This is a genomic window from Streptomyces sp. NPDC002577 (genome assembly GCF_053594815.1).
This window is the reverse complement of the sequence record NZ_JBSFWK010000016.1, coordinates 57672-115342: the sequence shown is the minus strand read 5'-3', so window position 1 is coordinate 115342 and position 57671 is coordinate 57672. Positions and strand designations below refer to the sequence as shown.

Below are 57671 nucleotides of genomic sequence, written 5' to 3'. Positions count from 1 at the left end.
CGCCTGGCCCCTCCTGTCCTGACCTCCGGCAGTCCGATCCACTCGCAGTCCGGCCACTCGCAGTCCGGCCTCACCGGGTGCGGCGAACCGCTAACCCCGCCTGATCGTGATCGTCGTCCACGCGCCCACGTGCACCCGGTCGCCGTCCTGCAGCGGTACGGGGACGAAGGGCTGGATGGGCTCCTCGGCGCCGTTGACCGTGGTGCCGTTGGTGGAGTTCTGGTCGACGACCGCCCAGGAGCCGTCGGGCTGCTGGACCAGCACCGCGTGCTGGTGCGAGACGCCCGGGTCCTCCGGCGGCACCGACAGGTCGATGTCCGGGGTGTCGCCGGTGGAGTGGCGGCGGCGGCCGATCGTGATCTGGTTGCCGACGAGCTGGCGCTGCTGCTCCGGCGAGTACGCGGGCAGGTTCAGCCCCGCGGCATCCGGGCCCGAGCGCTGCATCATCGCCATGAAGTACTCACGGTCGGGGCCGATGGTCGCCGTCCAGGTCGCCGGAGGCGCATAGGCCCCCGGCGGCTGGGTGTATCCCGGCGGCTGCTCGAACGAAGGCGCGCCGGGCGCGCCCGGGCCGCCGCCCGTGGGCGAAGGCGGGGAGAGCACCCAGTCGTCGTCACCGCCGCCACCGAAGGACGGCCCGCCGGAGCCGGGGCCACCGGGCCCGCCAGGTCCGCCTGGCCCACCGAGTCCGCCGGGCCCGGCCGGAGCCGGTGCCTGCGGCTGCCCGGTCTCCTGAAGGAACCCGGGCGGGAGCGGCGGACCCGGTCGCTGGAAGGCCGACGGCGCGCCGGTCGTCCCCGGGCCCCCGGGTACGCCGGGACCGCCTGAAGTGCCGGGGCCACCCGGACCCCCGGGAGTACCAGGCACCCCGGGCCCGCCGGGGCCACCAGGGCCGGGCGGCGGCGGGACCTGCGCGGACTGATCGACGCCGAAGGGCGGAATCGGTTCAGCAGGCCGGTTCATCTGCGAGGGCCGCGAGCTCTGGTACTCGTACGGATCAGGGCCGGGCCCCGGCGGCTGCCGGAACTGCAGCGCCGGGTTGGGTCCGCCGGGGCCTGCACCCACACCCGGACCAGGACCAGGGCCGGGGGCCGGGGGCCGCGGGGCGGCGGGGGTGTACGAGGTCGCGGTGTTCGTCAGGAAGTTCCAGCGGCACTCCTCGCAGAACGGCGCCCCGCCCTCGCGGGGGGTGCGGCACTGCGGGCAGAGCTCCGCATGGGGCGCGGCGGTCTGCGGCGGTCCGCCCTGCTGGGCGCCGGGAGCCGGCGGCGGAAAGCCGTACCCGGGTGCCGGGGGCGGCGGCGGTGGGGGCGGAGGCACGGCACCGGCCATGCGGTGACCGCAGACCTCGCACCAGTCGTCGGAACCCGACTGGTGTCCGTTCGGGCAGGTCGGCATGTCGGCGCGTCCCCCTCTCCTTCACCGGCCCGAAGGCCGCTCTCTCCGGCCGTGCGGCCGGTTTGCCGGTGTGTCGCGTCTTCCGCTGCTCCATTCCCAGCTGCGGCAGTTCCTACGACTTCTTCACGCGAACCGTCTTCGTCGACCGAGTCTCGAGGGTCATCTCGTCGGCCTCCTCGACCTTCGCTTTCAGTCGCACAGTACCTGTCGCGGCATCGACCACGTCCACCACCTTCGCAAGGAGTTTCGCAGTATCCGCGTTTCCGGAGGCGTTGGCGAGCTGAACGGCACGGCCCAGTTTGGCCGTTGCTCCATCGGCATCTCCCGCTTTGCGGGCATCCAGCCCCTGTTGGATGGCTTGTGCCAGTTCCGCCTGACCCGTGTAGTGCGCGACCTGCGGATTGATCGACGTCGAAGCCGCCATGTCGTCGGTCCACACCGCTCGTACGAGCCCCTGGGACAGCGTCTGCACAGATCCGTCGCCCTGCGGAATCACCAGCGAGACGCGGGCGGCGAGCATCTCCTGGCCGATGCCGGCCGCGGGCACCTCGACGCAGACGTGGTAGTCGCGGGACTCGTCGCCCCAGGAGCCGGTCGGATAGTCCCCGGCGCGCGGGCCCGCCTCCGTGCGGCGGTCGGTCAACTCCTCGACGGTGGGTGCCACCTGCTTCACGAACTTGATCTCCGCACCCAGGGGCGTCCACAGGCGCAGCGACACGTCGGCGACCTCCTTGCCCATCGCCGTCTCCATCATCCGCGTGAAGTCCTCGGCGAGGCCCGCGGGGTCGGCGACGATGTCGGCGGTGCCGAGCAGGGCGGAGGCGATCCCGGTGACCTCCTTCACCTCCCAGTCCGTGCCGACACCGCGGGCGTCGCAGGTGAAGCGGCCCGCGCAGGAGCCGAGTGCGGTCTTCAGATCCTCCGGCGACTCGTGTTCGTTGCGGCCGTCGGTGAGCAGGATGCCGTGCCGGATGGCCACGTCCGCGGAGGACAGCAGGCGGTCGGCGAGACGCAGCCAGGTGCCGATCGCGGTGCCGCCGCCCGCCGACAGCCTGCGCAGCGCCTGCTTGGCCTGGTCACGGGTCGTCGCATCGGCCACGGCCAGCCGGCCGCCGCCCGGATAGACCTCCTTGGCCACATGCGTGCCGCCGATCACGGCGAAGTGCACACCGTCGCGCAGGGTGTCGATGGCGGCCGCCGTGGCGTCGCGGGCGTTGCGCATCTTCGTCGGCGGATAGTCCATCGAACCCGAGCAGTCGACCATGATCGCCACCGCGGCGTCCGGGGTCCGGCCCGCCGAGTACAGGTGCGGGGCGGCCACCGCCGAGCCGATCGTGCCGCCTCCGGTCGAGGTCACCGTGACGATCGCGTTCACCTCACGGCCGCCCTCGGGCAGGTACTCGTTCTGGTAGACGTCGACCGAGAACTGCGGCACGTTGGACTTCGAGAAGTTGGCCATGGACTGTGCTCCCCCCTGAGGCTTCCCACGGCACGTGGGCGAAGAATGCGTACGTGAAGTGATGCGCCAGGCCCTGTCTCAGGCCGGTCCTGCCTCTGTTGCCGATCCTGCCCCTTGCGGCGGAGCCGGGAACGGCAGGACCGCCACCGTTACGTTGTCGTGGCCCCCACCGTCGAGCGCATGACCGACCAGCACCTGGGCGCTGTGCAGCGGGCGTTCGGCAGCGTCGGCGGGGATCGCCTCGGCCATCTCCTCCGCCGCCTCCGCGTAGTTCCACAGTCCGTCCGTGCACACCACCACTACACCCGGCCGGTCCGGCTTGAAGGAAGCGGTGTGCGGCTCGAGTTCGTACGCATCGGCGCCGAGCCAGCCCGTGATGGCGTGGGCGCGCTCGTCCGCGTAGGCCTCCGCCTCGCTCATCAGACCCGCTGCGACCATCTGCGCGGCCCATGAGTCGTCCTCGGTGAGCCGGGCCGCGGGGGCCGTGCGGTCGGCAGGCACCCAGTAGGCGCGGCTGTCGCCGACCCAGCCGACGACCAGCAGGCCACCCGCGACGATGGCGCTGACCAGGGTGCACGCGGGCGCGTTCTGGTGGTGAGGGGCGTGCTCCTGCGGGGAGGTCTGAACCTCGGCCAGCGAGTTGACCGCGTCCGAGGCCGCGATGATCGCGTCGTGCATGGCCGCTTGCGGATGCGTACCGCGCGGCAGGCTCTCGAGGAGCGACTCGTTGGCGGCCCGGGAGGCGGCGAGTGATGCCTCGTCGGGCCGGGTCGCCGACGACACCCCGTCGCAGACGACGGCGACGACGGCGAGTGAGCCGTCGGGCAGCGCGGTCGAGGAGACGGCGAACGCGTCTTCGTTGCGGTGGTGGCGCAGGCCGCGGTCGCTGACCGCGGCGACCGCGCCCAGCTCCTGCTCCATGTGGTCGCGTTCGCGCGGCTGGGCGTGCCCGCAGTGCTCGCAGTAGCCGTCCTGGTCGACGCGACCCGTGCGGCAGGCGACACACAGCTTCGCATCGGGCTCGGGCGTCGGCAGCTCGTCGGGTGCGACGGTCCGCGGGTCGGTCGGCGCGTTGTCGGGGATGTCCTCGGCCGCGCGGGAGGGCGACGGGCTTCCTCCCGAGTCGATGCCGCGGAGATCGGTCGGCAGATGTACCGGCACGGGCGTGTCGGAACTGTCCACCTCGGGTGCGATCGGCCAGTCGACGGAGGGTTCCGCGGCTGGTGACGGTGCCGGCCCGGCATGCGACGGCTCCGGTGCCGCGCCCTTCATGGCGATCGTGGGGTGGTCCTCCGGCGCGGGCAGCGCCGAGAGGTCGTACCCGCACGCACCGCAGAACCGGTCACCCGACTCCAGCGGCTCCTCGCAGCTGGGGCATGTGGCCCCGGCAGCCAGCTGGTGCATCTGCGGCGTCACTCACTTCACCTCACCATTGCGTACGGGGCGTGTGCTGCTCGTCCTGCGGTCCGGAGGACGGGGGTACGCCCCCCGGTACGGCGGCGCATCACACCCACGTCCGAGGGCGGAACCGGTTGGCCCGCTCCACCAGTTGGATCCTCTCCTCGCCACCCTGGGCGAGGCGGGCCAGGGTCCGGTACGAACGCTCGAGACCGAACCGCAGTCCACGTTCGTCCAGTTCACTGCCGAGCAGTGCCGTCCGACTGCCGTCCGCCCGGTGTCCGGAACCCTGGCTACCGGAGAGTACCCAGTCCAGGGCGGTGCCCAGCACTTCGGCGGACAGCTGCTCGCGGCGTACCGCATCCAGGCCGAAGGCGCCGAGCGCCTCCACCTGGCCCGCGGCCGCCGTCAGATCGTCGAGGAGCGGGTCGGCCGCCGGGCGCTGCCGCAGCCGCGCCCGCACCGCCGCGACCCGCGCCGCCGTGTAGTGGATGGACGACTCCGGCACCGACTCCAGCGTGTGCACGGCGGTGCCCCGGTCGCCTGCGGCGAGCTGCACACGTGCCAGGCCGAACGCGGCGCTCACATAGCTGGGATCGGTCGTCCATACGAGGCGGTAGTACTCGGCGGCGTTGTCGAGCTGTCCCAGGACCTCCGCGCACAGGCCGAGCGCCAGCTTGGGTGCGGGCTCGCCGGGGAACGCGTCGTAGACCGCGTCGAACGACAGCGCCGCGACCTCGTGGTCCGCGGTCGCCAGCGCGGTGATGCCGCGGTACCAGACGACTCGCCAGTCGGTGGGGTGGTCCCTCTCGAGTTCCTCGAGGACGCGGGTGGCGGACCCGTGCTCGCCCATCTCCAGAAGGGCGCGCAGCTCGCGCAGCCGCAGCTCGGGGGAGCCGGTCGGCGCGGCGCGCAGCGCGGTGATCAGCTCCGCGGGCGCGGAGGCCATCAGACCGGCGAGGAACCCGGCGTTGGGGTCGTCCGGGTCGACGCGGGGGACGGGCAGGGCGAGAGCGGTGGCGGCGCTCTGGACGGGCTTGACGATCCGGGCGGCTCCGGCGGCCATGGCATTGGCGGTTCCGCCGCCCGGCATCCCGGCGCCTGACGGAAGCGGCACCCCCGAGGGAAACGGCCCTGAGGGATGCGGCACGCCCGAGGGAAGCGGCACCCCCGAGGAAGAGGCCGCCTCCCCGGCCTTCCGCCCCCACCGCCCCGCGGGCACGAGCCGCGCCCCCAGCCGCGACACATCCCCGTCCGGCTCGGCGAACAACTCCGTGTCCACCACCTTGACTTCCGGGCCGAACAGCGTGGACAGCGCCGGTCGCGGGCGCCCCGTCTGGAGGGCGACGACCTCGCGCAGCACGCCGGTGAGCTGGTCCGACATCTCCTGCGCGGAGCCGAACCGGCGGGCCGGGTCCGGGTCGGTGGCGCGTACGAGGAGCCGGTAGAACGACTCGTACGTGCGGAAGACCTCGATGTTGCCGGGGTCGGGCAGCGAGTCCACGAAGACGTTCGTGTACCCCTGGAAGTCGAAGGTCAGGACCGCGAGGGTCCGGGCGACGGTGTACAGGTCGGACGCGACCGACGGGCCGACCTCCGCGACCTCCGGCGCCTGGTAGCCCACGGTGCCGTAGATCGCCGACTCGTCGTCGTCCATCCTGCGGACCGCGCCCATGTCGATGAGCTTGAGCTGGTCCTCGGTCTGGATGGCGTTGTCGACCTTGAAGTCGCAGTACAGCAGGTTCCGGCTGTGCAGATGGCCGAGCGCCTCCAGCGCCTCGATGCCGTACGCGCAGGCCTGCTCGACGGGCAGCGGATCGCGTCGTCCGTCCGGCTTCCGGCGGTCGTTGGCGATCTCCTTGAGGGACTTTCCGCCGACGTACTCCATGACGATGTAGCCGTCCATGGAGCCGGTGCGCTGGTCGAGGTGCTCGACGAAGTTGTAGATGCGGACGATGTTGGCGTGCTCGATCTCGGCGAGGAAGCGGCGCTCGGAGATCGCGGCGGCCATCGCGTCCTGGTCACCGGTGTCGAGGAGGCCCTTGAGGACCACCCAGCGGTCGGACACCGCGCGGTCCACGGCGAGATAGATCCAGCCGAGGCCGCCGTGCGCAAGGCAGCCCACGACCTCGTACTGGCCGTGCACGATGTCGCCGCCGCGCAGCTTCGGCACGAACGAGTACGGGTGGCCGCACTTGGTGCAGAAGCCCTCCGTGCGGCCGGGCCTGTCCCCGCGTGCGCGCCCCACCGGCGCACCGCAGTCCGCGCGCGAGCAGAACCGCTTGCGCTCCGGCACCTCGGGGTTGTCGAGCACCATCGCGCGCGGATCGGGCCGCGGTACATCCGGCACCTGCACCAGGCCCGCGCCGAGGCGGCCCCGCCCCGACGGGCCCGACGTGGAACCCGAGCTGCGCACCGACACGGAAGGGGAGGTCGAGCGGCCCGACAGGGACCGCGACAGCCGGCCCGACACCGAACGGCGCGACGACGCCGAGCGGGACGACGCACGTGCGCTGCCCGAACCGCCGCGCAGGCTGCCGGAGCCCCGGGAGCCCCGGGAGCCGCGTGATCCCCTGCCGGCGCCCGTGATGCCGGTCGGCGGCGACCCCACCATGCCGGTCGGCGAGACGACCGGCGCCAGACCGCACGTGTCGCAGTACAGTTCGCCGCCGCCCATGTCCTCGTACGAACCCGGGCAACCGGGCCGCTGGCACTGCCGCTGCTCACTCACACCGCATCACCTCTGTCGCCTCCCGAGGGCCCCCTGCGGTCCACGGGCCCGGCCTGGCCGGGCACCCGCGGAGCCAACACCTCGGCGGCCGCCTGCTGATAGCGCAGCACCGCCGTTTCCGCCGCACGCAGATCGCAGGGCGCGCTCCACAGCATCCGGCGCGCCGTGTCGTACCGCTCGATCAGCAGCGGGTCCTCCGCCATGCCCAGCCGGGCGACCTTCGCCTTGTACGCGTCGAGACGGCCGCGCAGCTCCGCGCGGACCGCGAGCGGCGCCGTGACCGCCGTCAACGACTCGCGGGCCCGCAGCAGTTCGTCCTCGGCCTTCTGCTCCAGTGACTCGAGGAGCGGCGACAGCCGGTTCCACTGACCCTGTCTGCGGTACTCGGCGGCCCTGGCCAGCTGCTCCTGCAGCACGGTGGGCGGGCCGGACACGGCGGGCACCTCGGACGCGGCGATCTTGGCGAGCACCTCTCCGCGTGCGGCGCGCGCCTCGGCGAGCGTGCGGTCCGCGCGCGAGAGCACGTCGCGCAGCTTCACCAGCCGGGCCTCGGCGTCCTGGCGGACGGTGAGCACCGCGTCGATCTCGCGGCGCACGTCCTCCAGGGCCCGCGCCTCACGGTCGTACCGCCCGGTGTCGGGACGGCCGCCACCGGGCGCCGAGCTGCCGCCCGGAGTCGGCTGCCAGAACGCCAGCGGGTCGGACACGACCTGCTCGCGCAGCTGGAGCAGCGCACTTGTGATCCGCTCCAGGTCGTCGCCCGCCGGATGCTCCCCGGGCCGTACGCCCACGGAGTGCGCCAGCTGGCGCGTGCGCTGCAGCTCCGCCGAGAGCAGGTCGATACGGGCGGGCAGCGCGGACCACACCGCGTCGGACGCGACGACCATGTCGAGCGACTGCGCATAGAGCTCGTTCATCCGCTCCACGAGCTCCTGGAGCGTGTACCGCTCGCTGAGCCTGGCCGGGCCGGTGATCGACGGCGCGGGGCCGCCCCCGGCCGCGGCACCGCCGGACACGGTGACGCTCTCGCCGCGCAGCAGCTCGGTCAGCTCGACCAGGTCCTCGCGGCTGAGCCAGCGCCGCCGCGCCCGCAGCTCACGGGCGGTGCGCAGGGCCGCCGTGTAGGCGTCGAAGTACGACCACAGGACGGTGATCGCCTGCTCGGTGTCCGTCCAGCGGGACTCGGTGACGCCGGTCAGCCGGGCGCCCTCGAGGAGCCTGCGGCCCGCGTGGTCCTGCAGGGCGAGGAGCGAGGTCTCGATGGCCTCGTGCTCCGCTCCGAGCCGCGCCAGCGCACGGTCGACCTCGTCCCGGTCCATCACCGGCCCGGGAGGCCCCGCGACGCCCATCGATCACCTCTCTGCTCTCTGCGTTCCGTCGTCGCTCTCGCGTCCGAGGGCTGGTCAACTCTTCCGTGGTATCAGGCCCGTTGTCCTCGTGCTTCAGTCGCTGTACTCCGGGGCGGGCGGTTGCGCGTTGTCGTCCAGGCCCGTCGGGGCCAGCCACTTCTTGTACGAGGCCTGCCAGCCGCTCCTGCGGTAGTCCACCAGTACCTGGTTGACGCGCCGGACCAGGTCTTTCGCGCCCTTCTTCATCGCCACGCCGTAGTACTCGTCGGAGAACGTGCCGCCCTTGAGCTCGACCGTCGGATCCTGCGCGGCCTGGCTCGCGGCCAGGGCGCTGTCGGTCACGACCGCGTCGACCTCGCCGAGCTGGAGCCTTACCAGGCAGTCGAGTTGGTTCGGCACCTTGGTCGAGATATCGGCACCGAACGCGTTGTTCTCAAGTCTCGACTCCGCGGTGGAGCTCTCTGCCGAACAGACCTTCTTGCCCTTGAGCGTGTCGTTGTAGCCGGTGATGCCGGAGTTCTTGGGCGCGAGCACCTGCTGGCCGGTCTTGAAATAGGCCGTGGAGAAGGCCACTTCCTGGAGGCGCTCGCAGTTGATCGTCATGGTGCGGACCACCATGTCGACTTCGCCGCTCTTTATCGCGGGGATGCGCTGGTTGGTGGGGATGGCGCGGTACTGCACCTTGGCGTCGGGGCCGAGGATCTCCCTGGCGATCGCCTTCACCAGGTCGATGTCGAAGCCCTCCAGGTCGCCGCTCGCCTTGTTCGGGTCGCGGTACCCCCAGCGGTAGCTGTTCTGGTCGACGCCGACGATCAGCCAGCCGCGGTTCTTGATCTTCTCGACATTGGGGCCGTCCTCGGTCGAGGGCCGCAGGCTCGCCTGGGGCTTCTTGCAGTCCTCGGCCTTCACCTGGGCACCCTCTGCCACACCCTGGCCGCCGAGGCCGGTGCTGCCGTCCCCATGCGCCTGGCTCAGCGGCAGCAGCAGCGCGAAGACGGCGGTCAGGGCGCAGGCCACCGCCATCGCGGCCACGCCGCCCCAGCCCCGCAGGCTGCTCCGCAGCCGTCGCACCAGCATCCTCGCGCCCCCTCTCACCGGTACTCCGAAAGCCTGCGTCCCATGCCGAGCACGGCCGCCGCCGCGCCCAGGACGGCGAGCACCGCGGCGCCCGCGGGAAGCCCGGTCATGGCATCCCGCCCGTCCTGCGCCGCCAGTTTGAACTCCTGCTGCTCGTGATCGAGCGCATGCTCCAGCGCGTCGTCGACAAGGTCGAAGGACTCGTCCGTCGGGTCCTGGTCCTTGGCCCCGATCACCTTCTCCAGCGCGGCCTTGTAGTCGCCGTCGTCGTCCGCTTTGCGCGCCTGCTGGTGCCGGCTCTTCCAGTCCTTCACGTTCTTGACCGCCGTGGCCACGGGCTTGCCGCCGGCCGCGTCGTCGGCGAGCGAGGCCGCCGTGCCCAGCAGACCCGTGCTGCCGTCGGCTCCGCCGAGCAGCTTCATCTGCTGCTGGTACTCGACGTCGAACTTGTCCTGGATGGCGCCGTCTTCCTTGACGGTCTCGGCGCCCCTGCTGACCAGCGTCAGGTTCTCGTTGCCCCGCGCCTTGAGGGAGGCGATGCGGGCGTCGTTCAGCACGTTCAGGGAGCGGACGCCGTGGTCGTACGACTTGTCGAGTCCGGACCTGGCCATCGTGTGGCCGACGACGAGCCAGAGCAGGACCACCGCGGAGGCGGCCGTCGCGGCGACCAGCCCGTGGTTGAACACCCGGTTGGTGCGGTGGTAGTTGCGCCGCTGGGCCCATGCGAGCGCGGCGAGCGCGAGCACGCCGACGCCTATCGCCGCCCACGGGTAGGGCGTGGCGTCGTCGTAGTCGGCGCGCAGGCGCTCGTTCTCCTCTTTGTAGAGCTCCTCGGCGGCGCGCAGCATCGTCTGCATCTTGTCGTTGGCGTACCGCAGATAGGCGCCGCCCAGCGGAAGTCCCTGGCGGTTGTTGGCGCGGGCGCGCTCGATGAGGCCCGTGTACTCCGGGAGGAGCTTGTTCAGCTTGGCGACGGCGGCCGCGGATGCCGGATCGGCCCCGGAGTTGGTGGCGGCCGTGGCCAGCTTCTCGGAGGCGGCCTTGATGTCCTTCTCGTACCGTGCGGTGACATCGGCGGGTTCCTGGCCTCCTGCCAGGAACCCGCTGGAGGCAGCGGTGTTGGCGTCGGCGAGGGAGCGGTAGATGATGGCCGCGTCCGTGCTCAGGGGCTGGCTGCGGTGCAGCACGTCGTCGGCCGCGGCCGAGCGCTCCGACATCTCCCATGCGGTGACCGAGCCGAACGCAACGACCAGCAGGGCCAGTACGGCACCGATGATGCGCAGCCGGCCGGGCTCGGTCGTCGCCGCCGTGCGCAGCCGGTCGACCCCCTCCGCCCACGCGGTGCGCCGGGCGGGCGCGGCGGCCAGTGACACGGCCGGGCGGGTCGGCTCCGGCGAGCCGCCCGGCTGCGGCGGAACGGCCGGCATCGTGGGCAGGGCCGGGCCCGGCGGTGCCGCGCCTCCGTTCGGCGGGTATGTCACGTGACCTCCCCCATGGTCATTCGTCGGTCACTGCCGCCCGGTGCGCCAAGGCACGCGGGAAGAAGTGCACGGCGGCAAGTATTGCCGCCGGGACTGACATCCGCACAGGCATTGACTGGATCTTGTTCGTATTGCAGCGCAGCGCAGCCTCTCCGTATCGCCCCCTCTCCCTTGAAACACGTGAGCGAGACCTCTTCGGTTCCCGCCGGGGCCCGCCCGGCCACCGTGACGGCTTGCCGCGGCGCCGGGCGCGGCATGAGTTCTCCGGCCCCTCCCGTCGCCATGGGTCCGGCAACGGAGAAGCCCTCACCACGAAATGAGGAAGAGTCACGTTTACGCGTCTGTCACCCTGCGGATGACGCGCGTGCGATTTACGTTCCCTTTTCGGGTGAGGGCTCCGGGCACCCCAGTCGGAGGCGCACTCCGGCGACTGCTCAGTCCTCGTCCTCGAAGTGCGCCCGCACGCGCGCGTGCACGTCCGCCGGTGCGCCCACGTGGTCGAGGCCCAGCAGCGCCGCGCCGAGCACAGGCCGTGCGGTGACGACCTGGGGCACCGCCTTCGGCGCACGTTCGGCCAGCAGGTCGCGGATGCGGTCGTCCAGCTGGGGATGGCGGGCCGCCAGGACGCTGCCGCCCAGCAGCACCGGTGTCTTCTCGCCCAGCAGGTCGAGCCGCTCGAGGGCGACCGTCGACATGGCCACGACCTCGTCCGCGAGCCGGTCGACGATCGAGCGCGCCACGGGGTCGCCGTCCGCCGCGGTGGCGAACAGCACGGGCGTGAGCTCGTGGGTGCGCGACACGGCGATGTGCTGCAGATGCAGCGCCTCGATCAGCGCGTACATCGAGTCGAGCCCGAAGTGGCCGGGCAGGGTGCGGGCCAGTGCGGTCGGGCCGCCCCGTCCGTCCTCGGCCCGGGCCGCGTGCCACAGCGCCTCCTCGGCGAGTCCCCAGCCGCCGCCCCAGTCCCCGGAGATACGTCCGATGGCGGGGAAGCGCGCGACGCGCCCGTCGGGCCGCATGCCCACGCAGTTGATGCCGGCGCCGCAGACGACGGCGACCCCGCGCGGCTCGGCGACGCCGGCCCGCAGGATCGCGAAGGTGTCGTTGCGCACCTCGACACCCGCCCCCCAGCCGCGCTCTGCGAGCGCGGCCGCCAACTGCTCCTCCTCCACCGGCAGATCGGCGTTGGCCAGGCACGCCGAGACATGCCCGACCCGGTCGGCGCCGGCCTGCGCGAGAGCCCGGCCCACGGCATCGGCGAGTACGTCCACGGCCCGTTCGACGCCGACCCGCGGCGGCTGGAAACCGCCGCCGCGGGCCGCTCCGGCGACCCGGCCGCCGGCCGTGACCACCACGACGTCGGTCTTGCTGTTTCCCGCGTCGATGGCGAGGACGGACCCGGCGGTCCCGGCGCCGGACTCCGGTGCGGTCATGCCCACGCGAGGTGCTCCCGGTTGTGCGCGATCAGCCGGTCGGTGAGGCCCTCGGCGTACTCGTACTGGCCGACCAGGGGATGGGCGAGCAGGGCCTTGAAGACGCGGTCGCGTCCGCCGCGCAGCGCGGCGTCCAGCGCCAGGTCCTCGTACGCCGTCACGTTCGCGACGAGACCGGCGTACAGCGGATCGAGCCGGGACACCGGCAGCGGCGTGGCGCCCTTGGGGCCCACCGCGGCCTGCACCTCGATCACCGCGTCGTCGGGGAGGAACGGCAGCGTCCCGTTGTTGTACGTGTTCACCACCTGGTACGGGCTGCCTCCCCCGCCGAGCAGGGACGCGGCGAGGTCGACGGCCGCCTCCGAGTAGAAGGCCCCCCCGCGCTTGGCCAGCAGTTCCGGCTTCTCGTCGAGCGCCGGGTCGCCGTACATCTGAAGCAGCTGTTTTTCCATGGCGGCCACTTCGGCGGCCCGCGACGGCTTCGTCCGGAGCTCGCGGACGACCTCGTCGTGCGCGTAGAAGTAGCGCAGGTAGTACGAGGGGACGACGCCGAGGCGGTCGATGATCTGCCGCGGCAGGTGGAGGCCGTCCGCGATGGAGTCGCCGTGTTCGGCGAGCAGCCCCGGCAGGACGTTCTCGCCCTCGGGGCCACCGATCCGCACACCGGTCTCCCAGGTGAGGTGGTTGAGGCCCACATGGTCCAGATGCACATCGCCGGGGGCGACGTCCAGCAACCCCGCGAACTTCCGCTGGAAACCGATCGCCACGTTGCACAGGCCGACCGCCTTGTGACCGGCCTGCAGCAGCGCCCGCGTCACGATCCCCACCGGGTTGGTGAAGTCGATGATCCAGGCGCCCGGGTTGGTGCGGCGCACCCGCTCGGCGATGTCCAGGACGAGGGGGACCGTGCGCAGCGCCTTGGCGAGACCGCCCGCGCCCGTCGTCTCCTGACCGACGCAGCCGCACTCCAGCGGCCACGTCTCGTCCTGCTCGCGGGCGGCCTGCCCGCCGACGCGCAGCTGGAGCAGCACCGCGTCGGCGCCGTCGACGCCTGCGTCCACGTCGGTCGTGGTGACGATGGTCCCGTCGTGCCCCTGCTTGGCGAAGATGCGCCGGGCCAGCCCGCCGACCAGTTCGAGCCGGTCGGCGGCCGGATCGACGAGCACCAGCTCCTCGATGGGCAGCGTGTCCCGCAATCGGGCGAACCCGTCGATGAGTTCGGGTGTGTAGGTCGACCCTCCGCCGACCACGGTGAGCTTCACGGATTCCTCAGCCCTTCACTCCGGTGAGCGTGACACCCTCGACGAACGCCTTCTGTGCGAAGAAGAACACGAGGATCACGGGGGCCATGACCAGCACGGTCGCGGCCATGGTCAGATTCCAGTCGGTGTGGTGCGCGCCCTTGAACGACTCCAGGCCGTAACTCAGTGTCCACGCACCCGGGTTCTCGGACGCGTAGATCTGCGGCCCGAAGTAGTCGTTCCAGGCGTTGAAGAACTGGAACAGCGCCACTGCGGCGATGCCCGGTTTGGCCATCGGCAGCACCACCCTGATCAGCGCCCGGAACTCGCCGCAGCCGTCGACGCGAGCCGAGTCCAGGTACTCGTTCGGGATGGTCATCAGGAACTGCCGCAGCAGGAAGATGGAGAACGCGTCACCGAACGCCATCGGGATGATCAGCGGCCACAGCGTGCCCGACAGATCCATCTGCTTCGCCCAGAACAGGTACATCGGGATGATGACCACCTGCGGCGGCAGCATCATCATCGAGATGACGAGCATCAGCGACAGATTCCGGCCGCGGAAGCGGAACTTGGCGAGCGCGTACGCCACGGGGACCGAGGACACCACCGTCAGGACGGTGCCCACGCCCGCGTACAGCAGGGTGTTGCGCCACCAGGTCAGAAAGCCCGGCGTGTCGAAGACCCTGCGGTAGTTGTCCCACTGCCACGTCTCGGGCACCAGATCGCGGGTCAGCGTCTGCTGGTCGCTCATCAGCGAGGTGAACACGACGAAGACGAAAGGCAGTACGAAGAACAGCGCGGCCGCGACACCGAGGGCGTGCACGCCGATCCACTCCAGGAGGGCTCTGCGGCGGGCGGTGCGCTCGGCCGGAGTGGCGGTCGCCAGCTCCACCCGGTTACCGGCTACATGGGTCGTCATGATCAGTCACCTGCCTGAATGAGACCGCCCCGGCGCCGCATCAGCAGCGCGGTGAACACCATGGACAGGGCGAACAGCACCAGCGCGACCACACAGGCGGAGCCGTAGTCGAAGCGCTGGAAGCCGAGGTTGTAGACGAGCTGGGGCAGCGTGAGCGTGGACTTGTCGGGGTAGCCGGGCTCGAACTGCTGGCCTGAGCCGCCGATGATGCCCGACGCGACCTTCCCGGCGACCAGGGGCTGCGTGTAGTACTGCATGGTCTGGATCACGCCCGTGACCACGGCGAACATCACGATCGGCGAGATGTTCGGCAGCGTGACGAACCGGAACCGCTGCCAGGCGGACGTGCCGTCCAGCTCCGCGGCCTCGTACTGCTCCTTCGGCACGTCGAGCAGAGCGGCCATGAAGATGACCATCAGGTCGCCGACGCCCCACACGGCGAGCATGGTGAGGGCCGGCTTCGACCAGGTGGGGTCGGTGAACCAGCCGGGCGTCGGCAGACCCGTCCCGCCGAGGATCGAGTTGACCGGTCCCGTTCCCGGGTTGAGCAGGAAGACGAAGGCCAGGGTCGCGGCCACCGGCGGCGCGAGGTACGGCAGGTAGAAGAGCGTCCGGAAGAGGCCCGTACCCGTCTTGATCTTGGTGATGAGCACGCCGATGCCGAGTCCGAAGAGGACGCGGCAGGTGACCATCACGACGACCAGCCACAGCGTGTTGCGCATCGCCGGCCAGAACATCGGATAGTCGCTGAAGACGTAGCTCCAGTTTCCGAGCCCCGCGAAGGTGGGCGCCCGGAAACCGTCGTACTTCATGAAGGAGAAGTACACGGTCGAGACCAGCGGGTAGGCGAAGAAGAAGCCGAAGCCGATCAGCCACGGCGACATGAAGGCGGCCGTCCGCAGGGCGGACCGCCGGCGCTTGGCACGCAGGGCGTGCGCGAGCGCCGGCGCGTTCGTGGCGGTGGACATCCAGGGCCTACTTCGCCTGCTCGATGTCACGGTCGATCTGCGCGGCGGTCTTCTCCAGACCGGCCTTCAGATCCTTCGCCTTGCCGGACTCGTACTGGTAGCCGAAGTCCTGGAGCGTCAGCTGGTACGCGGAGCCGTTGATGGCGGCCGGAGAGGTGGTCGAGTTCGGGTTCTGCGCGATGTCGATGAAGGTCTTGAAGCCGGGGTCGACCTTCAGCTTGGGCGACTTGAGCGCCGCGAAGGTGGAGGGCACGTTGTGGATGGCGTTGGCGAAGGAGACCACGGCATCGGTGTCGGTCGTCAGGTACTTCACCAGCTCCCAGGCGGCGTTCTGCTTCTTGCTCGCCGGTGCGATGCCGATGATCGTGCCGGTGAGGAAGCCCTTGCCGTACTCGTCGACCTGGTCGTCGGGGACGGGCAGCGGAGCCGTGCCGATCTTGAACTTCACACCGGTGTCCTGCGCCATGCCGAGCCGCCACTCGCCGTCCAGCTGCATGGCCACCTGGCCCGTCTGGAACGGGTGCTTGGCGCCCCACTCGTCACCGAAGGTGTTGCGGTACTTCTCCAGCTTCTCGAAGCCGCCGAGCTCGTCGACCAGCTTCTTCTGGAATGTGAACATCTCGGCGAACGCCGGGTCCTTGGCGACGTTCGACTTGCCGTTCTTGTCGAAGTACGAGTGGTCCCACTGGGACATGTAGTGGTCGACGACGGACTCGTAGCCGTGGTAGTTCGGCATGAAGCCGAGCTGCTCGTAGCTGTCGCCCTTGGTCTTGGTCAGCTTCTTGGCGTCCGCGGCGAACTCCGACCAGGTCTTCGGCGGCGACTTGATGCCGGCCTTCTCGAAGGCGTCCTCGTTGTAGTAGAGGCCGTACGCGTCGCCGAGCAGCGGCAGGGCGCAGCGGGTGCCGTCGAACTGGGTGTAGTCCAGCATCGGCTTCGGGATGGTCTTGTCCAGGTCGAGCTTCGACTTCTCGATGAACGGCTTCAGGTCGGCGAAGGCCCCGGACGAGCAGAACTTGCCCACGTTGGACGTGCTGAACGACGACACCACGTCGGGGCCGTTCGAACCGCCCGCCCGCAGCGCCTGGTTGAGCTTGTCGTCGTTGATGTTGCCGACCAGCTTCACATGGATGTTGGGGTGCGCCTTCTCGAAGCCGTCGACGACCTTCTGGAGCGCCTTGACCTCGGCGGGCCCGCTCCAGCCGTGCCAGAAGGTGATGGTCGTCTTGGCGTCGGGGTCGTCCGAGGCGGTGCTGCCGGACTGACCGGTACAGGCGGAGGCGAGGAGGGATATCGAGGCGACTGCGACGGCCGCGGTGATACGGCGGTTTCTGTGCATGACGGACTCTCCTGGCTGCAGGAATACGGGTAGGGGTATGTCGTACGGCGTGTGGAGGGCAGGGCGTTGCGTTGCGGGTACGGCGTGCGGGGAGACGGAGGTACGGCGGTGCCGGGGTGCGGCGATGCAGAGGCGCCGGCGTACGTGGATGAGGCGCTGTGCGGGGAACCGGTCAGCGAGAGGTGTCGAAGACCTCGTCGCGGGTGGTGGCGAGGGCGCTCTCCAGCGCTCCGCGCAGCACGGGGTGCTCGGGGATCTCGCCCAGGACGAGCCGGGGCTGGGAGGCGGCCAGGTCGGCCAGCTCGCTCTCGACCGCGGCGCGCAGCGGTTCGCCGCCCGCGCGGTTCAGCTTGCCGGTGAGGACGACGAGCTCGGGGTCGAGTACGGCGATGACCGAGGCGAGTCCGGTGGCCAGCCGCAGCGCGTGCTGTTGCAGCAGCTCGGCCAGCCGTTCGTCGTCCTCGTGTCCGGCGGCGGCCCGCGCGAGCAGGTCGGCGGCCACGTCGACGTACGGCTGCTCGGGGGTGTCGATGCCGAGCGACCTGGCCAGCCGGGGTACGGACTGTGCGCCCGCGAGCTCCTGGAAGCCGCCGCTGTTGGCCTTGGTCACCTGGCGTACGAGGGGTGTGCCGGGCACCGGCAGGAAGCCGACCTCGCCCGCGCCGCCGGTGAAGCCCCGGTGCAGCCGGCCGCCGATGACCAGGGCCGCGCCGAGACCGGCCTCGTTCCACAGCACCACGAAGGTCCCGTGGCCGCGGGCCGCGCCGAGGCGCTGTTCGGCCATCGCGGCGAGGTTGACGTCGTTCTCGTACTCGACGGGCATGGGCAGGGTGGCCGCCAGCCTGTCGAGGAGTGAGGAGGAGTGCCAGCCGGGGAGGTGCGAGGCGTAGCGCAGCCGGCCCGTGTTCGGGTCGAAGGCGCCGGGGGTGCCGATGACGAGGCGGTGGATGTCGTCCCGGATGAGCCGGGCGGCCTTCAGCGCGCCGTCGAGGGCGTCCGCGACCTCGCCCACGACGCGTTCCGCGGTGCGCCGGCCGGCGGTGGGCAGGACGTACTCGCCGATCGTCCGCCCGGTGATGTCGGCGACGGCGGCGAGGATGCGCTGCGGGTTCACATCGAGCCCGGCTGCGTACGCGGCGGCGGGGTTGACCGCGTACAACTGGGCGTTGGGTCCTGGCCGTCCCTCGCTGGTGCCGGTCGCCAGGACGAGCCCGGCGGCCTCGAGGCGGGCCAGTAGCTGGGAGGCCGTCGGCTTCGACAGACCGGTGAGCTTGCCGATCCTCGTCCGGGACAGCGGCCCGTGCTCCAGCAGGAGGTCGAGCGCGGCCCGGTCGTTCATCGCGCGCAGGACGCGGGGCGTGCCCGGCGTACCGGTCGGTCCGGATCCGGTTCCTGCCATGCGTTTCGCCACCTGCCTTTCGGCTGCCCAGCCTCTCAGTGCTCGTGGCCGGACGTCCATCCAGGGGCCTCCGGTGCCGAGAACTGTTAGGAAAGTTTCCTATCGGTTGGGGAGGAAGGTAGGCCGCGGACGGACAAGGCGTCAAGGCGGCAAACGAAACCGCCCCCGCAGGAAACGGAGTCGTTACCTGCGGGGGCGGCGGTGGTTCGCGGCAGAGGTGCTGCGGTGGTGCGTGCAGAGGTGCTGCCGTGGTGCGTGCAGCGGTGCTGCCGTGGTGCGTACTACTGCACGTCGACGTAGTCGGCGGTGGACGTCTTCGCCGCGGTGGTCGAGGTGCCGGCGAAGCTGTAGCGCCAGTAGCCGTCGGTGGAGGCGGTGACGGTGGTCTTCAGGGCGCCGGAGGTGCCGGAGGTCACCGTCTTCACGGTCGAGTAGCTGCTGCCGCCCTTGGCCTTGAACTGCAGTGCGACCGACTGGCCGGTGTAGCCGCTGTAGGAGCCGGTCGCCCAGTTCGCACGCGTCAGGCTGCCGGTCACGGTGAGCGTCGCGCCCTTCTTCACGGGCTCGGGCGAGGCGTTCGTGGTGACCTTCGCGGCACGCTTGACGGTGGCGGTGGCCGAGGTGGAGCGGCCGATGGAGTCGTATCCGTCGTCGTCGATGCGGTAGTAGACGCCGGCGGCTTTCCACGTGGTGGCGTCCGCGGCCTCGAACAGGTCGATCTGCGGGTCGATCACGACCGTCCCGGTGCAGTTCCGCGTGGTGTCGTCGACGGTGGTGCACGTCGGCTCGTCACCCGGGAACAGGTAGTTCTCGGCGTTCGCGTAGCTCGTGCCGCGGTAGAGCTCGACGATGGACGTCACGTCGTCGAACGAGACGTCCGCGGTCCGCGTGATGGTGTAGGTCACGGGGACCGTGACGGTCGCGCTGGTGCCTACGGTGATGCTCTTGCCGCCGTTGACGACGACGTTGGAGAAGGTGATGTCCGGCGTGAGCGCCTGAGCGGCGGGCACGGAGAGAGCGGACAGGGCCAGGGCGCCGGACAGAGCGGCGCCTATGGCGAATCTGCGCATGTGATCCCCACATTCGAAGCGGCCCCCGGGCATTGTGCTCCTGATCAAGGGCCGACTGTGGAGGTGACCATAGTGATCAGTGATCGTGAGGTGAATGAGGACACCCTGTGAAGACGGTTAATTCCGCCGGATCCCGCTTCTCAAGGGTCACGTCTCTGGCGCGAGGCCGTTCCGGCAGGTCGTGGAGGCGCCGGAAAACGCGGAGGCGGCACCCGTAACAACCCGGGTGCCGCCTTCACGCACAGTGTGTCCGCCGTGCAGCCGCTACTTCACCGGCGTGATCGGCGCCGTCGCCTGGGACTGCGGCGACGTCGTCGACGCATACGCCGACGGGGCCGCCATGCCCGCCGTCGGGTCGGCCGGCGCGTCCTCGTCCGCCGGCTGGGCCGGGAGGCCGCCGACGATGCGGATGCCCGCCTCGTCGAACGCACGCTTGATCCGCCAGCGCAGCTCGCGCTCCACGGGCACGGCCTTGCCCGGCATGGTCTTCGCGGAGACCCGGACGACCATCGAGTCGAGCAGGACGCTGTCGAGGCCGAGGATCTCGACCGGGCCCCAGAGCCGCTCGTTCCAGGGCTCGTCCTTCGCCATGCTCTCGCCGACGTCGGCGAGGACGGCCTTGACCCGGTCCAGGTCCTCGCCCGGGCGGACCGTGACGTCCACGCCCGCCGTCGCCCAGCCCTGCGAGAGGTTGCCGATGCGCTTGATCTCGCCGTTGCGGACGTACCAGATCTCGCCGCTGTCGCCGCGCAGCTTCGTCACCCGCAGGCCGACCTCTATGACCTCGCCGGAGGCCACGCCCGCGTCGATCGAGTCACCGACGCCGTACTGGTCCTCGAGGATCATGAAGACGCCGGAGAGGAAGTCCGTGACCAGGTTGCGCGCGCCGAAACCGATCGCGACGCCCGCCACACCGGCGGAGGCGAGCAGCGGGGCCAGATTGATCTCGAAGGCGCTGAGGATCATCAGCGCGGCCGTGCCCAGGATCAGGAAGGACGCGACCGAGCGCAGCACCGATGCGATGGCCTGCGAGCGCTGCCGGCGCCGCTCCACATTGACCAGCAGCCCGCCGAGCGCGGTGCCGTCCACGGCCTGGACGGTGCGGTTCATGCGCTCGATCAGCTTGGTGATCGCACGCCGGATCGCCACTCTCAGCACTGCCGCGATCACGACGATCAGCAGGACGCGCAGGCCGATGCTGAGCCAGGTCGACCAGTTCTGCTCGACCCAGCTCGCGGCGTTCGTGGCCTTTTCCTGAGCGTCCTCGAGCGTGACCTTCTGCGGATCCGACGACGATGATCCGGCGGCCGACAGGACGGACAAGAACACGGCAGGTACCTCCAGGCGTAGCGGCCTGCCCGGGCCGTCCGGGGGACGGGGTCCAGGTCGTCCGGAGACGACGGTCGCACGGTGCGCACCGCTCGGGCAGACACACCACACTAACGGGGCATCGTGTGTGGATCGTTGTGATACCCGAGGGAGAGACTGTGCTCACCAGGGGATTAAGGAGGTGTGGCGACCGCGTATCGCCGGGCGGTGTGTCCGACTGCACACGAACGCACGCCCGGAGAGGTGTGGCCGACCGCACACTCCCGCGGGACCATCCCTGGAATCCCTGGCCGAAGCACAGGCTGACGGGTTCGAGCGGCACCCGGAGCAGGGGATGCGGGGAAAACTCCCTCATCCCGTTACCCGGACATGGTGGCGCTTCGACCAGGCATGAGGTCAGACTGAACAACAGATCGTCCCGGCGCGAGCCACGCGCCGCCGGCGTACAAGGAGGCATCCGTGCCGCACGTCCTGGTCCTCAACGCGTCGTACGAACCACTCGGCGTCGTACCGCTCCGCCGCGCGCTCGTCCTCGTCCTCGAGAACAAGGCAATCTGCCTCGAGGAGTCCGGCGCCTTTATGCACAGCGCAACCGTCACTGTCCCCGCACCCAGCGTGGTCCGGCTCAAGCGGTTCGTCCGGGTCCCCTACCGGGGGCCCGTTCCTCTGACCCGGCGGGCGCTCTTCGCCCGCGACGGCGGCCGGTGCATGTACTGCGGTGGCGTCGCAACCAGCGTCGACCACGTCATCCCGCGCAGCCGTGGAGGCAAGCACGTCTGGGACAACGTGGTCGCGTCCTGCCGCCGCTGCAACCACGTCAAGGCCGACCGGCACCTGCGGGAGCTCGGCTGGCGGCTGCGGCACCAGCCCGCCCCGCCCACCGGACTCGCCTGGCGCATCATCGGCACCGGACATAGGGACCCGCGCTGGCTGCCGTACTTGCAGCCGTACGGCGCGGAGGACGCGATGGCCCGGATCGACGGCATCTCTGCCTGACGGATCCGGGCCTTCGTCGTCCCTGACGGCCGTACGGCTGCCGGCCCCTGAGGTACGGGCGCCGTGGCGGGCTCGGTCCGCCACGGCGTGCGCCAGGCACGGGCCGCCTCCGCACGCGCCCGGCTATTGCCGCACCGCGTACGCCTCCACCGACCACAGCGAGTAGCCGAAGCGTGTGGCCCGCTTGGCGCCCTGCATGCGTACGAAGCGGGTGCCGGGCGCGTCCATGCGGACCGTCTCGCGGCCGCCGTGCCCGGCCGGCACGCTCGCCGCCGTCCGCCAGGACCGGCCGTCCGGTGAGACCTCGATGCGGTACGCCGATGCGTAGGCGTCCTGCCAGTGCAGGACCAGCGCGCCGACGCGAACCGGCCCTGGCAGCTCCAGCTGCCACCATGCGCCGTCCTCGGAGGTCGATGACCAGCGGGTTTCCGGGTTCCCGTCGATCGCCGCCGACGCCGGGAAGTCCGCGGTCTCGTCGCCCGACGAGCGGGCGGTGGCGCCCCGTGCGAGGTCTGGCCCGCCACTGGGCGGGAAGGCGCGCACGACCAGGGTGCGCGTCGCACCGCCGAACGTGACGCGTACGGGGTACGTGCCCGCGGATGTGCCGGGCGGAACGGTGACGTGCAGCGGCACGGTGACCGCTGTGCCGCGCGGCAGCGTCGTCTCCTGCGGAACCCGCACGACGACACCCTTCGGGGCCCGCACGGTGACCTTGCCCCGGACGTCCGCGGGGCGCCGGGGTGTCAGCCGCAGGCTCAGCCGCCGTGTGCCCCCGCCGATCACCGCGTCCGTCTCGCCGGGCAGGTTCACATCGGCGGCGGGGGAGTCGCCGAACCAGGGGACGAGATGATCCACACTCCCTCGCCGTCTGAGGGACGTGCCGCCCTCGGTGATCCTTACCGCGTCGGCGCGCAGTCCTCTCGGCGAGAGCTCCGTCCAGCCGCTCGCCGCGAGCTCGCCGAGGCGCCGCCAGCCCTGGTCCGGGACGTGCGCCTCCACGGTGCCGGGAGTGCCGGGGGAGGTCATCGCGGTCACGGCGGTCAGCGGGCGCACGCGCGAGAAGCGGACCGTTGAGCCGCCCACGGCGTCCTCCTTCGGCGAGTCCTTCGCCGCGGCCGGCTCCTGGCCGAGACCGGACCACCTGGCGTACGCCTGCCCGGCGCGCCTCAGGAACGGGGCGAGCACGCCCTTGCCGACCGTCGCCCGGTCCGCCGTCGCGCCGCCGGCCGGCAGGCCGGTCTCCTGTCCGCCGTCGAGCCGCGCGAGCTCCCGCGCCCCGCGCCAGGCCGCACCTCCGTCGCCGCGCGCCTGCGCGACGAGCATGTCGACGGCGGTCTCGCCGGCCGCCCCGTAGCGAGCCAACTGCTCGATCCAGGGCCGCGCTTCACCGCTCAGCGCCGTGCCGGACAGGCTTTGCGGGGCCTGGCGCATCACCGTGAACGCGGCGCGCAGCCGCCGCGCCGCCGTCTCGTTCCGCGCGGCGTCCTGGACCGTACGGGCCTGCCAGAACTCCTCGATGAGCGGCCGCAGATACGCGGACTCGTCGCCGCCCAGTACGGACGAGGCGTTGTTCCCGGCCAGCGCCCGTACCGCCGCGCGGGTCCTCTCGTCGCCTCCGGCGAGGTCGTCGACCGCGGCGAGCCAGGACTCCTGCGGCCGGTAGCCCAGCGGGTTCCAGGCGTAGTCCGCGACCGTGAACAGCGGCAGACGGGAGGCCGCGGGCTGCGCCATCGCGTTGGCGAGCAGTGCCGCTGAGCCGGTCGCCACGGCGGGTTCGCGGCCGGTGTAGGGGCCGAGGAAGACGCGGTCCTGCGCGTAGTCGTTGACCGGGTAGTTGTCCATCGTGACGAGCGGATGCCGGGAGCCGAACGCCCGCTGCGCCGAGGCGAGTTCGGGTCCCGTGATGGTCCTGGGGACGACGCCGACGCCCGTCCACGCCACCTCGACGCCTCTGTCGAGGGCGCGCGACAGCGCCGTGCGGTAGGTGGTCGGCCCGTCCTCGTAATACTCGGTCGGCATCAGCGACAGCGGCACGGAGCGCGGGTGGCGTTTCGCGAGATGCCGGGCCAGCGCGTTCGCCACGCGCGCGTGCGCCTTCGCGGCCGCGCCCGGTCCCGAGCCGAAGACGGCCGTGTCCTGCTCGCAGTGCCACTCGCTGTAGCTGACGTCCTGGAACTGGAGCTGGAAGGCGCGCACTCCGAGCGCCCACATGGCGTCCACCTTGCGGATCAGGGCCTTCAGGTCGCGGTCCGACGACAGGCACATCGCCTGGCCCGGGGCCACGGCCCAGGCGAGCGTCACCTGGTTGCGGCGGGCCCGCTCGGCGAGCGCGCGGAACCCGGCGCGCTGAGCGGGCGGGTACGCCTCGCGCCAGCGCGTCTGGCGGTACGGGTCGTCGCCGGGGGCGTAGAGATACCGGTTCTGTTTCGTCCGCCCTATGAAGTCGAGCTGGGCCAGACGCTGCCGTGTGGTCCAGGGCGTGCCGTAGAAGCCCTCCGTCATGCCGCGTACGGCGGTGCCGGGCCAGTCGCGTACGACGACACCGGCGATCCGGCGCCTGGCCACCAGCTGACGCAGCGTCTGAACGCCGTGGAACAGCCCGTCATCGCCCGTCCCCGACACCGCCACGGTGTCACGGCCGTCGACGCGCCCCACGGCCAGCCGGTACCCGCCGGCCGGCAGTTCGCCGCGCTCGGGGGCTCCGAGGGCCCGGAGGGCGTTCTCGGCCTCCGTGGAACCGCCGCGCGGGTGACCGTCGCCGGCACGCGCCGCCTCCTCGCCCGCGCGGATCACCAGCCCGCGCCCCGAGGGGAGCGCCGCACCGTCCCGTACCTGCGTGATGTGCCGGACGCCCGCCTCGTGCAGCAGGGCGCGCAGAGCCCGGATCGCGTACGGGTCCGTGCCGGCGGGTGTGGCAAGGGTGACGTCGTCGGTGATCGTGACCGCGGTGCCGCTGGGCTCCATCGACTGGGGGCGGGGATGGACCGCCGGGAGAGCGGACTCCGCCGGGCGGTCGCCGTCCGGGGCGGCGGACGGTGTTTCCGGAGCGGCGGCCGCTTCGGAAGGTGAGGGAGCCGTCGCGGTGTCCGGAGCCGGAGGGACCGCCTCCGCCCCTCGTGGCGGAGGAATCGCCGCCGTGCCCCGCGCCGCGACACCCGGCGCGCCGGCACCCAGCGCACCCGCCACGACCGCGCACGCGATGGCGGCCGCCTTCCTCCTGCGCCCCCAGCGGCGGAGCTGCACGGACTCTCTCCTCGTCGGTCAACTGCTGTCGAATCGCCGCTCATCGGCCCTCTCACAGAGCCCGAGCGGTGACAGAGAGCCCACCATTCATGCACGGAGAGTGTCAACGAGCGTGGCCGTTGTGGCACGTGTGCCCTCGGGAGTTGTGGTCATGACGCCGCGCCCCCTGGATCAACTCCCGCCCGCGGAACAGAATGTGACCAGGAACACGTTGACTGACCCCATACGTCTGCGGCCGCGCCCACGGGGTATGGGCTGCCTGACCATGCACCTCCCACGATGCCGGGTGGTGTCGCCCGGCCCACGACAAGGAGGCCCTTGTGGCCGCATCGGCGAACCTTCTGCTCTCGGCCCTCTCCAAACACACGGACCTGGCCGGGGCCGTTCCCGCCCCCGCCCACGCACCGGACGACTGCACCTGCTTCACCGCGGAAGGCGCCTGCACCGAGGCGCCCCTCACCAGCGAGCCGCCGCTCGCCGACGCCGCGCCGCTGACCAGCGAGCCGCCGCTCACCGACGCCGTCCCGCTCACCAGCGAGCCCATCGGCGCGGCCGCGGGCCCGGACCTCATGGGAGCGTAGATGCCCCTTGCCCGGCTCGCCGCGCTGCACGGCGTTGCCACCTCGTACTCCCCGTCGCCCGGCCGTACGGTCCAGGCGCCGGACTCCGCGGTCGTCGCGACGCTGGCGGCGCTGGGCGTCGACGCGAGCACGCCCGAGGCGATCGGACACGCGCTCGAGGCCCGCGAGGCCGAGCTGCGGGAGCGGCTGCTCCCGCCCACGGTGGTGACCCGGCCGGGACGCGAGCCCGCCGCCCTGGCGGACCTGCCGCCCCGCACGCGCGTGCGGATCGAGACGGAGCAGGGCGAGACCCGCGGATCCGCCGCGGGCCTGCCGCCCGGCGTCCACACGCTGCACGCCACCGCTCCCGACGGCCGCACCGCCCGGGCGTATCTGATCGTCGCGCCCGAACCGGGGCCGGGCTCGGCGGGCCGGACGTACGGATTGCTGGTGCAGCTGTACTCGCTGCTGTCGGAGCGCTCGTGGGGCATGGGCGACCTCGGCGACCTCACCGAACTCGCCGCCTGGGCGGGCCGCTCCCTCGGGGCGGGGTTCATCCAGGTCAACCCGCTGCACGCCGCCGTGCCCGGCCCTCCGACCGACCCCTCGCCCTACCGCCCCTCGTCCCGCCGCTTCCCGGACCCGGTCCATCTGCGCATCGAGGACATCCCCGAGTACCCCTACCTCCCGGCACCGGACCGCGAGAAGGCGCAGGGCCTGCTCGAGCGGGCCGCCGCCCTGCGCGCATCGGTCCTGGACAAGGGCGCCCTCATCGACCGCGACGCGGTGTGGGCGCTCAAGCGCGAGGCGCTGGAGCTGGTCCGGGACGTCCCCCTGGGCCCGGGCCGGCGCGCCGCCTACCGCGACTTCCTCGCCGTCGAAGGGCGGGCGCTGGAGGACCACGCGACCTGGTACGCCCTGGCCGAGGTGCACGGCTCGGACTGGCACACCTGGCCGGAAGGCCTGAAGGACCCACGCTCGGCGGAGACCGCGCGCGCCCGCGAGGAGCTGCGGGACCGCGTCGGCTTCCACACCCTCCTCGCCTGGCTCACCGATGCCCAGCTCGCCACCGCCCAGCGCACGGCACGAGACGCGGGCATGCCGATCGGTCTTGTCCACGACCTCGCCGTGGGCGTGCACCCCGGCGGCGCGGACGCCTGGGCGTTGCAGGACTACTTCGCGGCGGGGATGACGGTGGGGGCACCGCCGGACGCGTTCAACGCGCGCGGCCAGGACTGGGGCCTGCCCCCCTGGCGCCCGGACCGCCTCGCCGCCTCGGGCTACGCCCCCTACCGCGACCTGCTGCGCGCCCTCTTCCGGCACGCGGGCGCCCTGCGCATCGACCACGTCATGGGCCTGTTCCGGCTCTGGTGGATCCCGCAGGGGCAGCCGCCGACGGAGGGCACGTACGTCCGCTACGACGCGAAGGCGATGCTCGCCGTCCTGGCGCTGGAGGCGGACCGCGCGGGCGCCCTCGTCATCGGCGAGGACCTCGGCACGGTCGAGCCCGGGGTGCGCGAGACGCTGCACGAGCGCGGCATCCTCGGCACGTCCGTGCTCTGGTTCGAGCGGGACTGGGACGGCTCCGGGCTGCCGCTTCAGCCCGAGGAGTGGCGCGCCGACTGCCTGGCCACCGCCACCACCCACGACCTGCCGTCGACCGCGTCCCGGTTCACCGGCGACCACGTCGAACTCCGCGCCGAGCTGGGCCTGCTGACCCGCCCGGTCGACGAGGAGCGCGCCGAGGCGGCCGCCGACGTCGGCGACTGGCGCGCACTGCTGGAGCGGCTCGGGCTGCTGCCCGGCGGGCCCGGGGACGAGGAGGAGGAGATCCGCGCCGTCCACCGGTTCCTGCTGCGCACCCCGGCCCGCATGATCGGCCTGTGGCTGCCGGACACGGTCGGCGACCGGCGCCCACAGAACCTGCCGGGCACCTGGGACCAGTACCCGAACTGGCGGCTGCCGATCGCGGACGCCGAGGGCCGCCCGGTCACCCTCGAACAGCTCGCGGCGTCGCCCCGGCTGCACGCGCTGATCGATGTGCTCAGGCCGTGACGACGCGCCGAGAGAGTCCTGAAAGAGCCCTGAAAGAGTCCTGGGAGAGCCCTCAGGGGACTCATGCGGCACCCCGGGCGCGCGGGCCGTTCGGCCGTTCGCTACGTTGGCACCGTGGACAAGAAGAACGCCCTGCGCGCCGGCGCCCTGGCCGCCGGTACGACGCTGATGATGCTGCTGATGTCGTCCCCCGCCTCCGCGCTGATCCGCGACGACGGCGACGACCCGGGTCCGGGCCTGAGCGTGGCCGAGACGCTGGGCCTCTACGTCGTGCTGCCGATCGTCATCTTCCTGGCGATCGCCGGTCTCGTGATCGTCAGCGACAAGTCCCGCAAGCAGCAGAAGCAGGGCTGACACCAGGGCGACCAGGGCCTTGAGGCCCGCCCGGCAGCTTTCGTCGAGGGCGCTCCTTCCGCGTACACCGCGCGAGGGGCGCCCTCGACGTGTCTCCACTCCGGTCCCAGCGCGCCGCCCTACGGCTTCTCCGCCGTCAGATAGCGCTGCACGGTCGGTGCCAGCCATTCCACGACCTGCTCGCGGCTCAGCGCGGCGGCGTACGGAAAGCGCAGTACGTAACGGGTCAGGGCCATGCCGAGGATCTGTGACGCGACCAGTGCGGCGCGCGTCGGAGCCTGCCCCTGATCGGGGCACCCTTGCCGTACGGCCGGCAGCAGCTGCTCCTTGAAGATCTCCTGCATACGCTCGGCGGCCGTGGCGTTGGTGACGCCCACCCGCAGTAGAGCGGTGAGCATCTCGTTCTCCTCCCACATGTTGAGGAAGTGGCTCACGAGCCGTCGCCCCACGGCCTCCGGGGGCGTCGCAGCCAGATCGGGAAGGTGCAGGTCGAAGGCGCAGGCGGCCGCGAACAGGCCCTCCTTGCTGCCGTAGTAGCGCATCACCATCGACGGGTCGATGCGGGCGTCCCCGGCGATGGCGCGGATGGTGGCGCGTTCGTATCCATCGGCGGCGAAGCGCTCGCGGGCCGCCGTCAGGATGGCGTTGCGGGTGGCGTCGGAGCGGTGCGGGCGCCCGGACGCGCCCGGGGCGGTGAGGCCGGCTGGGGATGCGCTTTCGGACATGCCAACAACCGTAGGCCAACAGCTGTTGACAGTCCATAGCCGCAGTCGTACGTTGGTCAACAAGCGTTGACCAACAGGTGTTGGCATCAGGAGGCCGCCATGAACGGCAGGACCGGATCGACTCGGCGCAACGAACACGACCACGATCGCCACGTCATCGTCGTCGGCGCGGGCCCGACGGGCCTGCTGCTCGCCGGTGACCTCGCCGAGTCGGGCATCCCCGTCACGCTGCTGGAAAGGCGGCCGCGCGGCATCAGCAATCTCTCCCGCGCCTTCGTCGTGCACGCCCGCACGCTCGAACAGCTCGACGCGCGCGGCCTGGCGGACGAACTGGAGCCCAAGGGGCAGCGCCTGGACCGGCTCCGCCTCTTCGGCAGCCTCACGCTCGACCTGAGCACTCTCCCCTCCCGCTTCCAGCACCTGCTGGTGCTGCCGCAGTACGAGATCGAGGCGGCGCTGGAGCGGCGCGCGACCGAGGCCGGCGTGCGGTTCGCCTACGACACGGAGGTGACGGGCCTGACCCAGGACGGCGACGGGGTGACCGTCGAGGTGCGGGGCCCGGACGGCGCGGCGGCCACGCGGCGGGCCGCGTACGTGATCGGCACCGACGGCCTGCGCAGCGCCGTCCGCCAGGCGATCGGCCAGCCGTTCCCGGGCAAGTCGGTCATCCGCTCCGTCGTCCTGGCGGACGTGCAGCTCGCCGAGCAGCCCGAGACGGTGCTGACCGTGAACGCCGTGGGGGACGCCTTCGCCTTCATCGCCCCCTTCGGCGACGGCTACTACCGCGTGATCGGCTGGCACCGCGGCCGCAACGTCCCCGACACCGAGCCCCTCGACCTCGAAGAGATCAAGGAGATCACCCGACTGGCCCTGGGCCGCGACTTCGGAATGCACGACGCCCGCTGGATGTCCCGCTTCCACAGCGACGAGCGGCAGGCGCCCCAGTACCGGGTGGGGCGGGTCTTCCTCGCCGGGGACGCCGCACACGTGCACACCCCGGCCGGCGGCCAGGGCATGAACACCGGCCTGCAGGACGCCGCGAACCTCGGCTGGAAGCTCGCCGCGGTCCTCGACGGCCATGCGCCCGAGGGCCTGCTGAACACCTACCAGACCGAACGGCACCCCGTCGGCAAGGCCGTGCTGCGCTCCAGCGGCGGGATCGTGCGCCTCGCCATGGCGAAGCACCCGTGGACGCTGGCCGCCCGGTCCGCGCTCACCGCGTTCCTCGGCGCCGTGCGCCCGGTCCGCGCCAAGGTGCTCGGCCAGATCACCGGCATCGGCTATGCGTACCCGGCGCCGCGCGGCACTCACCCGCTCACCGGCAAGCGCGTCCCGGACGTGGCGCTGGAGGGCGGCCGCCTGTACGAGGCGCTGCGCGGCGGGAGGTTCGTCCTGATCGCCCCGGCCGGCACGGAGATCGACCCCGGCGGCCGCAAGGACCGTCTCACGGTGACCCACTGGACGACCGCGCGCACCACGACGCTGCTGGTGAGGCCGGACGGCTACGTGGCGTGGGCATCGGATTCGGCGGACGCGGCGACGATCGAGGACGCCTTGTCTGCGTCTGCCGTCACCACCGCTGTGCCCACGACGACGGGCGACTGAACGACGTACGCTCAGCTGCCGCTGGCGCCCGCAAGCAACCGACGGAGCAGGTCGGCCAGTTGGCCGGCCTGCTCCGCGTCGAGCACTGACAACGCCTCCGTCTGCACCCCGAGCCCCGCGACGATCGCCTCCTCGACCACCTCGAGCCCCTTGTCCGTCAGCGTCACCTGCAGCGCACGCCGATCGTGCGGATCGGGTGAGCGCCGCAGCAGCCCGGCCCGCTCCAGCTTGTCGAGGCGCCCCGTCATGCCGCCGGTGGTCATCATCAGCGTCGCCGAGAGCTGGCGCGGCGAGAGCGTGTACGGCTTGTCGGCGCGGCGCAGCGTCGCGAGCACGTCCAGCTCGCCGCGCGAGATGCCGAAGGGGGCGTACGTCTTCTCGACGCGGTCGCCCATCGTGCGCGCAAGGCGGTAGACGCGGCCGAAGACCTCCATCGCGGTCGTGTCGAGGTCGGGCCGCACGGCGGCCCACTGCTCGATGATCGCGTCGACGGGGTCCTTGTCCTGCGGGGTCGCGTTCATGGGGAAAGTATCGGCACCTCTTCGATCGACGGCAAGAAAGTAACTCTGCAGCAAGTATCTCTCGACTGACCTACTTGATAAAAAGTAGCTTAGAACTAAGCTATTTTCGTTCGGGTGAGCCACGTACCGGAGGGGATCGTCGATGAAGCGCGCCAGCACCGTCCTGTTCACCGCCCTCGCCCCCGTCTCGTGGGGGTCGACCTACGCCGTCACGACCGAGTTCCTGCCGGCCGACCGTCCGCTGTTCACGGGCCTGGTGCGCGCCCTGCCCGCGGGAGTCGCCCTGCTCGCGCTCACCCGCGTCCTGCCGCGCGGTGCCTGGTGGTGGAAGGCGGCGACGCTCGGCGCGCTGAACATCGGCGCCTTCTTCCCGCTGCTCTTCCTCTCCGCGTACCGGCTGCCCGGCGGTATGGCCGCGGTCGTCGGTTCGATCGGCCCGCTGTTCGTCGCCGGTCTGGCCGCGCTGCTGCTGGGTGAACGGCCGACCCTGCGCACCCTGCTCACCGGCATCGCGGCGGCCTTCGGCGTCAGCCTGGTCGTCCTCGAAGCCACGTCGGCGCTGGACCTCGTCGGCGTACTGGCCGCCCTGGCCTCGACCGCGTCGATGGCGACCGGAACCGTGCTCACCAAGCGCTGGGGCCGTCCGGACGGCGTGGGTCCGCTCGCGCTCACCGGCTGGCAGCTCACCGCGGGCGGCCTGCTCATCGCGCCGGTCGCGTTTCTCGTCGAGGGTGCACCGCCCGCGCTCGACGGCCGCAGCATCGCCGGTTACGTCTATCTGGCGCTCGCCAACACGGCGGTCGCGTACTGGCTGTGGTTCCGCGGCATCGGCCGCCTCAGCGCCACCCAGGTCACCTTCCTCGGCCCGCTCTCGCCGCTGACCGCCGCGGTCATCGGGTGGGCGGCGCTCGGCCAGGCGCTGTCGCCCGTGCAACTGGCGGGCATGGCGATCGCGTTCGGCGCGACGCTCGCGGGCCAGGCGCGACCGCGCGCCTCGACCGCCGCGCCCGGCGTCCTCCGGATCCCGTCCGTGGCGCGGTCCGCCCAGCGAGTCCGCTCCTGACGACGTGTGGGGTGCCCCTCGGGCCGAAGCCTGAGGGACACCCCACACGCGTGCGAACGGAGAACTACGCCGCCGCGTCCGCCGCCTGAGCCTTCAGCGCGCGCTCGATGCCCGCCCGGGACTCCGAGACCAGGCGGCGCAGGGCCGCGTTCGGCTCGGCGGAGGCCAGCCAGGCGTCCGTCGCGTCGAGAGTGGCCTGCTCCACCTGCAGCGCCGGGTAGAGGCCGATCGCGATCTGCTGGGCCATCTCGTGCGATCGGGACTCCCAGACGTCCTTGACCGCGGCGAAGTACTTCTCCGTGTAGGGCGCGAGGAGCTCGCGCTGGTCGGTCTGGACGAAGCCGGCGATGACCGCCTCCTGCACGGCGTTCGGCAGCTTGTCGGACTCGACGACCGACGCCCACGCCTCCGCCTTGGCCTCGGCGGTCGGGCGGGCGGCCCGTGCGGTCGCCGCGTGGCGCTCGCCCGCGGCGGTCTTGTCCCGCTCGTACTCGGCCGCGATCTCCTCCTCGCCGAACCGGCCCGTGGCCGCGAGCCGCTCCACGAGCGCCCAGCGCAGCTCGGTGTCGACGACCAGGCCATCGATGGTCTCCGTGCCGTCGAGCAGGGCGGCGAGCAGGTCGAGCTGCTCGTCCGTCCGCGCGGTCGCCGCGAAGGCGCGGGCCCATGCCAGCTGGTGGTCGCTGCCCGCCGCGGCCGCCCGCAGGTGCTCGAGGGCAGCCTCGGTCCACTGCGCCAGACCCGTCTCACGCCAGGCCGGGTCCGCGTACAGGTCGATCGCCAGCTTCACCTGGCGGTGCAGCGACTGGACCACGCCGATGTCCGACTCCTTGCCGGCGCCGGACAGCACCAGCGACAGATAGTCGCGGGTCGCCAGCTCGGCATCGCGCGTCATGTCCCAGGCCGACGCCCAGCTCAGGGCGCGCGGCAGAGATGCCTCGAAGTCGCCGAGGTGCTCGGTGACCGCCTTCAGCGACTCCTCGTCGAGGCGGACCTTCGCGTACGACAGGTCGTCGTCGTTGAGCAGCACGACCGCCGGGCGGCGCTTGCCCGCCAGCTGCGGTACGGCGGTCAGCTCGCCGTCGACGTCCAGCTCGATGCGGTCGCCGCGCACCAGCTTGCCCGCCTCGTCGAGGTCGTAGAGGCCGATCGCGATGCGGTGCGGACGCAGCGTCGGCTCGCCCTTCGCACCTGCCGGGAGCGCCGGCGCCTCCTGGCGGATCCCGAACGACGTGATCACACCGTCCGCGTCCGTCTCGATCTCCGGCCGCAGGATGTTGATACCGGCCGTCTCCAGCCACTTCTTCGACCACGTCTTCAGGTCACGGCCGGAGGTCTTCTCCAGCGCGCCGAGCAGGTCGCTCAGCCGCGTGTTCCCGTACGCGTGCTGCTTGAAGTACGCCTGCACGCCGCGGAAGAACTCGTCCATGCCGACATACGCGACGAGCTGCTTCAGGACGGAGGCGCCCTTCGCGTACGTGATGCCGTCGAAGTTGACCATGACGTCGTCCAGGTCGCGGATGTCCGCCATGATCGGGTGCGTCGACGGCAGCTGGTCCTGGCGGTACGCCCAGGTCTTCTCCGAGTTGGCGAACGTCGTCCAGGAGTGGGGCCAGCGGGACCCCGGCGCGTACGCCTGGCAGGCGACCGAGGTGTAGGTGGCGAACGACTCGTTCAGCCACAGGTCGTTCCACCACTCCATGGTCACGAGGTCGCCGAACCACATGTGGGCCAGCTCGTGCAGGATGGTCTCGGCGCGCCGCTCGTACGCAGCGTCCGTCACCTTCGAGCGGAACACGTACTGGTCGCGGATGGTCACCGCGCCCGCGTTCTCCATCGCGCCCGCGTTGAACTCCGGTACGAAGAGCTGGTCGTACTTCTTGAACGGGTACGCGTAGTCGAACTTCTCCTGGAACCACTCGAAGCCCTGGCGCGTGACCTCGAAGATCGCGTCCGAGTCGAGAAACTCGGCGAGCGAAGGGCGGCAGTAGATGCCGAGCGGTACGGACTGCCCGTCCTTCTCGTACACGCTGTGCACCGAGTGGTACGGGCCGACGATCAGCGCCGTGATGTACGTCGAGATGCGCGGCGTCGGCTCGAAGGCCCAGACGTCGTCCTTCGGCTCCGGCGTCGGCGAGTTGGAGATCACCGTCCAGCCGGTGGGCGCCTTCACGGTGAACTGGAACGTGGCCTTCAGGTCCGGCTGCTCGAAGCTCGCGAACACCCGGCGGGCGTCCGGCACCTCGAACTGGGTGTAGAGGTAGGCCTGGCTGTCGACCGGGTCGACGAAGCGGTGCAGGCCCTCGCCGGTGTTCGTGTACGCGCAGTCCGCGACGACCCGCAGCTCGTTCGGCCCCTGCAGCAGGCCCGGGAGCTTGATACGCGAGTCGGCGAAGACCTCCGCCGGGTCCAGCGCGTCACCGTTGAGCACGACCTCGTGGACCGTCGGCGCCACCAGGTCGATGAAGGTCTCGGCCCCGGCATCGGCCGCGTCGAACCGCACAGTGGTCACGGACCGGTACGTGCCGCCCTCCTGCGCGCCGGAGAGGTCGAGATCGATCTCGTACGAGTCCACGGTGAGCAGCTTCGCCCGCTGCTGCGCCTCTTCACGGGTCAGATTCGTGCCAGGCACGCGGTCATCTCCTCGGGTCCTCGGTGCGTCTTCACTTCCACCGTTTTCCGTTCATCCTTGCACGCCGGGCCGGGTTAACCCGATCGTGGCGAAAGACATCTACCTTGGAATCGTCGGCCGCCGCCGTTTCTACGCCGAGCGTGGAAGGAGACGCCGCGATGACCCTGAGGCACCACGAAACTGTCGAGGACGTCATGCGGAGGAAGGACGGGCACGAACTGCTGCGCTTTCTGGAGACGCTCCCCGAGCTCGATCAGCTGAAGATCGAGCTCATCGACGGAAAGATCGTGATGCAGGTATCGGCGGCACCGTTCCACAACCGCATCGTGGCCAGGCTGACCACGCAGTTCACCCTGGCCGGCTGGGAGGCTCTGCCCGAGCAGGCGCTGATCTCCGAGATCTCCAGCTTCGAGCCCAAGGCGGATCTCACCGTCACCACCGCCGAGGCGATCCAGGACAATCCCAACCCGTTCCCCGCCTACCGTGTCGACCTGGTCGTCGAGGTCGTCTCCTCGGACAGGGACAGCGACTACATCAAGAAGCGCATGTGGTACGCGATGAGCCAGATCCCGCTCTACCTGCTCATCGACCCCAACGAAGGCCTCATCGAGCTTCACTCACAACCGGAGAAGATGACGTACCGCAGGGTCGACCCGTACCAGTTCGGTGATGCCATCGAGCTGCCGGAACCGTTCTCGTTCGCGGTCGACACCTCGCAGTTCAAGCTCTACCCGCCGAAGCTGCCGTGATGGGCGGAGACGAGGTCGAGGGTCAGGTGGCGGGGCGTTCATGGCGCGAGGTGCGTGCAGAAGCCATGGAGCGCCATCCGTGGCTGAACTCTCCCGAGGCCGAGCAGGCGCGTGCGCGGATGCGCGCCGAGACCACCGCCCGGATCTGTGGGGACGATGAGTGAGGGACGGCCACCGGTCGGTGGCCGTCCCTTCACCGCGTACGCCTAGCGGCCGAGCTCCGCCGCCACCAGCTCCGCGATCTGCACCGCGTTCAGCGCGGCGCCCTTGCGAAGGTTGTCGTTGGAGACGAACAGCGCGAGGCCGTTCTCGACGGTCTCGTCGACGCGGATGCGGCCCACGTACGACGGGTCCTTCCCCGCGGCCTGCAGCGGGGTCGGGATCTCCGAGAGCTCCACGCCGGGCGCGTCGGACAGCAGCTCCGTGGCGCGCTCGACGCTGATCGGGCGGGCGAAGCGGGCGTTGATCTGCAGGGAGTGGCCGGAGAAGACCGGGACGCGCACGCAGGTGCCGGAGACCTTGAGCTCCGGGATCTCCAGGATCTTGCGGGACTCGTTGCGGAGCTTCTGCTCCTCGTCGGTCTCGTTCAGGCCGTCGTCGACGAGGTTGCCCGCGAACGGCAGAACGTTGAAGGCGATGGGCCGCTTGTAGACGCCCGGCTCCGGGAAGTCCACGGCCTCGCCGTCGTGCGTGAGCTTGTCCGCGTCGGCGATGACCTTCTGGGCCTGGCCGTGCAGCTCGGCGACGCCCGCGAGGCCGGAGCCGGAGACGGCCTGGTAGGTGGCGACGACGAGCGCATCGAGGCCCGCCTCCTCGTGCAGCGGACGCAGGACCGGCATCGCGGCCATCGTGGTGCAGTTCGGGTTGGCGATGATGCCCTTGGGGCGGTTCGCGATCGCGTGCGGGTTCACCTCGGAGACGACCAGCGGGACCTCGGGGTCCTTGCGCCAGGCCGACGAGTTGTCGATCACGACCGCGCCCTGCGAGGCGACCTTCTCGGCCAGGGCCTTCGAGGTCGCGCCGCCCGCCGAGAACAGGACGATGTCCAGGCCCGCGTAGTCGGCGGTGGAGGCGTCCTCCACCGTCACCGGGGTGCCCCTCCAGTCGATCGTCGAACCGGCCGACCGGGCCGAGGCGAACAGACGCAGCTCCTCCACCGGGCTGTGTCCATTCTTTCCGGCCCGCTCGTCGAGGATCCTGAGCATGACTGTGCCGACCTGACCGGTGGCTCCGACGATTCCGACCCTCACGAGGACTCCTTCTTGCATGCGTGTGGCTGAGCTGCGGCTGCCGCTCCATGATGCGTATGCCCCCGGCCGCTTTGCCAATCCATTGTCCGAGGAGCGGGACGGTTCGCGGACAGCGGGGCCGGTCGAAGGGCGGCCGAACGTTTCCGGCCGCTCCGGCGTCATAGGGGAAACGCAGGGGAGGGGAGGGTGGCATTGCTGCGGCGAAAAGTCCGAACGGCCCGTGACGCGGATCCGCTGGACGCGGCCCAGGAGGACAGAGTGCGCGCGGTACTGGCACTGGGCGGGGTGCCGTACGCGGATCTGCCGGACGGGGTGCAGCAGGTCAGGCTCAGGCTGCTGGAACGGGCCGCGAAGGGTCAGGACGCGCCGCGCGACGTGTCCGCGTGGGCCGCGGTCGTCGCGTCCAACCTGGCCATGGACTGGCACCGAGCGCGCCACCGCCAGGAGCGGCTCGGCGAACGGCTGGCCGCGCTGCGGCAGGAGCACCCGGTGGTCGAGGAGACCTGGGTGCTCTCGCTCGCCGTGGCCCAGGGCCTCGACGAGCTGCCCGACAGCCAGCGCCAGGTCGTCGTGCTGCGCTTCTACGCGGACCTGCCGGTGCGGGGGATCGCCGAGCAGCTCGGCATCCCCGAAGGCACGGTCAAGAGCAGGCTGCACACGGCGGTACAGGCCCTGCGGGCGCGGCTGCACGAGGAGGAGGTGGTGTGACGGTGGCCGGACACGACGACGGACCCGAGTACGGCAGCGGGGGCGACGCCCTGCTGGCCGCGATCATGGACGAGCCCTTGTCGGGCGACGCCCGTGGGGACGCCGCCTTCATGGACGAGTACCGGTCGGCTGTGGCGGATCTCACGCAGCTGAGGGCTCAGCTGCGGGGCCTGGGGGACGCGCTGGCGGCGCCCGCGGGCCGCTCCTCAGTGCCGGAGCGCACTGCCCCGGTGCCTGCTGTGCGGGCGCCGGCCCGCCGGACCAGGCGCCCGTTCGCCATCGCGCTCGGCGCACTCGCGGCCGTCTGCGCCGCGGCCATGTTCAGCGGCGCGGTGTGGCTCGTGGGGCAGTCCGGGGCGGGGGCCGGGGACAGTTCTGCTGCGGACAAGAGTGCCGCGGGGGCCTCCCAGGAGGGGAGCGACCAGAAGAACGACGGTGAGTCCATGTCGGCGGAGGGCACCGTGGCCTGCGCCCGCCTCATCGTGGAGGGCACGGTGGAACGGGTGGAGCCACTCCCCGGCGGGGCGCAGGACCGGATCGTGCTGGACGTGACGCGCTACTACAAACCGAGCAGCGGCAAGAAGCGAGTCACCTTCACGATGGACGTGGCGGTCGATCCCCGGCTGCGTCCGGGTGATCACACGCTCATCCTCATTCCCAGCTACGACCCCCACCCGACCATCTGGTCCACGGGCAAGGACGTGGCCAAGGACCGAAGGTGGATCATCAAGGCCCTGCCCGGGTCGCGGAAGATCGAGTGCGAGGGCGACCCAGGGCCCGGGGCGTGACCGCGCGGTCCTGAGCCGACGGGGGAGGGGAAGCGGAAGGGGCGGGCGCCCGGAAGAGCGCCCGCCCCCTCCTGCGGAGGTCACCCCGCTACGGCGTGACCTTCTCGATCTTCACGCTGCCGAGGCCCGCGACCGTGCCGCGCCCGTTCACCAGCCGCACCTCGCCGAAGAACTCGCGTCCCTCGGGAGCCGCCGCGTTCGCGACGACCTCCGCGGTGACATCGGCCGAGTCGCCGTGGCCGAGCTCGACCGCCTTCGACTCGTCGACCTTGACCTCACCGAGCGACGAGGAGAAGAAGACGTCGCGGTAGTCGTAGGCCGTCGAACCCGACGGGACGCCGTAGCCGTACACCTCGATGGTGTACGTGCCGGCGGCCGGCTCGGGGATGCTCACCGACTCCTCCGAGTCTCCGTCCGCCGAGGAGCCGACCTCCTCGTGGTTCTCGTCGTAGACCACCAGGTCGAGGTCCGCCGCAGCGTCCGACACATTGCCGATCGCCACGTCGAGCTTCTCCGCGCCCTCGGGCACGACGACCGTGGTGGTCTGCGTCTCGCCCTCGGCGATGGTCGGCCGCGCGGTCTTCGAGGAGCCGAGCGGGCCGCCCTGCAGCACTCCGTCGATCGCCGCGAAGCCGTTCGTCACCTTCCAGGAGACGGCGGCGGGGGTGCCCACCTTGGCCTCCGGAACCGTCTGCACGGCCGGGTCGAAGGCCGCGCCCAGCACGCTGACGTCCAGCTTGTACGGGTTGTCGAGCAGCGGCGACGTACGGCGCGCCTCGACCTCGATCTCCCAGACGCCCGGCTGCGGGTCCGCGTAGGAGCGCACGTCGGGGCGGCAGCCGTTGCCGTCGAGGTAGTTGTTGTAGCAGTACGGCGTGGAGGTGTTGTCGATCGGAACGCCGTACGGGTGGATTGCGATGAACCGGGTCTGGCTCTTGCCCACCAGCCCGCCGATCGCGACCTCCAGCGTCTTCGCGCCCTCGGGCACCGTCACGAAGTACGACTTGGTGCTGTTGCGCTGTACCGAGCCGGACGCGGCGAAGGTGTACGAGCCGCTCGTCAGGTCGTTCGAGACGACGACCGTGTTGAGGATCTGCTTGTCGACGCCCTCGGTGCTCGGGTCGTCCACCTCAAGGATCGCGCTGCGGACGCCCGAGTAGCGCGGCTTCGCGGCGATCTTGACGGTGACCGGCTTGTTCAGGCCGAGGCTGATCTCGTCCGGGCCGACGATCGAGAAGGTGTCACCCGAGTTGTTCGCCAGCGACAGCTCGTGGCGCACGGGCCGGTCAGGACCGGAGGTACGGGTGACCGTGACCTCGTAGACCTTCTTCTGACCCGTCTTCAGACCGCTCTCGCGGTCGTAGATCCCGGTGCCGACGCCCGGCTCCGCGAGGAACTGGTCGATGTTGGTGTCGACCGGCGCCTTCACCGTGTACTCGTGGGCGGTCGCGCCGTCCTTGATCGCGTCCCACGCGTCGGGCACGTTGACGAGACCCGCGCCCTCCTCGTACGCCTGCACCGCGGTGATGTGGTGCGCGGTGCTGCTCAGCGCGGTGCGCAGCTTCGCCGGGGTGAGGTCGATGCCCTTCGCCTTGGCGGCGGACAGCAGCAGCGCGGAGGCGCCGGCGGCCTGCGGCGACGCCATCGAGGTGCCCTGCAGCATGCCGTAACCGGCCGGGAGGCTGTAGCCCGCCTCGGCGACCGGGGCGCCCGGCAGCCAGGTCTGGATGGTGTTGATCGCCGCGCCCGGCGCGGTGATGGTCGGGGTGAACCCGCCGTCCTCACGCGGACCGCGCGAGGAGAAGGGGAACATGGCGTACTTCTTCTCCACGGCCGAGCCGTAGTTGGCGGCCCAGGTCTCCTTGGAGATGGCGGCGCCGACGGAGATCACCTTGTCGGCGAGTCCCGGGTCGCCGATCGTGTTCGCACCGGGGCCGGAGTTGCCGGCCGAGATGACGAGCTGCACGCCGTAGTCGTCGATGAGGCGCGTGTAGAGCCGGGCGCGCGCGTTGTTGCCGTCGTTGAGCGCCGGCAGGCCGCCGATGGACATGTTGACGATGTCCACGCCGCGGTTGATGACCAGGTCGGCCATGCCCTCGGTCAGCGCGATGTTGGTGCAGCCGCCGGTCCAGGTGCAGGCACGGGAGGAGACCAGCTTGGCGCCGGGTGCCTGGCCGTTCATCTTCCCGCCGAACAGGCCGTTGGCAGAGGTGATACCGGCCACGTGAGTGCCGTGCTCGCCCTCGATGACGCCGATGTTGACGTAGTCGGCCTTGTCGCCGGCCGCGTTGTAGACGACGTCCTTGCGGATCTCGGCGACGAACGGGATGCGCTCGGCGACCTCGGTGGACGGGTCGTCCTTGCCGAAGTAACCGACCTGGAAGCCGTCCTTGTACGGCTTCATCGGCGTCTCGTCGGTGAAGTCCAGGTCGTCGTCGAGGTCGACGGTCATGGTGCCCGCGGCCGGGTCGTAGAGCACACCCCAGACGTCGGTGGTGTCGCCGTCCCGGTTCAGGTCGCCGGCCATGTCGCCACCGGTGGTGGCGGACTCGTAGAAGTAGTTGAACTTGTAGCTGCCCGCCGGGGCGCTGAACTTCTCGGTGCCCTGGTCCTTGGTGGTGATCGTGAAGCTCGGTCCGGCGACCGAGGCGGTCATGCGCCGCCAGGTGCCGTCACCGTCCGACACCGGGTCCGTGGCCGTCACCCAGTCGACGATCTTGCGTTCGCCGGTGGTGGTCTTCTGCAGCGCCGGCTGGGCGAGGTCGACACCGGAGTCCAGGATGCCGATGGTGATGCCGCGGCCGTCGTACGTCGGGTGGTCCTTGACGAAGTCGACCGAGCCCGTCTCGAAGGACGGGTTGTACGGGTTCTTGGCCGGGGTGTTCTTGCCGGGAGCGGCGTAGGTGCCCTCCGCGGCGGTGCCGGCGCCCTTGGCCGTGTCGGCGGACGGGGTCGGGTCGTCCAGCGGGATCTCCTGCTTGAGGTCGATCGCCTGGACGGAGGACAGCTTCTGGGCGGCCGCGATGGCCTTGTCCGCCTTGGCGGTGGGCACCGTGGCGCGGACATAGCCGAGCTTGTCGATGGTCTTGCCGACCAGGCCGCCGTCGACGGCGTCGAGCTGCTCGGCGACCTGCTCGGTCTTGCCGGGTGTCGTCGCCACCATGAACGTGACGTTCTTGTCGCCGTCGGCCTTGGCCTCGGCGAGGAGCTCGGCGTCGGCAGAACCGAGCTTGTCGTCGGCCGACTTGACGGTCGCGCCCGCCGGTGCCGGCGTCGGGTCCGCGTCCGCGGAGAAGGCCATGGGTAGCGGCCCGGCCGCGGAGAGCGCGGCCACCAGGCCCGCGGCCACGACGACGCGGGCCACGCGTCTCGCACCGGACACGGGTGCGCACTGGGGGTCGGAGGTCATCAGCATCCTTGTGGGTGAAGGTCCGGGCTCTCACACGGGAGGTCTCTCGCACGGGAGTCCGGAATTCGGTGCCTGATGGCCGCTCAGCTTTACGTATGAGACCACTGTTTGTGGAGTTTTTGCCTGTGGCGGGTTGGCGTTGTGGCGTACTTCCGCCATACGCCATGGGCGCAATGGGGGTTGATAGGGGGATTTGGGTCGTGTGACGCGCGTAGGCGGGCTCAACGGGCGCATACACAAACGGCATGCGAAGAGGGGGCCACTGGGGCCTAACGTCTGTCCATGCAGAAGGAACTGAGGGTGGCGGCCTACGCCGTGTGCGTGAGGGACGGTCAGATGCTGCTCGCCCGCTGGGTGGCGGGCGACGGCACGAGGCACTGGACGCTGCCGGGCGGGGGCATGGACCACGGCGAGGACCCGTACGACACGGTGATCCGCGAGGTCGACGAGGAGACCGGCTACACGGTCCAGCCGGCGGCGCTGCTCGGCGTCCACTCCGTGCTGCGACGCTATCCGCGCAGGCTCGGCGCGGTCGCCGACTTCCACGGGCTGCGCATCGTCTACGAGGCGCAGATCACCGGCGGCTCCCTGCGGTACGAGGAGAACGGCTCCACGGACATGGCCGCCTGGCACGCGCTGGGGGAGGTGGAGCGGCTGCAGCGCGTCGAGCTCGTCGACATCGGACTGCGGATGTGGCGGGAGAGGCCGGCCGCCGGCCATGCGGTGCCGGAGCGCCGCGGCTGACCCGGGCGGCCTCGATCCGGCTCCCGTACCCCGAAAAGTGAACGTGGAGTGACTGCTTCCCTTCCGCCCGGAGAGGGGCCCGTGTCACGCCGGGTAGTTCAAGATCCACGTGCGGTGATCGGTGCTGCCCGTTGCCGCCGAGTTAACGCGCAGGTCATCCCGTCTGTCAACGATCCAGTGGAAGCGGGGAGTTCACACACCTGACTCCCCGTGCCCACTGCCGACGCGTTTCGCACTCGGGGAGACCGCGCCATGTCGCGCATACGCTCTGTGGCCACAGCCGCTGCCACCGCCACCGCCGTCAACCGCCGTACGCTGCTCGCCGCCACCGGAGCGGTGTCCCTGTCCGCCGGCATCGGCTACGCGCTCCGCCCCGGCAGCGCGCAGGCCGCGTCGGCGATCCCGACGGGAGTCACCGCGGTCTCGCGCAAGGCGCCCGCCGCACCGCTCACCCCGTACGAGGAGGGCACCACCCTCGCCACCGTGGCCGCGCCCCGTTCCGGAGCCACCGGCTACCGGCGCCTCGGCGACGGCCCCGCCTGGACGCGTGTCGTACGGTCCGACCTGGCCGCCCCCAGGTCCGGCCGCGTCGAACGGCGCACCGCCCTCGCCGCGTTCGTGCAGTTCACCGATCTGCACCTGGTCGACGTGCAGCACCCGCTGCGCTACGAGTACCTGCGGGCCCAGACCGCCAGCGCCTGGCGGCCGCAGGAGGCGCTCTCCGTGGCCGGTGCCATCTCCCTCGTGGAGCGCGTCAACGCGCTGCGCGGTGCCCCCGCGACCGGAGCGCCGCTGCACTTCGTCATGACGACCGGCGACAACACCGACAACAACGCCAGTTCCGAGCTCGAGTGGTTCCTGAAGACCATGAGCGGCGGCCGCATCACGCCCGACAGCGGCGACCACCGCCGCTACGAGGGCGTGCAGAACTCGGGCCTGAAGCTGTACTGGCAGCCGGACGACGCCCTGCGCGACGCGGACAAGCAGCTCGGGTTCCCGCGCATCGAGGGCTTCCTCGAGGCGGCGATCCGCGAGGTGCGCAGCCCTGGCCTCAACCTCCCCTGGTACTCGACGGTCGGCAACCACGACGCGCTGCCGGGCGGCTGCTACGCGCCGGGCGACTCCTTCTTCGCCGACTTCGCCGTGGGCGGCCGCAAGCTGATGACGCTGCCCGAGGCGCAGGCCGCGGCCATCTGGAAGAACGTCCAGAAGGGCGGCGACCCCAAGGGCGAGGCCTTCAAGGAGATGCTGAAGAGCCAGACGCGGCACATGCGTTCGGTCACGCCGGACGAGTCCCGCGCGCCCTTCACCCCCGCCGACTACCTCAAGGCGCACCTCGACCCCGCCCACACCGGCCCGGGCCCGGTCGGCCACGGCTACTCCGCCGCCAACCTCGCCGCCGGCACCCAGTACTACTCCTTCCGCATCGCCGACGACGTGATCGGCATCAGCCTGGACACGACCGACCCGGGCGGCCACTACGAGGGCTCTCTCGGCACGGCCCAGCTGAAGTGGCTGGAGCGCACTCTGAAGGCGCACAAGGACGAGTACGTCATCGTCTTCAGCCACCACACCAGCACGACGATGCGCAATCTGAACCGCGACCCCGCGCGCGCGGGCGAGACCCGGCACAGCGGCGACGAGGTCGTCGACCTCCTCGGCCGCCACCGCAACGTCCTGGCCTGGGTCAACGGCCACAGCCACAAGAACAAGATCACCCCGCGCGGCACCTTCTGGGAGATCTCCACGGCCTCCCACATCGACTTCCCGCAGCTGGCCCGCATCATCGAACTGGTGGACAACCAGGACGGCACGATCTCGCTGTTCACCACCCTGATCGAGTCCGCGGCCCCGCACGCCACCGACTTCACGGACCTCTCCCAGACGGGTCTGGCGGCCCTGTACCGGGAACTGTCGTTCAACGCGCCGGGCAGGCGAGACACCCTGTCCGGCACGGCAGGGGACCGCAACACGGAGCTGGTGCTCAAGAAGGCGTGACGCGCGACGGTGAAGGGGCGGGCCCGTCCTGCGGGCTCCGCCCCTTCACTCACTGACCTTCGGGTCCTTTGTCGACGTCAGCGGGGCAGCACCACCACGTACGCCGCCGGATCGCGGTCGGCAGAGGCCATGAGCGCCGTCCGTACGACCGTCGCCTGCTGCTCGAGCGCATCACGCAGCTTCTTCGGCGTGAGGTGGACGACCGTGATGCCGAGCCGCTCCAAGTGCTCCCGCTTGCGGGCGTACTCGGACCACAGGGCGTCGCCGCCGTGCCGCAGGCCTTGTCTCGGTGCCCGGGTGTCCAGCTCGACGGCCACCGCGTGGTCGGGCCAGTACGCGTCCACGCCGCCGAGGTGCGGGCCGCCCGGCAGACGCAGGTCGACGTTCCACAGCGGGTCCGGCAGCCGGTGCTCGCGCACCATCCGGTACAGCCGGTCCTCGGCGACGGCGCGCCCCTCGGCGAGCAGCGATTCGACGGCGTCCACGACGTGCGGCCGGTTCAGCAGCTGCGCCTGGGCCAACTCCCGTACGACCGATGCCGGATCGCAGTGGCCGCCGCGTACGGCCTCGGTGAGCAGGCGGCGTACCGCATCGGCGTCCGGCAGTTGCGCGACGGCGTCGGCGAGGGCCCGCGGGACGGGTGCCACCGGCAGACCGGTGACCTGCTCCGCGACAGGCAGTTCGGGCGCGCGGACCACCCGGGCGAAGCCGGTCGAGCGGAGCCGGCGGGTGCGCGGCACCAGGACGTCGATGCGGTTCAGCGAGAGCAGCGGAGGAGCGGACGGGAGACGGTGCAGCGTGAGCGCCGCCAGGCCCGTGATCATCGCGTCGCCGTAGGCGATCCGCTGCTGCCCCGGGCCGTGCGGCTCGCCCGGGGCGGGCTGCGAGGGGACGGTGTGCGCCGTACGGCGCGGGGACACGTTCGCCGCGTACAGCAGCACGGCGTGCAGCCGTTCCTCGCTGGTGGGCGGCCCGGAGCGGAGTAGCTGGACGCCGGGCAGGAGCTGCTGCCAGGGTCCGCCGGGCCGGCAGCGTGCGTTCGTCTCCGCGCCGGAGACCCCGTGCGCCCGGAGCTGCGCGGTGCTCATCACGCGCAGCCGGACGTCGGAGAGCGCGGGGCGGAGCAGGGGGTGGGGGGAGAGCGGGGCGTTGTGATTCATGCCCCCGGACTTTCCCATCGCCTCCCGGTCCGTTAACCGCTGTTACGCAGCCGTCGAAAAACCAGGACAACCTCGCCCTAAAGTACGCACGTTCGACGCCCGAAACCCGCTGGTCCATTCGGGGTTACGGCCCGGGGTGCCAGTTTTCGGTAACCGTGGTGGCGAACGAACGGAGAGGGGGCGCACCGTCGTCGTTCCCGTTGTGGGCAATCGTTCCTCTCCCAGTACCCCCAGGGTTGGGGGCACCTCCCAGCGGTAGCTGGGGGAGGGTGGGCACAACCCCCGAGCAACGGCGCCCCGGGGTCGTACCCGAACAAAGAGCTACAGCGTCCCGCCAGCGGCACCGGCGTCACACGCCTGCCCCCGCAAGGCTCGCGCAAGATCGTCCCGCGCCTCAAGCACAAGCCGCCGCAGCGCCGGAGGCGCGGAAAGGCGGCCCTCCAACCACACATCCGCCGCAGCAACGGTCTCCGCCGAGTCCTGCAACGCCGGGAACAACCCCCGCACCACATCCATCCCGATCTGAATGGACCGCTCGCCCCACACCCGCTCGATCACATCGAAGTACTTCCCGGCATACGGCGCGAGAAGCCCCCGCTGAGACGGCTGCGCAAACCCCGCGATCGTCGCCTCGACCAGCGCGTTCGACAGCGCGTCGGACTCGACGACGGCCGCCCAGGCCTGCGCCTTGACGGCCGCGGACGGCCGCGCGGCGAGGCACCGGACCTGGTGCCGCTTGCCCGACGCCGTGTCGTCCCGGGCGAGTTCCGCCGCGAGCACGGCCTCGTCGGCGACCCCGTACGCGGCGAGCGGCTCGAGGAACGACCAGCGCAGCTCCTGGTCGACCTCCAGTCCCTCCAGCTTCTCGGTGCCCTCCAGCAGGTCCCGCAGGAACCGCAGATCGGTCCCGCTCGACGCGACGGAGGCGAAGAACCGTGCCCAGGCCAGCTGGTGCTGGCTGCCCGGCTCGGCGAGCCGCAGCTCGCGCAGCGCTCCCTCGGCGAGCAGCAGCCCGCCCTCCTCGCGCCACGCGGGCGCCGCGTAGTTCACATGCGCCGACTCGGCCCAGGCGTGCAGCATCTGCAGGACGCCGATGTCGGACTCCCGGCCCCCGAACCGCAGCACGAGGCCGATGAACTCACGCGCGGGCATCAGCGCGTCGCGCGTCAGGTTCCAGAGCGCTGACCAGCACAGCGCCCGCGCGAGGGGGTCGGTGATGTCGCCGAGGTGCTCCCGCAGCGTGGCCAGCGAGTTCTCGTCGAAGCGGATCTTGCAGTACGTGAGGTCGTCGTCGTTGACCAGCACGAGGTCCGGGGCTGCCACCCCCGCCAGCTCCCCGACGACCGTCCGCGCCCCGTCGACATCGGTCTCCACGCGCGCGTACCGCTCCAGACCGCCTTCCGCGGTCAGCCGGTAGAGGCCCACCGCCACCCGGTGCGGCCGCAGGTCCGGATGCGACTCGGGCGCCTCCTGGACGACGGCCAGTTCGCTGACGCGCCCCTCGGCATCCAGCAGCACCTGCGGCGTCAGGGAGTTGACCCCGGCGGTCTGCAGCCACGCCCGCGACCACGCCGTCATGTCCCGCCCGGACGTCTCCTCCAGGACCGACAGCAGATCGCCGAGCTGCGTGTTCCCGTACGCGTGCCGCTTGAAGTACCGCCGCGAGCCCTCCAGGAAGGCGTCCTGCCCGGCGTACGCGACCAGCTGCTTCAGGACGGACGCGCCCTTGGCGTACGTGATGCCGTCGAAGTTGAGCTTGGCGTCCTGCAGATCGCGGATGTCGGCCGTGATCGGGTGCGTGGAGGGCAGCTGGTCGGCCCGGTACGCCCACGCCTTGCGGCGGTTGGCGAAGGTGATCCAGCCGTCCTTGAAACGGGTCGCCCCGACCAGCGAGAACGCCCCCATGAAGTCGGCGAACGACTCCTTCAGCCACAGGTCGTCCCACCACTGCATGGTGACGAGGTCCCCGAACCACATGTGTGCCATCTCGTGCAGGATGACGTTGGCCCGGCCCTCGTAGGCCGCCTGCGTCACCTTGCCGCGGAAGATGAACTCCTCGCGGAACGTCACACAGCCCGGGTTCTCCATCGCCCCGAGGTTGTACTCGGGCACGAACGCCTGGTCGTACTTCCCGAAGGGGTACGGGTAGTCGAAGTGGTCGTGGAAGAAGTCCAGGCCCTGCTTGGTGACGAGGAAGACGTCGTCCGCGTCGAAGTGCCGGGCGAGCCCCTTGCGGCACAGCGCGCCGAGCGGGACCTCCAGCGTCGTACCGTCCTCGAACGTACGTGTGTAGGTGTCGGTCACATAGTGGTACGGGCCGGCGACGACCGCCGTGATGTACGTGGAGATCGGCTTGGTCTCGGCGAAGTGCCAGGTGCCGTCCTTGTGTTCGCCGACGCCGCCCGACCACACCGTCCAGCCGGCCGGGGCCTGCACCTCGAAGCGGAAGGGCGCCTTGAGGTCCGGCTGCTCGAAGTTCGCGAAGACCCGGCGGGAGTCGGCGGGCTCGTACTGCGTGTAGAGGTAGACCTCGCCGTCCTCCGGGTCGACGAAGCGGTGCAGGCCCTCGCCGGTGCGGGAGTAGGCGCACTGCGCGTCCACCACCAGCTCGTTCTCGGCGGCCAGGTCCTCCAGCGCGATCCGGGAGCCGTCGAACACGGCGACGGGGTCGAGGTCCCTGCCGTTGAGGGACACAGCCGTGACGTTCGGCGCGATCAGATCGGCGAAGGTTGTCGCGCCCGGCTCGGCGCAGCGGAACCGGATCGTGGTCACGGAGCGGAACGTGCGCGGCTCCTGCTCGCTGCCGCCGACCGCGGAGCGCAGGTCGAGCTCGATCTCGTACCCGTCGACGGACAGCAGTGCGGCCCGCTCGCGGGCCTCGTCGCGGGTCAGGTTCTCACCGGGCACGGGCACTCCTTCGAGGTCGTCGAATCCAGGGCCTGTCCGGCCTGATCCGCCGGGCAGGCCCCGACCGATCTTCTCATCCGGGAATGCGTGGAGAGCCGACCGCGTTTGACTCCGCACGTGCCGTACGTGTCCTCATGAGGAGAGTCATGACCGAGAAGACCCCCGTCGACTTCTGGTTCGACCCGCTGTGCCCCTGGGCCTGGATGACCTCCCGGTGGGTCCTGGAAGTGGAGAAGGTCCGCGACATCGAGGTCCGCTGGCACGTGATGAGCCTGGCCGTCCTCAACGAGCCCAGGGTCGACGAACTGCCCGAGGAGTACCGCGAAATGCTCGCGACGAAGGCCTGGGGCCCCGTCCGGGTGGTCATCGCGGCCCAGCAGGAGCACGGACCCGAGGTGCTCGGCGACCTCTACACCGCGATCGGCACGCGGGTCCACAACCAGGGCGAGGGCATCGAGAAGGACGTCGTCGCGGCCGCCCTGAAGGACATCGGCCTGCCCAAGTCCCTCATCGACCACTGGGACTCCACCCCGTACGACGCCGAGCTGCGCGCCTCCCACAAGGAGGGCATCGACAAGGTCGGCCAGGACGTCGGCACCCCGGTCATCGCCGTGCCCGGCGCGGACGGCGAGCAGATCGCCTTCTTCGGCCCGGTCGTCACCCCGGCCCCCAAGGGTGAGGAGGCCGCCAAGCTCTGGGACGGCACCCTCCTCGTCGCCTCGGTCCCGGGCTTCTACGAGATCAAGCGCACCCGGACCAAGGGCCCCGACTTCAGCAACCTGTGAGCGGCTGATAGCCGACCGGCAGCGCATCCGTAGCGGATCGGTAGCGGATCGGTAGCGATCACTCCGGATCGGGCGGGGCGGGCACGCGGAACTCCTCCGGCAGGCTCGCCCCGTCCCCCTTGGCGTACCAGCGCTGGAAGCGGAGGCAGCCGACGGCGGTGCAGCGCCAGTAGTCGTGCACGTACCGCACCTCGACGATCGTTCTGACGGCGTCCTTCTCCTCGTCCGTCAGCGGCCTGAAGTCCTGCATGCCGCCGCAGTTCCGGCAGTCCAGGTACTTGGTGGTCATGGATTCCTCCCGTCGTTTCGTACGCCCTACGGCCGCCGCAGCAACCCCCGCTCCATCGCCACCACCACCGCCCGCGTCCGGTCGTTCACGTCGAGCTTGGCGAACAGCCGGAGCAGATGGGTCTTGACCGTGGCCTCGGAGATGACGAGCCGGCGGCCGATCTCCGCGTTGGTCAGGCCGTCGGCCACCGCGCTCAGCACGTCGGTCTCGCGCGCGGTCAGAGGGTCCTGGACCGGGCGCCGCATCCGTGCGACCAGCTTCTCCGCCACCCGGGGCGCGAGCACCGTCTCGCCGCGCGCCGCCGCCCGGATCGCGTCGACCAGCTGCTCGCGCGTCGTGTCCTTCAGCAGATAGCCGATGGCGCCCGCCTCCACCCCGCGCTCGATGTCGGCGTCGGTGTCGTACGTCGTCAGGATCAGCACCCGGGTGCGCGGGTGGCGAGCCACGATCTCGGTCGTCGTCCTGACCCCGTCCAGCACCGGCATCCGCAGGTCGACGAGCGCCACATCGGGGTCGTGGCGGGCGACCAGGTCGAGAGCCTCCCGGCCGTCGCCCGCCTCGCCGACGATCTCGACGCCCTCCTCCCCGTCGAGGAGTGCGATCACTCCGGCCCGCATCACGGTGTGGTCGTCCACCACCACGACCCGCAGCTTCCCGTCGCTCATGCCGTCCCCTCGCCGCCCGGCGGAACGACCGCCAGGATCCTCGTCCCGTCGCCGACCGAACTCGTCACCGTCAGCCGCCCGCCCAGCTCCGCCAGCCGCTTGCGCATCCCGTCGAGCCCGAAGCCCGTCGAGGCCTCCACCACGAAACCGGTGCCGTCGTCGGTGATCTCCAGCTCCACCCCGTACGGCCGCCGGGCCAGGATCACCCCGACCGTGGACGCGCGGGCGTGCTTGCGCACGTTCGCCAGGGACTCCTGGGTGCAGCGCAGCAGCGCGATCCGGGTCTGCTGGTCGCAGTCGAGGTCGGCCAGCTCGGCGGTCACGGTGAGCCCGGTGTCCTCCGCGAACCGGTCCAGGATCCGGCGCAGCGTCCGGGCGATCGACCCGGCCGCCGCGCCGCCCTGCTGCCCCGCCGAGCCGACCAGCTCACGGGCCTCGGCGAGGTTCTCGCGAGCGGTGGACTCGATCGAGCGCAACTGGCGCGCACTGCGCCCGGGGTCGGCGGCGAGTCCCGCCCGGGCCGCCTCCGCCAGCACGACGATCGACGCGAAGCCCTGCGCGAGCGTGTCGTGGATCTCCCGCGCCATCCGCTCCCGCTCGTCCGCCGCGCCCTGCCGCTGGTGCGCCTCCGACAGCTGGGCCTGGGCCCGCTCCAACTCCACGATCAGCCGGGCGCGTTCGGTGCTCTGCTCGACCACCGCGTGCGCCCACAGCCCGATCAGCACCCCCACGGCGACCACGATCAGGGTGGACACGGCCGTCTCCCCGAAGAACTCGGCCGACCAGCCCTGCTGCACCCAGCTGCCCACCAGCGTCCCGGCGGTGGCCAGCCCCAGGAACCCCATCGAGATCCTGGGCGTCCGCCCGAACATCCAGTAGTGCGGCAGCGTCACCATGAACAGCGCCGCATAACTGGTGCGCAGATACGCCAGCCCGCCGAGCGCCAGCACCAGCACGGTGAGATAGCCGTGCGGCCGTACGACGGGATTGCCCGGGAAGCGGTGCAGCACGGCGAAGCTCAGCGCCACACAGCCGAGCAGCGCGAGCGCCGCGTACGTGCTGCCGCCGGGACGGCCCATCGTGGCGATCCCGACGGCCATCGCGGCGAACAGCACCCAGCACACCGAGTTCCACCGGCGCAGCGACGTGGCCCAGAAGACGTCGGCGGAGGGTCCGGTGAGAGCGGTCATACCGATCAACGTACGTCGGCCAGCTCGCGCTCGGGGGCGGATTCGGCGGGCCTGGACGGCCGTGCCGGCCACCAGCTGCGCTCGCCGAGCAGCAGCAGTGCCGACGGCAGGACGAGGACCCGGACGACGAACGCGTCGAGCAGGACGGCCGCCGCGAGCACGAAGCCGATCTGCTTCATCTCGATGATGTGCAGGAAGACGAAGCTCACGAAGACGGTCGTCATCACCACCGCGGCACTGGTCACCACGCTCGCCGAGCGCCGGACCCCGTCGAGCACCGCCTGCCGTGTGGGCGTTCCGGCGAGCACCGCCTCCCTGATCCGGCTGACCACGAACACCTGGTAGTCCATGGACAGTCCGAAGAGGATCACGAAGAGGAAGAGCGGTACGCGCGAGCCGATCGAGCCGGTGGAGCGGAAGTCCAGCAGCCCCTCCGCCCAGGTGTGCTGGAAGACGAGGACGAGCAGACCGAGCGCGGCCGCCGCCGACAACAGATTCAGTACGACGCCGAGCAGGCCGAGGACGACGGAGCGGAACGCGTACAGGGTCATCAGGAAGGTCACCAGCAGCAACGCCCCGAGGACGAGCGGGAGTTTGCCGTTCTGGCGGGCGGGATAGTCGGTGTAGCGGGCGACGTCGCCGGTCACGCCGTAGTCGGCGCCCGCGACCCGGCCCACGGTGGCGGGCAGGTAGTCGTCGCGGAGACGGTCCAGGGAGTCGTACGCCTGCGGCGAGTTGCCGAGGTACGGCACCCTCAGCTCCAGGGCGCTGATCCGGTGGTCGGCGGACGTCCGGATCCGGGAGGCGCCCGCGAACAGCGGGTCGGCGTCGGCACGCCGGGCGAGCTCGCGCAGCGCCGCGGTGACCTCCGTGGCGTGCGAGGCGTCGGCGCGTACGACGACCTGGTGGGTGACCCGCTGCTCCGGGAACGCGGCGTTGAGCCGGTCGTAGACCCGCATCGCGGGGATCTCACGGGAGTGCGTGTCCCGGCTCATCTCGGTGATGTGCAGGTTCGCCAGCGGCACGACGAGGGCCAGCAGGGCGAGGACCGAGACGCAGAGGGTGCCGAGCGGGTTCTTGGCGGCGGGCCGCAGCAGCGCCGTCCAGAACCGGCCGCCGCCGTCCGCTCCCCGGGTCCGCCGGGCGGCCTTCCCGCGCTCCGTACGCCGCCGCGCCCTGCGCTCGGCCCGCCTGCCGAGCACGGTGAGCAGCGCGGGCAGCGCCGTGAGGGAGCTGGCCACCGCGACCAGGACGACCACTACGGTGCCGGTCGCGAGCGAGGAGAAGATCACGTCCGAGGCCAGGTACAGCGTGGCCGTGGAGGCGACGACCGCGAGCCCGGACACCACGACCGCCCGGCCCGAGGTCGCCGCCGCCAGCTCCACCAGTGCCTCGGAACTCAGCCGCCCACCGGAGCGGGCCCGCTCCTCCCGCTCCCGCTTCAGATAGAAGAGCGTGTAGTCGACGCCGACCGCGAGGCCGATCATGAGGATGACGTTCGTGCCGACCCCGGCGTCGGGGGAGAGGTGCGAGGCGACCATCGCCAGTCCGACGGCCGCGGCGATCGACGACAGCGCCAGCAGCAGCGGTACGGCGGCCATGGTGAGCGAGCCGAACACGACCAGCAGGGTGATGAGCGTGACCGGCAGCGTGATCTTCTCGGACAGCGCCAGGTCGTCGCCGCGCTGCTGGTCGACTCCCTTGCTGATGGAGGGACTGCCGGTCTCTTCGAGCAGCAGCCCGGGGTGGTCCCGCTGGACGGCGGCGGTCTGCGCGACCAGCGCGTCGACCTTGTCCTTGGCGTCCCGTTCCTCGCCCTTGACGGACACCTCGACCATGAGGACGCGGCCGTCGGAGGACCGTACGGGGTCGGCCACGCCCGCGACCTCGGGCAGCCGCCTCATCCGGGCGGTGAGGTCCGTCGCCGCGGAGGCGGCGGCCCGCTCGGGCAGGGCGCCCGAGCGGGCCGAGATCAGCACCTGCTCGGTGGACAGGCGCTCCAGATGCCCCTCCGCGGCCATCGCCTCGGCCCGGCCGGCCTCGCCGACCCGGTAGTCGGCCGTCTTCGCGCTGTTGGTGCCGACGGCACTGCCGGCCGCCAGGCACAGCACCACGAACAGCAGCCAGCCGACGATCGCCCACCAGGGGTGGCGGGCGCTGAGGCGTGCGATGCGCACAGTGATTGGTTTCATGCCCAAAAGCCTTGCTGAGCAGGGCAGTTGGCGGACAGGGGTGCTCGGTTGAACTTGCCGTCCACCGATCGGTGGACCCCAGGGAGGGGGAAGATCCCCGTGCGTCACGTCCTCGCGGGGCGCGGGCTGCTCCCGCGTGCCGTCGGCGCCCTTCAGGACGCGTGGAGCAACAGAGCGGCCCTCACGTGTCCGACGTGAGGGCCGTTCCACAGGCGGGGTCCGTTCAGCTCCTGGCGCGCGCTCGCTGCCACGCGTATCCGACGGCCGCCAGGAACAGCGTCATCCCGCCCGTCGAGTACAGCTGCACACGGGTGTCCGGCTGACGCGCCATCAGGACGAAGATCACGGCCATCCCGGCGAGCGCGACCCAGGTCAGCACGGGGAACGCCCACATCCGGACGACCAGCTTCTCGGGGGCCTCGCGCTCCAGTTTGCGGCGCATCACCAGCTGGGACGCGGCGATGAAGAACCACACCACCAGGATGACCGCGCCGATCATGTTCAGCAGCCAGGGGAACACGTCGTCGGGCCGCCAGTAGCTGAGCACCACGCAGACGAACCCGAAGACGCAGGAGCAGAGGACGGCGACACGCGGCACACCGCTCGAGACCCTGCCCAGCGCCTTGGGGCCCTGGCCGCGCTGGACCAGCGAGTACGCGATGCGCGACGAGCCGTAGATGTTGGCGTTCATCGCGGAGAGCAGAGCGACCAGCACGACCACGTTCATGAGCTGCCCGGCGCCCGGGATGCCGAGGTGGTCGAGCGCCGCCACGTACGGGCCCTTCTCGACGACCGCCTTGTCGTCCCACGGCACCAGCGTGACGATGACCGCCATCGACCCGATGTAGAAGAGCGCGATGCGCCACATCGCCGTGCGCACGGCCATCGAGACGCCCTGGACCGGCTTCTCGGACTCGGCGGCCGCGATGGTGACCGTCTCGATGCCGCCGTACGCGAAGACGGAGGCGAGCAGGCCGATGACCAGGCCCTCGCCGCCGTTGGGCAGGAAGCCGCCGTCGCCGGTGAGGTTGCTCGTGCCGGGCGCGTCGGTGCCGGGCAGGACGCCCAGGATCGCCAGCACACCGAGTACGAGGAACAGCGTGATCGCGCCGACCTTGAGCGCGGCGAACCAGAACTCGAACTCGCCGAAGTTCTTCACGGCCGCCAGGTTCGCCACGCAGAAGACGACCATGAACAGGGCCACCCACGCCCACTCCGGCGTACCCGGCAGCCAGCCGGTGACGATCTTCGCGGCGCCGATGCCCTCCAGGCCCACGGCCGTGCAGAGCAGCACCCAGAACGACCAGCCGGCCGTGAAGCCCGCCCACGGCCCGATCGCCCGCTCCGCATGCGCGGAGAACGAGCCCGACGACGGATACGCGGCCGACATCTCGCCGAGCATGCGCATCACGAGCATGACGAGGATGCCCGACACCGCGTAGGCGATGACGATGGACGGACCCGCGGCCGCGATGCCCGCGCCCGAACCGACGAAGAGCCCAGCGCCGATCACGCCGCCGAGGGCGATCATCGACAGATGCCGCTGCTTGAGGCCGTGCGAGAGCGAGTCGGGAGCGGCGGCGCTCTCGGAACGGGGCGGGGTGTCGGCCGGCGAGGGCTCGACGGAGGGGGTGGTCCGAGACATGGGCGGGTTGTCCGTAACGTGAGACGGCGTTTCCAACGGCACAGTGTGGACACCGGCTCCGCTCAGACGAAGATCATGACCGATATTCGGACGCTCGCCGTGCGGAGCGTGAGCGGCGGCGCGCTGTGCGCGACCAGGTGGCCGGTCGGATGGGCAGGAGAGTCGCAGTCTCCGGCGGGCGGTCAGGCGGTCCGCCGTCCCATCAGCTCCCGGACACCCGCACACAGCAGCACGAACGCCGCCGCCCCCGCCGACCACAGCACCTGGGGCCGCGTCACGTCGTCCGTCAGCATCAGCCCCAGTACGGCCGCCATCGCGGCCAGCGCCGCCCAGGTCAGCCAAGGGAACGCCCACATCTTCAAGCTCAGCCGTTCCGGCGCCTCCCGTTCGATACGCCGCCGCAGCCGCAGCTGCGACACCGCGATCAGCGCCCATACGAACAGCAGAACGGCGCCGACCGCGTTGAGCATGTAGAGGAAGACCGAGTCGGGCCACTCCAGATTGAGCAGGACGGAGACGAAACCGAAGGCCACGGACGCGAGCACCGCGCGCCGCGGAACCCTGCCCCGGTCCACCCTGAGCAGCGCCTTCGGCGCCTCGCCGCGTTCGGCGAGCGAGAAGACCATGCGGGACGAGCCGTACAGATTCGCGTTCAGCGCCGACAGCAGCGCGACGAACACGACGATGTTCATGATCGTGCCCGCCGACGGCACCCCGATCGAGTCCAGCACCTTCACATACGGACTGAGCCCCGCCTGCTGCGCCGTCCACGGCAGCACCGTCACGATGACCAGCATCGACCCGACGTAGAAGAAGAGGATCCGGTACACCGCGCTGCGCACCGCCCGCGCGACCGCGCGGGCCGGATCGTCGGACTCGGCCGCCGCGATCGTCACCACTTCCAGGCCGCCGAAGGCGAAGACGACGGCGAGCACGCCCGAGACGACCCCGTGCCAGCCGTGCGGCAGGAACCCGCCGTGCCCCGTCAGATTCGTCAGCCCCACCGGATCCGTGTCCGGCAGCAGCCCGAAGATCGCGAGCACGCCCAGCACCAGGAACAGCACGATCGCGGTGACCTTCAGCGCAGCGAACCAGAACTCGAACTCGCCGAAGTTCCGCACGGCGGCCAGATTGACCCCCGTGAAGACCACCATGAAGATCAGCACCCACGTCCACTGCGGCACCGACGGCACCCAGCCGTGCGCGATCGTCGCCGCGCCCGTCGCCTCCACGGCGAGCACGACCACGAGCATGAACCAGTACAGCCAGCCGACGGTGAACCCCGCCCACCTGCCGAGCGCCCGCTCCGCATGCACCGAGAACGCCCCCGACGCCGGCATCGCCGCCGACATCTCGCCCAGCATCCGCATGACGCACATCGCCAGCGCACCCGCCACCAGATACGACACGATGATCCCCGGCCCGGCCACGACGATCCCCGCCCCGGAGCCGACGAACAGCCCGGCACCGATCACGCCGCCGAGACCGAGCATGGTCAGATGACGCTGCTTGAGCCCGCCCGCAAGGGGTTCCTGCTGCTGACCCAGGGGTGAGGCGGTGGCGGAGTGCGGCCCCGCGACCGCGGTCCGGGACGGTTCGGGCGGTTCGTTGTGCATGGTGCTTGCTCGTGCCCTCGCGGCTCTGGGAGGTCCAAGAGATCCGGAAAGGCCCAGCGGGGCTGCGCCGCGTCCCGGAGTTCTTACCTCCATGGCGGTGTCCCGGCCGATTGGCGAGACCCTACAGTCTCTCCGCGCGCCACCCGTCGACGCAAAACGGACCAAACGTGGATGGCCACCAGTGACAAGCGTCACGCCGTCAGACGCATACCAGCCGACGCTTTGTGCAGAGCCCACGAAGCACTCGATCACGCCTTTGTCAGCCGCCGACGGTGATCAACGCACGGCTGCTGGGATAGCGTCACTGCGTCCCATTGCCGTCACCCCGCGGAGTCCCGATGAGCACTGCTGCAGTCTCCACCCGCCCCGGCGAGGTCCTCGCCGACCTGCTGCCCGCATCCCGTGTCCGGGACATCGCGCTCGTGCTCGGCGGTGCCGCGCTCACCGGGATCGCGGCCCAGATCGCGGTGCCCGTCCCGGGCTCGCCCGTGCCGGTGACCGGCCAGACCTTCGCCGCGCTGCTCGTCGGCACCGCACTGGGCGCCCGCCGCGGCTTCCTGTCGCTCGCCGTGTACACCCTCGTCGGCATGGCCGGCGTCCCGTGGTTCGCGGAGGGCGGGTCCGGCGCCGCCGCCCCGTCCTTCGGCTACGTGCTCGGCCTGCTCCTGGCCGCCACCCTGGTCGGCGCACTGGCTCGCCGCGGCGGCGACCGCTCCATGCTCCGCACCGCCGGCACCATGCTGCTCGGCGAGGCCGTCATCTACGCGGTCGGCGTCCCCTACCTGGCCTTCGCCACCGGAATGACCCTGAGCCAGGCCATCGCCGCCGGTCTCACCCCGTTCCTGATCGGCGACGCCGTGAAGGCGGTCCTGGCAATGGGCGCGCTGCCCACCGCCTGGAAGCTGGCAGAGCGCCGCGGCTGACACCCGCCGCTCACACACGACGAAGCCCCCGCGGTGACGACCGCGGGGGCTTCGTACGTTGCAGCAGGATGAAGCGGAACCTGAGTCGGAGCGGAGCGTCCTCAGGTCTCAGGCCTCAGGCCTTGGCCCGCTGGACCTTCTGCCGCACCACGGCGATGGCCAGGACGACGGCGGCGACGAGCAGGGACAGCAGTACGGTCTCGCGTCCGTCGTGCTCGGTGTCGGTGAGCATGTAGCCGAGGACGAACACGATCAGGGCGATCGTGGCCCACGTCAGATACGGGTACAGCCACATGCGCACGACC

General features: G+C 71.1%; 45 protein-coding genes (2 of these 45 cut by a window edge). 15 read left to right on the top strand and 30 right to left on the bottom strand.

Annotated features, from left to right (window positions below; genetic code table 11):
• Positions 1 to 22, top strand: partial view of a methyltransferase domain-containing protein gene (locus ACWD4J_RS21890; RefSeq protein ID WP_451397071.1) — the end only. The gene continues 971 nt to the left of window position 1, outside the view; only the last 22 of its 993 coding nucleotides appear in the window; the start codon falls outside the window, past its left edge; the stop codon is at positions 20 to 22.
• A 68-nt stretch (positions 23 to 90) separates the two neighbouring features.
• Here the strand turns inward: ACWD4J_RS21890 and ACWD4J_RS21885 are convergent, their stop codons facing one another.
• The 15 genes from ACWD4J_RS21885 to ACWD4J_RS21815 all read right to left on the bottom strand — a co-directional run bounded on the left by ACWD4J_RS21885 (position 91) and on the right by ACWD4J_RS21815 (position 20594).
• Entirely contained in the window at positions 91 to 1398 is a 1308-nt protein-coding gene (locus tag ACWD4J_RS21885; protein ID WP_451397070.1) for an FHA domain-containing protein, read from the bottom strand.
• A gap of 112 nt (positions 1399 to 1510) precedes the next feature.
• Entirely contained in the window at positions 1511 to 2857 is a 1347-nt protein-coding gene (locus ACWD4J_RS21880) for a vWA domain-containing protein (protein ID WP_451397069.1), read from the bottom strand.
• A gap of 78 nt (positions 2858 to 2935) precedes the next feature.
• A complete protein-coding gene (locus tag ACWD4J_RS21875) occupies positions 2936 to 4261 on the bottom strand; it encodes a PP2C family serine/threonine-protein phosphatase (protein ID WP_451397106.1) in 1326 nt (441 codons plus the stop codon).
• Between the two features lie 100 nt (positions 4262 to 4361).
• Complete coding sequence (locus ACWD4J_RS21870; protein ID WP_451397105.1) at positions 4362 to 6932, bottom strand: tetratricopeptide repeat protein; 2571 nt, start codon at positions 6930 to 6932, stop codon at positions 4362 to 4364.
• Between the two features lie 50 nt (positions 6933 to 6982).
• The gene (locus ACWD4J_RS21865; protein WP_451397068.1) at positions 6983 to 8335 is read right to left on the bottom strand and encodes a hypothetical protein; all 1353 of its coding nucleotides are present in this window, start codon (positions 8333 to 8335) and stop codon (positions 6983 to 6985) included.
• Between the two features lie 93 nt (positions 8336 to 8428).
• A complete protein-coding gene (locus ACWD4J_RS21860) occupies positions 8429 to 9412 on the bottom strand; it encodes a glutamate ABC transporter substrate-binding protein (protein ID WP_451397067.1) in 984 nt (327 codons plus the stop codon).
• Positions 9413 to 9426: 14 nt separating this feature from the next.
• Entirely contained in the window at positions 9427 to 10893 is a 1467-nt protein-coding gene (locus ACWD4J_RS21855) for a hypothetical protein (RefSeq protein ID WP_451397066.1), read from the bottom strand.
• A 434-nt stretch (positions 10894 to 11327) separates the two neighbouring features.
• The gene (locus ACWD4J_RS21850) at positions 11328 to 12326 is read right to left on the bottom strand and encodes an N-acetylglucosamine kinase (RefSeq protein ID WP_451397065.1); all 999 of its coding nucleotides are present in this window, start codon (positions 12324 to 12326) and stop codon (positions 11328 to 11330) included.
• Positions 12323 to 13588, bottom strand: a complete 1266-nt coding sequence (locus ACWD4J_RS21845; RefSeq protein ID WP_451397064.1) for a 6-phospho-beta-glucosidase — start codon at positions 13586 to 13588, stop codon at positions 12323 to 12325. The genes ACWD4J_RS21850 and ACWD4J_RS21845 overlap by 4 nt, the downstream gene beginning before the upstream one ends.
• 7 nt (positions 13589 to 13595) lie before the next feature.
• Positions 13596 to 14489, bottom strand: coding sequence for a carbohydrate ABC transporter permease (locus ACWD4J_RS21840; RefSeq protein ID WP_451397063.1), 894 nt, complete (start codon positions 14487 to 14489; stop codon positions 13596 to 13598).
• 2 nt (positions 14490 to 14491) lie between these two features.
• On the bottom strand, positions 14492 to 15457 hold the full coding sequence (locus ACWD4J_RS21835; RefSeq protein ID WP_451397062.1) for a carbohydrate ABC transporter permease: 966 nt from the start codon (positions 15455 to 15457) through the stop codon (positions 14492 to 14494).
• A 7-nt stretch (positions 15458 to 15464) separates the two neighbouring features.
• Positions 15465 to 16796, bottom strand: coding sequence for an ABC transporter substrate-binding protein (locus ACWD4J_RS21830; protein ID WP_451397061.1), 1332 nt, complete (start codon positions 16794 to 16796; stop codon positions 15465 to 15467).
• A 172-nt stretch (positions 16797 to 16968) separates the two neighbouring features.
• A complete protein-coding gene (locus ACWD4J_RS21825; protein WP_451397060.1) occupies positions 16969 to 18195 on the bottom strand; it encodes an ROK family protein in 1227 nt (408 codons plus the stop codon).
• 281 nt (positions 18196 to 18476) lie between these two features.
• Positions 18477 to 19265 (bottom strand): hypothetical protein, encoded by a 789-nt coding sequence (locus tag ACWD4J_RS21820; RefSeq protein WP_451397059.1) that lies wholly within the window; start codon positions 19263 to 19265, stop codon positions 18477 to 18479.
• Positions 19266 to 19529: 264 nt separating this feature from the next.
• Entirely contained in the window at positions 19530 to 20594 is a 1065-nt protein-coding gene (locus tag ACWD4J_RS21815) for a mechanosensitive ion channel family protein (RefSeq protein ID WP_451397058.1), read from the bottom strand.
• A gap of 459 nt (positions 20595 to 21053) precedes the next feature.
• Between ACWD4J_RS21815 and ACWD4J_RS21810 the strand changes: the two genes are divergently transcribed.
• Positions 21054 to 21590 (top strand): HNH endonuclease, encoded by a 537-nt coding sequence (locus ACWD4J_RS21810; RefSeq protein WP_067273458.1) that lies wholly within the window; start codon positions 21054 to 21056, stop codon positions 21588 to 21590.
• Positions 21591 to 21713: 123 nt separating this feature from the next.
• On the opposite strand, the gene ACWD4J_RS21805 is transcribed toward ACWD4J_RS21810, so the two are convergent.
• Positions 21714 to 24833 (bottom strand): beta-N-acetylglucosaminidase domain-containing protein, encoded by a 3120-nt coding sequence (locus tag ACWD4J_RS21805; protein WP_451397057.1) that lies wholly within the window; start codon positions 24831 to 24833, stop codon positions 21714 to 21716.
• 320 nt (positions 24834 to 25153) lie between these two features.
• Between ACWD4J_RS21805 and ACWD4J_RS21800 the strand changes: the two genes are divergently transcribed.
• The 3 genes from ACWD4J_RS21800 to ACWD4J_RS21790 all read left to right on the top strand — a co-directional run bounded on the left by ACWD4J_RS21800 (position 25154) and on the right by ACWD4J_RS21790 (position 27802).
• Positions 25154 to 25414, top strand: a complete 261-nt coding sequence (locus tag ACWD4J_RS21800; RefSeq protein ID WP_451397056.1) for a hypothetical protein — start codon at positions 25154 to 25156, stop codon at positions 25412 to 25414.
• Positions 25415 to 27448, top strand: a complete 2034-nt coding sequence (gene malQ / locus ACWD4J_RS21795) for a 4-alpha-glucanotransferase (protein WP_451397055.1) — start codon at positions 25415 to 25417, stop codon at positions 27446 to 27448.
• A gap of 114 nt (positions 27449 to 27562) precedes the next feature.
• Positions 27563 to 27802 carry a hypothetical protein gene (locus ACWD4J_RS21790; RefSeq protein ID WP_451397054.1) on the top strand — a complete coding sequence of 80 codons (240 nt, stop codon included), beginning with the start codon at positions 27563 to 27565 and terminating at the stop codon, positions 27800 to 27802.
• A gap of 119 nt (positions 27803 to 27921) precedes the next feature.
• Here ACWD4J_RS21790 and ACWD4J_RS21785 read toward each other — a convergent pair whose 3' ends face one another.
• Entirely contained in the window at positions 27922 to 28527 is a 606-nt protein-coding gene (locus ACWD4J_RS21785; protein WP_451397053.1) for a TetR/AcrR family transcriptional regulator, read from the bottom strand.
• Between the two features lie 99 nt (positions 28528 to 28626).
• On the opposite strand from ACWD4J_RS21785, the gene ACWD4J_RS21780 reads away from it, so the two are divergent.
• On the top strand, positions 28627 to 30132 hold the full coding sequence (locus ACWD4J_RS21780; protein ID WP_451397052.1) for an FAD-dependent monooxygenase: 1506 nt from the start codon (positions 28627 to 28629) through the stop codon (positions 30130 to 30132).
• Between the two features lie 11 nt (positions 30133 to 30143).
• Here the strand turns inward: ACWD4J_RS21780 and ACWD4J_RS21775 are convergent, their stop codons facing one another.
• Positions 30144 to 30653 (bottom strand): MarR family winged helix-turn-helix transcriptional regulator, encoded by a 510-nt coding sequence (locus ACWD4J_RS21775; protein WP_451397051.1) that lies wholly within the window; start codon positions 30651 to 30653, stop codon positions 30144 to 30146.
• Positions 30654 to 30795: 142 nt separating this feature from the next.
• On the opposite strand from ACWD4J_RS21775, the gene ACWD4J_RS21770 reads away from it, so the two are divergent.
• The gene (locus ACWD4J_RS21770; protein WP_451397050.1) at positions 30796 to 31716 is read left to right on the top strand and encodes an EamA family transporter; all 921 of its coding nucleotides are present in this window, start codon (positions 30796 to 30798) and stop codon (positions 31714 to 31716) included.
• Between the two features lie 64 nt (positions 31717 to 31780).
• Here the strand turns inward: ACWD4J_RS21770 and pepN (ACWD4J_RS21765) are convergent, their stop codons facing one another.
• Positions 31781 to 34348: an aminopeptidase N gene (gene pepN / locus ACWD4J_RS21765; protein ID WP_451397049.1), complete on the bottom strand. Its 2568-nt coding sequence runs from the start codon at positions 34346 to 34348 to the stop codon at positions 31781 to 31783.
• A gap of 158 nt (positions 34349 to 34506) precedes the next feature.
• On the opposite strand from pepN (ACWD4J_RS21765), the gene ACWD4J_RS21760 reads away from it, so the two are divergent.
• Together ACWD4J_RS21760 and ACWD4J_RS21755 are read left to right on the top strand one after the other, a co-directional pair.
• On the top strand, positions 34507 to 35097 hold the full coding sequence (locus tag ACWD4J_RS21760) for a Uma2 family endonuclease (RefSeq protein ID WP_451397048.1): 591 nt from the start codon (positions 34507 to 34509) through the stop codon (positions 35095 to 35097).
• Positions 35097 to 35261, top strand: coding sequence for a hypothetical protein (locus tag ACWD4J_RS21755; protein ID WP_451397047.1), 165 nt, complete (start codon positions 35097 to 35099; stop codon positions 35259 to 35261). The genes ACWD4J_RS21760 and ACWD4J_RS21755 overlap by 1 nt, the downstream gene beginning before the upstream one ends.
• 42 nt (positions 35262 to 35303) lie before the next feature.
• Here the strand turns inward: ACWD4J_RS21755 and ACWD4J_RS21750 are convergent, their stop codons facing one another.
• Complete coding sequence (locus ACWD4J_RS21750) at positions 35304 to 36347, bottom strand: aspartate-semialdehyde dehydrogenase (RefSeq protein ID WP_451397046.1); 1044 nt, start codon at positions 36345 to 36347, stop codon at positions 35304 to 35306.
• Between the two features lie 186 nt (positions 36348 to 36533).
• On the opposite strand from ACWD4J_RS21750, the gene ACWD4J_RS21745 reads away from it, so the two are divergent.
• On the top strand, positions 36534 to 37055 hold the full coding sequence (locus ACWD4J_RS21745) for a sigma-70 family RNA polymerase sigma factor (protein WP_451397045.1): 522 nt from the start codon (positions 36534 to 36536) through the stop codon (positions 37053 to 37055).
• Positions 37052 to 37843: a hypothetical protein gene (locus ACWD4J_RS21740; RefSeq protein WP_451397044.1), complete on the top strand. Its 792-nt coding sequence runs from the start codon at positions 37052 to 37054 to the stop codon at positions 37841 to 37843. The genes ACWD4J_RS21745 and ACWD4J_RS21740 overlap by 4 nt, the downstream gene beginning before the upstream one ends.
• Before the next feature lie 88 nt (positions 37844 to 37931).
• Here ACWD4J_RS21740 and ACWD4J_RS21735 read toward each other — a convergent pair whose 3' ends face one another.
• Complete coding sequence (locus ACWD4J_RS21735) at positions 37932 to 41252, bottom strand: S8 family serine peptidase (RefSeq protein ID WP_451397043.1); 3321 nt, start codon at positions 41250 to 41252, stop codon at positions 37932 to 37934.
• 282 nt (positions 41253 to 41534) lie between these two features.
• Here ACWD4J_RS21735 and ACWD4J_RS21730 point away from each other — a divergent pair, with 282 nt between their 5' ends.
• Both ACWD4J_RS21730 and ACWD4J_RS21725 read left to right on the top strand, forming a co-directional pair.
• Positions 41535 to 41996 carry an NUDIX hydrolase gene (locus tag ACWD4J_RS21730; RefSeq protein WP_451397042.1) on the top strand — a complete coding sequence of 154 codons (462 nt, stop codon included), beginning with the start codon at positions 41535 to 41537 and terminating at the stop codon, positions 41994 to 41996.
• Positions 41997 to 42248: 252 nt separating this feature from the next.
• Positions 42249 to 43994 carry a TIGR03767 family metallophosphoesterase gene (locus ACWD4J_RS21725; RefSeq protein WP_451397041.1) on the top strand — a complete coding sequence of 582 codons (1746 nt, stop codon included), beginning with the start codon at positions 42249 to 42251 and terminating at the stop codon, positions 43992 to 43994.
• 77 nt (positions 43995 to 44071) lie between these two features.
• Here ACWD4J_RS21725 and ACWD4J_RS21720 read toward each other — a convergent pair whose 3' ends face one another.
• Together ACWD4J_RS21720 and pepN (ACWD4J_RS21715) are read right to left on the bottom strand one after the other, a co-directional pair.
• Entirely contained in the window at positions 44072 to 45154 is a 1083-nt protein-coding gene (locus ACWD4J_RS21720) for a hypothetical protein (protein ID WP_451397040.1), read from the bottom strand.
• A gap of 321 nt (positions 45155 to 45475) precedes the next feature.
• Positions 45476 to 48061, bottom strand: a complete 2586-nt coding sequence (pepN, locus tag ACWD4J_RS21715) for an aminopeptidase N (protein ID WP_451397039.1) — start codon at positions 48059 to 48061, stop codon at positions 45476 to 45478.
• 146 nt (positions 48062 to 48207) lie between these two features.
• On the opposite strand from pepN (ACWD4J_RS21715), the gene ACWD4J_RS21710 reads away from it, so the two are divergent.
• A complete protein-coding gene (locus tag ACWD4J_RS21710; RefSeq protein WP_451397038.1) occupies positions 48208 to 48846 on the top strand; it encodes a mycothiol-dependent nitroreductase Rv2466c family protein in 639 nt (212 codons plus the stop codon).
• Positions 48847 to 48904: 58 nt separating this feature from the next.
• Here the strand turns inward: ACWD4J_RS21710 and ACWD4J_RS21705 are convergent, their stop codons facing one another.
• From ACWD4J_RS21705 to ACWD4J_RS21680, 6 genes are all read right to left on the bottom strand, one after another.
• Positions 48905 to 49135: a hypothetical protein gene (locus ACWD4J_RS21705; RefSeq protein WP_451397037.1), complete on the bottom strand. Its 231-nt coding sequence runs from the start codon at positions 49133 to 49135 to the stop codon at positions 48905 to 48907.
• Positions 49136 to 49161: 26 nt separating this feature from the next.
• Positions 49162 to 49800 (bottom strand): response regulator, encoded by a 639-nt coding sequence (locus ACWD4J_RS21700; RefSeq protein ID WP_451397036.1) that lies wholly within the window; start codon positions 49798 to 49800, stop codon positions 49162 to 49164.
• A complete protein-coding gene (locus ACWD4J_RS21695; RefSeq protein ID WP_451397035.1) occupies positions 49797 to 50990 on the bottom strand; it encodes a sensor histidine kinase in 1194 nt (397 codons plus the stop codon). Before ACWD4J_RS21695 ends, ACWD4J_RS21700 begins: the two co-directional genes overlap by 4 nt.
• Before the next feature lie 5 nt (positions 50991 to 50995).
• On the bottom strand, positions 50996 to 53182 hold the full coding sequence (locus tag ACWD4J_RS21690; protein ID WP_451397034.1) for an MMPL family transporter: 2187 nt from the start codon (positions 53180 to 53182) through the stop codon (positions 50996 to 50998).
• Between the two features lie 223 nt (positions 53183 to 53405).
• Entirely contained in the window at positions 53406 to 54827 is a 1422-nt protein-coding gene (locus tag ACWD4J_RS21685; protein WP_451397033.1) for an amino acid permease, read from the bottom strand.
• 182 nt (positions 54828 to 55009) lie between these two features.
• Positions 55010 to 56443: an amino acid permease gene (locus tag ACWD4J_RS21680; protein WP_451397032.1), complete on the bottom strand. Its 1434-nt coding sequence runs from the start codon at positions 56441 to 56443 to the stop codon at positions 55010 to 55012.
• Positions 56444 to 56781: 338 nt separating this feature from the next.
• On the opposite strand from ACWD4J_RS21680, the gene ACWD4J_RS21675 reads away from it, so the two are divergent.
• Positions 56782 to 57366: a biotin transporter BioY gene (locus ACWD4J_RS21675; protein WP_451397031.1), complete on the top strand. Its 585-nt coding sequence runs from the start codon at positions 56782 to 56784 to the stop codon at positions 57364 to 57366.
• 115 nt (positions 57367 to 57481) lie between these two features.
• Here the strand turns inward: ACWD4J_RS21675 and ACWD4J_RS21670 are convergent, their stop codons facing one another.
• Positions 57482 to 57671 carry the end of an amino acid permease gene (locus ACWD4J_RS21670; RefSeq protein WP_451397030.1) on the bottom strand. The gene runs 1250 nt beyond the window's last position, so only the last 190 of its 1440 coding nucleotides appear in the window; its start codon lies beyond the right edge, outside the window; the stop codon is at positions 57482 to 57484.

Coding starts and splice junctions, on each gene's coding strand:
- ACWD4J_RS21700 (WP_451397036.1), bottom strand. CDS start 49,800: ATGAGCGACGGGAAGCTGCGGGTCGTGGTGGTGGACGACCACACCGTG.
- ACWD4J_RS21820 (WP_451397059.1), bottom strand. CDS start 19,265: ATGCGCAGATTCGCCATAGGCGCCGCTCTGTCCGGCGCCCTGGCCCTG.
- ACWD4J_RS21730 (WP_451397042.1), top strand. CDS start 41,535: ATGCAGAAGGAACTGAGGGTGGCGGCCTACGCCGTGTGCGTGAGGGAC.
- ACWD4J_RS21880 (WP_451397069.1), bottom strand. CDS start 2,857: ATGGCCAACTTCTCGAAGTCCAACGTGCCGCAGTTCTCGGTCGACGTC.
- ACWD4J_RS21825 (WP_451397060.1), bottom strand. CDS start 18,195: ATGGCAGGAACCGGATCCGGACCGACCGGTACGCCGGGCACGCCCCGC.
- ACWD4J_RS21780 (WP_451397052.1), top strand. CDS start 28,627: ATGAACGGCAGGACCGGATCGACTCGGCGCAACGAACACGACCACGAT.
- ACWD4J_RS21760 (WP_451397048.1), top strand. CDS start 34,507: ATGACCCTGAGGCACCACGAAACTGTCGAGGACGTCATGCGGAGGAAG.
- ACWD4J_RS21835 (WP_451397062.1), bottom strand. CDS start 15,457: ATGTCCACCGCCACGAACGCGCCGGCGCTCGCGCACGCCCTGCGTGCC.
- ACWD4J_RS21875 (WP_451397106.1), bottom strand. CDS start 4,261: ATGCACCAGCTGGCTGCCGGGGCCACATGCCCCAGCTGCGAGGAGCCG.
- ACWD4J_RS21680 (WP_451397032.1), bottom strand. CDS start 56,443: ATGCACAACGAACCGCCCGAACCGTCCCGGACCGCGGTCGCGGGGCCG.
- ACWD4J_RS21720 (WP_451397040.1), bottom strand. CDS start 45,154: ATGAATCACAACGCCCCGCTCTCCCCCCACCCCCTGCTCCGCCCCGCG.
- ACWD4J_RS21850 (WP_451397065.1), bottom strand. CDS start 12,326: ATGACCGCACCGGAGTCCGGCGCCGGGACCGCCGGGTCCGTCCTCGCC.
- ACWD4J_RS21735 (WP_451397043.1), bottom strand. CDS start 41,252: ATGACCTCCGACCCCCAGTGCGCACCCGTGTCCGGTGCGAGACGCGTG.
- ACWD4J_RS21775 (WP_451397051.1), bottom strand. CDS start 30,653: ATGAACGCGACCCCGCAGGACAAGGACCCCGTCGACGCGATCATCGAG.
- ACWD4J_RS21865 (WP_451397068.1), bottom strand. CDS start 8,335: ATGGGCGTCGCGGGGCCTCCCGGGCCGGTGATGGACCGGGACGAGGTC.
- ACWD4J_RS21840 (WP_451397063.1), bottom strand. CDS start 14,489: ATGACGACCCATGTAGCCGGTAACCGGGTGGAGCTGGCGACCGCCACT.
- ACWD4J_RS21695 (WP_451397035.1), bottom strand. CDS start 50,990: ATGACCGCTCTCACCGGACCCTCCGCCGACGTCTTCTGGGCCACGTCG.
- ACWD4J_RS21710 (WP_451397038.1), top strand. CDS start 48,208: ATGACCGAGAAGACCCCCGTCGACTTCTGGTTCGACCCGCTGTGCCCC.
- ACWD4J_RS21830 (WP_451397061.1), bottom strand. CDS start 16,796: ATGCACAGAAACCGCCGTATCACCGCGGCCGTCGCAGTCGCCTCGATA.
- ACWD4J_RS21705 (WP_451397037.1), bottom strand. CDS start 49,135: ATGACCACCAAGTACCTGGACTGCCGGAACTGCGGCGGCATGCAGGAC.
- ACWD4J_RS21755 (WP_451397047.1), top strand. CDS start 35,097: ATGGGCGGAGACGAGGTCGAGGGTCAGGTGGCGGGGCGTTCATGGCGC.
- ACWD4J_RS21675 (WP_451397031.1), top strand. CDS start 56,782: ATGAGCACTGCTGCAGTCTCCACCCGCCCCGGCGAGGTCCTCGCCGAC.
- malQ (WP_451397055.1), top strand. CDS start 25,415: ATGCCCCTTGCCCGGCTCGCCGCGCTGCACGGCGTTGCCACCTCGTAC.
- ACWD4J_RS21885 (WP_451397070.1), bottom strand. CDS start 1,398: ATGCCGACCTGCCCGAACGGACACCAGTCGGGTTCCGACGACTGGTGC.
- ACWD4J_RS21860 (WP_451397067.1), bottom strand. CDS start 9,412: ATGCTGGTGCGACGGCTGCGGAGCAGCCTGCGGGGCTGGGGCGGCGTG.
- ACWD4J_RS21870 (WP_451397105.1), bottom strand. CDS start 6,932: ATGGGCGGCGGCGAACTGTACTGCGACACGTGCGGTCTGGCGCCGGTC.
- ACWD4J_RS21685 (WP_451397033.1), bottom strand. CDS start 54,827: ATGTCTCGGACCACCCCCTCCGTCGAGCCCTCGCCGGCCGACACCCCG.
- ACWD4J_RS21785 (WP_451397053.1), bottom strand. CDS start 28,527: ATGTCCGAAAGCGCATCCCCAGCCGGCCTCACCGCCCCGGGCGCGTCC.
- ACWD4J_RS21770 (WP_451397050.1), top strand. CDS start 30,796: ATGAAGCGCGCCAGCACCGTCCTGTTCACCGCCCTCGCCCCCGTCTCG.
- ACWD4J_RS21690 (WP_451397034.1), bottom strand. CDS start 53,182: ATGAAACCAATCACTGTGCGCATCGCACGCCTCAGCGCCCGCCACCCC.
- ACWD4J_RS21725 (WP_451397041.1), top strand. CDS start 42,249: ATGTCGCGCATACGCTCTGTGGCCACAGCCGCTGCCACCGCCACCGCC.